Below are 57,671 nucleotides of genomic sequence, written 5' to 3'. Positions count from 1 at the left end.
AATCAGCGTTACGCCCATCTCCTCCTCAAGCAGTTTAATCCGCCGGGAGAAGGTGGGTTGCGTAACGTTTTGATCATCTGCTGCGCGTGAGAAGTGCCGCGTTCTGGCCAGGGCGATAAAATCTTCTAGCCAGCGAATTTCCATGCTCTACCTCTCAGCGCCTGGGGTCGCTGTGTCGAATACGACGCCCGCTTCATAGGCGTCCCTCCTCAACAGCGTGGCACGCCACTCGGGTTCCGTCATCCTGTGTTTTCAGCAAGGGGATCTCTTGCTTACAGCGCGCATTGGCATGGGGGCAGCGGCCATGAAACACGCAGCCGCTAGGCAGGTTAACCGGGGTCGGCACTTCGCCGGTGAGGCGAATATGCTGGGGCCGGTCATCCTTCAAGCGTGGAATGGCCGAGAGCAGCGCCTGGGTATAGGGGTGGCGCGGCTTATCGAACAGCGTCGCGGTGGTGGCAACTTCACACACCGTGCCTAAGTACATCACCGCCACGCGGGTGCCAAAGTGCTCCACGACGGCTAGGTCGTGGGTAATGAACAGGTAGGTCAGATTGCGCTCTTGCTGGGCTTCCATCAGCAGGTTGAGCACCTGGGCTTGAATCGAGACGTCCAGTGCGGAGATAGGCTCGTCGGCAACGATGAACTCAGGGTCAACGGCCAGGGCGCGGGCAATGGCAATACGCTGCCGCTGGCCGCCGGAGAACTCGTGGCCAAAGCGTTTGCCCCAGTCCGGGTCGATGCCCACCGAGCGCATCACTTCCTCTACCTTGTCGAGAATCTGTGGCCGTTTCCAATCAGGGTGGTGCAGGCGTAGCGGTTCTTCCAGGGTTTGCTGAATGGTCATGCGTGGGTTGAGCGACGCATAAGGGTTCTGGAAGATCATCTGCATCCGCTTGCGATACGGCAGCAGTTGGCGCGAGCTTAAGTTATCGATGCGGTTGCCGTCGTAGCGAATCTCACCCTCTGTTGGGGTCAGTAGCCCCATGACGGTACGCGCCACGGTGGACTTGCCGCAGCCCGACTCACCGACCACGCACAGTGCTTCACCGCGTTTGATATCCAGATTCACACCATTAATGGCGTGAACGTGCTCTTGGTGGCGAACCAGCTTGCCGCCCTTAAAGCGCAGCTGATCGAGAAAATCCCCAGAGAGCGAGAAGCGCTTTTTCAAGTCGCGAATCTGCAGTAGCGAATCAGCGCTCTGTTCGTTCTGACGTGGAGTAGGATTATGGCTGTCCGTTATAGCCTCAGCGTGCGCACTCATGAGGTTTCCTCCTTCAAACGGCGATCTTCGAGCATTTCAGCCACCATATGACACGCCACACGGCAATTGCCGGATTCGACAAATTCGGGCACCTGCTGGGTGCAGGCGGGGCGGGGCTGGCCATCAGCACGATTGATAAAATCGCAGCGCGGATGAAACGCGCAGCCGCTGGGCAGGTTAGAGAGTGACGGCATGCTGCCGCGAATCTGATTGAGCTTTTCACCCGGCGTTGCCATCTGAGGCAGGGCGTTGATTAACCCCTGGGTGTAAGGGTGCTGCGGGTCGTTGATAATCTCCCGTGTTGGCCCTTGCTCAATGACTCGGCCAGCGTACATGACCAGCATGCGCTGGGTGACCTGGCTGACCACGCCCAGGTCGTGGGTGATCAGAATAAGCCCCACATTGTGCTGCTCGCAGAGATCAAGTAGCAGCGCCATGATCTCGGCTTGAATGGTCACATCAAGTGCCGTGGTGGGCTCGTCGGCAATGATAATGTCCGGGTCGAGGAGCAGCGCAATGGCAATAATAATCCGCTGACGCATACCGCCTGAAAGCTCGTGAGGGTACTGATCCAGGCGCGTTTCCGGCGAAGGGATTTGCACCTGTTGGAGTTTGTCCAGGGCGATCGCACGGGCTTCTTTGGAAGAGATGCGCCGGTGGGCTTTTAAGCACTCGACCATCTGCTCGCCAATGGAGAGCACCGGATTAAGCGTCATCATTGGGTCTTGGAAGATCATCGAAACGCGGTTGCCGCGTACTTTACGCAGGCCACGCTCAGACATGCGGTTAAGCACCTGACCGTCAAACGTCACCGTACCGCCGGCGATAAAGCCCGGTTTGGCGATCAAGTTGAGCAGCGAAAACGCGGCAACCGATTTGCCTGCGCCGGACTCACCGACAATACCCAGGCGCTCACCGCGCTCAAGGCTGAAACAGATATCGCGCAGGGCGTGCACTTCACCCTGGCGCAGCGCAAAGCGTACATCGAGGTTGTTGACTTCAAGTAGTGCCATGGTGTCCTCAGCCTTTGTAGAGTCGTGGGTTCATGACATCACGCAGCCAATCGCCGAGTAGATTGATCGACAGCACCAGTACCACCAGAACTGCACCCGGGATCAAGGTGATCCACCAGGAGCCGGACTGGATGTAGTCAAAGCCCGATTTGATCAGTGAGCCAAGCGAGGGGTGGGTCTCTGGCATCCCCAGTCCCAGAAACGACAGCGCCGCTTCAGAGATAATCGCGTTGGCAATCTGCACGGTAGAGATAACGAATATCGGTGACATGGTGTTGGGTAGCACGTGGCGGAACATAATCCGTTTGCTGCGTAGGCCCATCACGCGGGCGGCGTCAACGTACTCTTTGTTTTTCTCTGCCAGCACTGAGGCGCGCACGGTACGGGCATACTGGGGCCATTCGGCCAGGCCGATAATCAGGATCAGCATCATCACCGCGTACTGGCTATAGAAGGCGCTACCCATGGTCGCTTTGACCAAAGCGCCCACCACGATAGCGACCATAAGTGTCGAGAATGACAGCTGAATGTCTGCCAGGCGCATCAAAATCGTATCGACACGGCCGCCCAGGTAGCCCGCCATTAGGCCGAAGGTGACCCCTAGCAGCGCCTGCAAAATAACTGCACCGAAACCAATCAGCAGCGATACGCGGGTGCCATATAGCACAATCGACCATAAGTCGCGCCCCTGGGCATCGGTACCTAGCGCGTAACGCTCATCTGCACCGTCAATCCAGAAGGGCGGCAGTTCAGATGACATAATGTCGATCTGGGATAGGTCGTAAGGGTTCGTGGGCGCCAGCAGCGGTGAGGCAAAGGCGGCGATAACCATGCAGATAAACACAGCCAGGCAGAGCTGGGCGGTGCGGTCACGCTTGAAGCTGTACCATATATAGGAGTCGCGCAGGCGTTCCCAGCGGCTGGGTGAGGTGCTCGCTGGGGAGGAATTGTTGGTGGTGCTCATGCGGGCTTCCCAGTCAGTTTAACGGTGGGGTTCACCATGCCGTAGATGAGATCCACGATGGTGTTGGTGACGACAAAGATCACGCCGACGATCATCAGGTAGGTCACAATCAGCGGTATATCGGCGCGGTTGATCGCATCCAAAAACATCAAACCCATGCCGGGCCATTGGAAAACAGTCTCAGTCAAAATGGTGTAGGCCACCATGGTGCCGATCTGTACGCCGCCCACGGTAATCACCGGTAGCATGGTGTTTTTAAGGGCGTGAACGAAATAGACCCGGCGCATAGAGATGCCTTTAGCGCGGGCATACTTCACGTACTCCGACTGCAGGACTTCCATCATTTCGGCGCGAATCAGACGGATAAACAGCGGTAGCATAATGGAGGCTAGTGAGACCGCCGGCAGCACTAGATGCTGTAAACCGTTCCAAGTTGCCAGGTTGGTGTCCCAGTTGCCCACCACGTTAACGAGATCATAACCACGGCCGAAGGAGGGCATATTGCCTTCGGTGGAGAAGAAGTCATTCAGCCATGCGCCCCAGCCGGTACTTTCGGGGAACAATGTGACGGTGACGCCGATGGCGAAGATTTGAATCAGTACGATCGCGGTCAAGAACACTGGAATCGAGATACCGATAATCGATATACCCATAAACAGGCGTGAAATCGGTGAGCGCGGTTTGATGGCGCTATATACCCCAATGGGTACCGAAAGCAGCACAATAATCAGCGTCGCGGCAAATACCAGCTCCAGGGTGGCGGGTAAGTGGCGAGCAATTACTTCTAACGCCGGTTCGCGATAAAAGTACGAGTAGCCGAAATCGCCTTGAACGGCGTTTTTGGCAAAACGAGCGTACTGCACCAGGAAGGGGTCATTGAGGCCAAAGCGCTCGCGAATCTCTTCACGCTCGCTCTCTGGCACTGACTGGCCAACCATCTGCTGTATGGGGTCACCCAGGTTATCCTGAATGGCGAAGGCCAGCACGCTGATGACAAACATCACCAAAATCGCGTGCATCAGCCGCTTGATTAAAAAGGCAATCATGGCGTACGCCACCTATATGAGGGGTTCATCAAAGGGAGTAGGGGCATGTTATGCAGAGTTCTCACAGACGCGAACTGTCAGCTAAAAGGCTTCGCCCCCTAAACGCTTAGGGAGCGAAGCATCCTCGCGGTTTACTTGTTGGCTGTTAACGCTGCAGTGACTCTTTTCTAGGCATTTAATCAATCAGCGCTGTGAGCGCTTAATCGTCGCTGCGATTAATGACCAAGTCACCCAGGTAGGGGAAGTCAAGGGCGTTGACTACAGGCTCAATCTCAACCCCTTCAGCGGCCGCGTAGGCAAGGTTCTGCCAGTGCAGTGTGATATAGCCGACGTCTTCATAGAGCATGGCTTCGGCTTCGCGCAGCATTTCGTTGCGTTTTTCCAGATCGGTTTCGCTATCGGCTTCGGTGACGAGTGCGTCGATCTCTTCGTTGCAGTAGCCACCGTAGTTGTACTGGCCAGCACCGGTCTCTTCATCGAAGCAGAAGGTTAGATACTGGAAGAAGTTAGCGGTATCTTCGGTATCCGCGTGCCAGCCGATCATCGCCATATCGGATTGGCGGGTATCGTACTCAGGCCAGTACTGCGCCAGGGGCATGGTACGCAGGTCAACGTCAATATTGATTTGTGCCAGCATGTTGGCGACCGCTTGGGCGATCTGGGCATCGTTTACGTAGCGGTTGTTGGGGGCAATCATTTCAACGCTGAAACCGTCTGCGTAGCCCGCTTCGGCCATTAGCTCTTTGGCGCGTTCAATATCGTAGCGTGGCGTTAAGTCTGGGTTGTGACCGGAGTAACCTTTGGGTGATATCTGTCCGGCGGGCGTCGCGAAGCCGCGCATTAAGCGGTCGGCAATGGCTTCCTGGTTAATAGCCAGATCAACCGCTTGGCGAACGCGGGCATCCTGAAAGGCTTCAACGCGGTCTTCGTTCATTTGGAAGCCAATGATACGCGTACCGTCAACCTCAACCAGATTAACGCCGTCGGCCTCGCGTACGCGATCCAAATCGTTGGGAGGCACGGCATCAATAAAGTCGACACCGCCAGAGAGCAGGGCGGCAACCCGTGAGGCGTTCTCCGCGATGGGCGTCAGCACGATATTAGAGACATTGCCTTCGCTTGCGGTATCCCAGTAATCTTCAAAACGCTCAAAATCTACCCGTACACCCTGACGGCGGTCAGTCACCATGAACGGACCAGTACCGGATACATTGCGTGAAGCAAAGGAGTTGCCAGCTTTAACGATCTCACCTTTGTCGTTGCCACCCTCGGTTTCACCGCTATAGAACTCGCTATCCATCGGGAAGATGTAGGTAGCCAGGTTGAGCAGCAGCGGGTAAGGTTCGGTGGTGACGATCTCAACGGTGTAGTCGTCAACGGCTGCGGCGCTGGCAACCGGCTCAAAAATAGCGCGATAGTCAGGGCTCTCTTTCAGACGCTCAATGGTCCATACCACGTCTTTGGCGGTGAATTCGTTACCTGAGTGGAAGGTAACGCCTTCACGCAAGGTCATGCGCATGGTGGTTTCGTCGACTTGCTCCCACTCGGTGGCTAAGCGCGGCTCAAACTCAAAATCTTTTGTCCAGCGCACCAGCGGATCGAATGCCATATGAGAAAAGCGCAAGACGCCGCCAGAAAGCTGCTCGTGGATATCGAGGGTTTCAGGGTCGGCGGAGTAGCCAATACGCAGCGTTTCAGCACTTGCGGTCATCGGTAGTAACGTCGTACCCGCAACCACTGCACCAATAACGGAAGCCAGTAAGGTTTTCTTGAGCGTCATCATCGTTCCCTTAAATCATTGTTTATTTTTCGTTTTACCGCCGTTTTCTTGGCTAGAAGCACCCTTCCCGCCAGGAAAGCGTCAGCAAAACAGACACGGTCAGTTGTTAAGCCTATTTACAACACAAGCGCACAACCTAGGCTTACAACATAGAGAGTGCCTATCGCGTCATACAATCGAAATAATGACAGGCATCATTCGTCTACTGAATGATGAGGCTAATAGCGGTACGCTCAAGGCTCTGATTAAGACGAAAGTAGTAAGCGAAAAGCGACACATAATAGGACGGAAAATCTTATGTGGAAAAAAATTGGGATAGCGTTGATGGGGTCTTGGCTACCTATCACTGGTTTTGCTACTGAGCCTGTGGGGCAAAGTCCCCCTGATCAAGGTGGCTCTGAGCGCGCGGCGCCTGAAATAGCAGGGTCGTTGGATGATGAGCTACGCGAGTGGTTTATTTTAAGTCATGGTAATGACTCAAATGCCTCATTCGTAGAGCTAGGCGACGATATCAATATTGATATCACAGGCTCTGTTGACGATGAGACGTGGGAAGGCGAGGAGGCGCTCTCTATTAGCCTGACCGTGAACGAAGAGCAGTTGACCAATGCAGTGGTTATTTATTCCATTGGGGCTTCTATTGCCCCGCCGCTATTCACCTCTGAAGGGGGGGAAGTAGTAGTAACGCTGACTCACTATGAACGTACCAGCCAAACGGTTCACGTAGCAGGGAAAATAGAGGGGGAGCTGCTACTGCAAGTCGAGCTAGGTGAACCGCCAAGCCAGGAAGAGGGCATTGAGATCGACGTGGCGTTCGATGTAGAGGCGCAAAAAGTAGAGTTCTAATGCCCAGGTCGACGTTTGCCGACCTGGTGACATGACCTCAGTGGCTATCCATGTCCATCAACAGCGCTTAACCGAACTGCTGGTGCAGCCAGGCATTAATAGTGTCAGATTCGTACATCCACTCTTCACGCCCATCGTCGTGGGTGATTCTCAAGCAGGGCACTTTGACTTTGCCACCCCCTTCCAAGAGCGCCTGCTTATGGGCAGGATCAAGTTGAGCATCACGTACCTCAATGTTTAAACCCAGCCGCGCTATCTCTTTGCGCACCTTGATGCAGAACGGGCAGGTGCGAAATTGGTACAGCGCAAGGTTCTGGCACGCTTGATCCACCTTGGCTTGCTCTTCAGGCGTACGCTCTACTGACTTAGGCGTGGAAAGCTTCTCGGAAATCAGCATGACCGGGGCGAGCACCAAGCGAAGACCACGAAAGAAATAGCGAATTAAAATGCGCATCGAAAAGGCTCCTGTGCTGAGATGTTGGCTTACATCAGCGTGACAAGTGGGAAGAAAGGGATCGTCATCATTAGTAAACAGTGGCCGCATCCTGCAACAACTAAAGGGATTTGTCACTTGAGTGGTGCTTTGTCAGCGTTTATGGCGATGAATAGATGAGCAAATAGCCTCAACATGCTAGGCTGCTTAGCTATTTTTTAAACCGGTTTTTAAACCGGTGGCTATTTTTACGCCATTTTTTGGCTTTTAGTGAATTGGTTTACGGGCGATTAACGGGGCGAGAGCCATGCATCTGCATATTATGGGTATCTGCGGCACCTTTATGGGTAGCCTGGCACTGCTGGCGCGTGAAATGGGGCACCAGGTGAGTGGCTCTGATCAGAATGTTTACCCACCCATGAGCACCCAGTTGGTTGATGCGGGCATCACCTTAATGGAGGGCTACCACGCCGAGCATCTGTCACCAGCGCCGGATCTTGTCGTGGTGGGCAATGCCTTGTCACGGGGCAATGAAGAGGTTGAAGCGTTACTCAATAGCGGCCTGCCGTATACCTCGGGTGCGCAGTGGTTGGCGGAGCACGTGCTGCCCGGCCGACGCGTCATTGCCGTGGCAGGTACCCACGGTAAAACCACCACCGCAAGCGTATTAGCCTGGCTTTTAGAGAGTGCCGGCTTAGCGCCGGGGTTTTTGATTGGTGGCGTGCCGCGTAATTTTGGCGTGTCGGCGCGCGTGGGTGATCCGCAAGCGCCGTTTGTGGTGGAAGCTGACGAGTACGACACGGCGTTCTTTGATAAACGTTCCAAGTTTGTTCACTACCGTCCGCATATCGCCATACTCAACAACCTTGAGTTTGACCACGCCGATATCTTCCCCGACCTGGCAGCCATTGAGCGCCAGTTCCATCACCTGGTGCGCACCGTCCCAAGCCAGGGGCACCTATTAGTTGCTGATGAGCAGCCCGCCCTTGAACGTGTTCTGAGCCAGGGCGCCTGGACGCCGGTAGCGCACTTTGGTGATCGGGATGCGAGCGAGTGGCAACTGAAATTAGAGCGCGACGACGCCAGTCGTTTCCAGGTGATTTATAGCGCTGGCGAGTCTGGTCAGGATACCCATGGACAAGAGGAGGACGGGGTCGTCGAGTGGGCGCTAACCGGCGAGCATAACGCCCGCAATGCGTTGGCAGCGCTGGCGGCGGCGCATTTGTGTGGGGTTGATTTAGCCCGTGGCTGTGCGGCGCTGGCGCGTTTTGAAACACCCAGAAGGCGCCAGGAGGTGCGCGGCGAAATCAATGGCATTCAGGTGATCGATGATTTCGCCCACCACCCCACGGCGATTGCCGCGACGCTCAAAGGTCTACGTGCGGCCACCACGAAAGGACGCCTGCTGGCGGTCATCGAGCCGCGCTCCAATACCATGCGTTTAGGTGCTCTGCGCGAGCGGTTACTCGAGAGCGTGGCTGACGCTGATGGCGTTTTTTGGTTTCAGCCCGCCGAGCTCGACTGGTCGATGGACGAGCTGGTTGCCACGCAAGGTGCGCATGCCCAGCTGTTTAGCGATATTGATACGCTGGTGGCAGCAGTGGTCACCCAAGCGTCACCGTTGGATCGCATTGTGGTGATGTCCAACGGTGGCTTTGAGGGCGTGCATGAACGCTTGCTCGCCGCATTAGCCGCAGCCAAGGAGGGGAATGCGTGACAGATAGAGCCGACGCATCGTTCAAAAAGCCAATTACCGTGGCACTCACCGGCGCATCCGGGGCTCAATACGGTTTGCGCTTGATCGATGTACTAGTCGCCGCAGGCCATGAAGTGTGGGTCATGATTTCGAAAGCCGCCCACATGGTCATCGCCACAGAAACAGATATTGAGCTGCCCGCCCAGCCCCAGCGTTTAGCCGAGGCGCTGAGTGAGCGCAGTGGGGCGCAGCCTGGTCAGATTCGCTGCTTTGGTCGCGAAGACTGGATGGCGCCGGTGGCATCAGGCTCTGGCGCGCCCTCCGCCATGGTGGTGTGCCCGTGCTCTACCGGCACGCTTTCTGCCGTTGCAACGGGGGCTAGCAATAATCTGATTGAGCGGGCGGCGGACGTGGCGATTAAAGAGCGCCGAACGCTGGTGCTGGTGCCGCGGGAAAGCCCATTTTCACCGATTCACTTGGAGCACATGTTGGCATTGAGTCGCTTGGGAGTGGTCATTTTGCCGGCGGCTCCTGGGTTTTATCACTACCCGCAAAGCATTGATGATCTGATTGATTTTATTGTCGCGCGTATTCTCAACCAGTTGGGAATCGAGCATTCGCTGGTGCCTCGCTGGGGAGAGGTCGGAGATAAGGATGAGTGATCTATGATGTCGTGGGCCACGCTGTCGGTTTTTGTGCCAACGTTTCTGTTTGTCTCGCTAACCCCAGGTATGTGCATGACCCTCGCCATGGTGCTGGGCATGACCCAAGGCGTCAAACGCACGCTGTGGATGATGATTGGCGAGTTGCTCGGCGTGGGCTTGGTGGCGGCGGCCGCTGGCGCAGGCGTGGCGGCGTTAATGCTGCGTCAGCCAGAGCTGTTTGTGCTGTTTAAGTGGGTGGGCGGCGCTTACCTGGGTTATTTGGGTATTATGATGTGGCGTTCCCGTGGGCGCATGGCGATTCCTAGCGAGCTTGATGCGGGCCCACCCGCTAGCCCCCTGCAGTTAGCCATGCAAGGGTTTGTTACCGCGGTGGCAAACCCTAAAGGGTGGGCATTTTTTATGGTGCTGCTGCCGCCTTTTTTGGATAGTAGTCGCCCATTGCCGGGGCAGCTCAGCCTGCTGATAGCGGTCATTTTGACCATTGAGTTTGTCAGCATGCTGGTCTATGCCACCGGCGGCAAAACGCTACGCAATGTGCTCGGTAAAAGCGGCAATGTCCGGCTCCTGAATCGCATCGCCGGAACACTGATGATTGGGGTAGGCCTGTGGCTTGCCTTGGGGTAAAGCGGTGTCGATTTAAAGCTAAACCGGTGGGAAGAAGCCGACGCGAGCGCTGATAAGCACTAGCGATGCCAGGCTGAGCAGAAGCCACGGGCAGGGGCGCATCGACGGGCGCGACTGCTGCTGCCAATGAAGTAGCGTGAGTGCGCAAACGACCAAGCCGAGTAGCGCGCCTCCCACCAGATCACTGAACCAGTGCACGCCCACCACCAGTCTTGATAGCGCCATGGGCAGTGCAAGCGCTAGTGCTATCCAGTACACCCAAAAGCGTTTTTGACGGGGTATCTCGGCCGCAACGAACGCCGCTGTAAGGCCAACGAGCACCATGGCGGTGGAAGTGTGGGCGCTGGGGTAGGAGAACGAGCCCATTAAGTAGTCCGGTGTCTCTGGGCGAGCACGACCAAACAGCCCTTTGCCTACTGTGTTTAGCAGGGCGACGCTGGCAAAGGCGCCACTCCAGTGCAGTAAAGCCTCCCATCTCTTGCTCACCAGCATCCATGCTGCCCAAGGCAGTGTTAAAGCGATAATGCCTAGGGTGTCGCCAATGCGTGCAAAAACATTCCCCGCTCGGTACAAAACATCGCTCTGCAGCCAGGAGAACAGTTGCTGAATGAACAGATCAATCTCAAGCGGTTCATGGTGGGCGATGACCAGCAGTGTCCAGCCAGACAGACTGCCTAGCGCTATGACCAGTAACAGTAGTGAAGCCAAGGGAACATCGCCGGTTTGACTCATGGCCAGCCATGGCCTGCGTAGTAGCGGCATACGGCGAACGCTGACAGCAATAGCCCGGTAAAGTCGCCCATGCCGTGTCGCCTGATGCCGACCCCAGGAGAAAATCACCGCGAGCACGACAATGATCGCTGCGAGGATAAGCAGCGCAGCCTCTATGCCTGGCGGTAGATTCAAATGGTGCTGCCAGGTACGCCCCAACAAATAGCCGGGCAGTATATAGGCAGGCGCCCACAGTGCTGCAGAAGTGACGTTAGCCCAAATAAAGGTGCGTGGTGGCATACGCATCATGCCTGCTACCAAGGGAATAATCGGTCGCACCGGACCGACAAAGCGGCCGATAAACACTGACCAAATGCCATAGCGCTCAAAGAACCGTGCCCCGCGGCCCAACCATTCGGGATGCAGGGAAAGGGGCCATCTCTGAGTGACCTGCTCGTGATGTTTAAAGCCCAGCGAAAAACTGACGCCGTCGCCTAAAATAGCGCCTATGAAGGCAGCACCGATTAACCATGCCAAGCCAAGATCCTGATGTCCCGCCAGGGAGGCTGCGGTAGTGATTAACACCACGCCCGGCACCAGCAGCCCGATCAAGGCAAGTGATTCTACTAATGAAATCGCCAGCACCAGACAGACGATCAACGCAGGCGATGGCGTTAATGAGTGGAGCAGATCGGCTAGCGGCAAGGAGAGTACTCCAGCGTCAGATAAGAGACATTGAAAAGGCAGATTAGAGGTTGGCGAGGGCGGCGCCGCGGGTTTCCAGGCGCTTTACATAGTGTGCAAAGTGCTCGGTGCGACTGGGTAAGCAGGCGGCAATGCGCGCTTCCAGTTGACCGGTTTCTACCAGTACACGCTGTGAAAGAGCTCTTTGTAAACGCTCGCGTACCAACAGAGCGCCGCTTTCACTAGTGTCAGGTAGAACCAGCCAAAAAGTGGCGCTGTCCGCGCGCCCCAGCACATCATGATCGCGACAACGGCTATTCACTTCACCGCATAGCGCTCCCAGCAGCGCCGTTTGCGCACGATGGCCAAACTGCTCTGCTGCCATATCCAACTGCGGTAAATGCAGTACCAGCACTGCCAGTTGCTGATTGAGCATGGCAGCGCGCTGGAACTCGCTGTGTAAACGCTCTTTTAGCGTGTCCATATGGAAAGCTTCGCAGTCGCTGTCGTTGGGGTCGGTAGCTCTTAAGAGTGCGCGGCGACGAGCATGCTCCCAGCGGGGGAGGGCAAGTAACAGTGTTAAAGCAGCATAGCCCACGATAATCGCCGGTGGCGCGGAGGCGACCGAAGGAAGCAGCCACCACAATGGCCCAATGGCAATATTAATCAGCATTGCAGCCCATAGCGGTAGCAGTAAAAACGCGGCGGTAATCGGCAGGCCTAACCATAGAGGTGATACCTGCGGCTGAAAATAGAAAGCGCCGAGCACTACCGAGTAGGTACTGCAGAGTAAAATAATGCGCGGCAGGTAGCTTTTTACGCCCTGCCCTATATGCATCAGCAGGGCGGCCATTAGCAGCAGGGTCATAAAGGTGGGAATCAGCAGGTCGCGGTAGTCACCCATGGCATACAGCCATAGCGCGTAACCCACCATCAACGCGATACTGGAAGTATAAGCCAGGGTCATTAATCGTTTGGGGAGGTACTCGATCATACCGTCTCCCGCACCCGCTCAGCCGGAAGTTTGCTGATCTCAAACACCGAAAGCGTTGCCGGTTCGATATCGATTAATTCAAGGTGTTCACTGGTAATATTGTCGGGTAAGTCGGCGAGTAGTAGGCTGCGTCGTTGAGCGGCTTCTCTAGGTGAGCGGGCAAGAATGAGTGTCACCAGCGTTGTGCTGCTTAATCGGTAAACGTTTTCAAAATCATAGGTTAATTCGCACAGCTTTTGCGCCATTGGCCACAGTTGGTGGCGTTTTACGTGCAGAATAAACAGTTCCGCATGAACGCCTTCACGCTCGCAGCGCGTTTGTTCCCGGGCGATATCGCGCAGCAACTGCTCACCGGCCCAAAGGTTAAGGCCGGGAATCAATCGCAGGCGTTGGCGAATGGAACCGTTCATATCAATAAGCTGCTGTGCTCTGGATAAGGCCAGCAGGCCAAGCACCAGCAGTGAACAAATCAGCAGCACAAGCGCTGACGCCTCCAATTGAGGTGCTACCATTACAGCGCTAATCAGTGCAGCGCTGAGGTTAAAAGCGGCGACCCCATTGTTTTGGGGCAGCATCAGCATTGCGGCCCACGCCCAGATTAAAATGCCGTGTCGTTCTGGAGCAGTGGCAATTAAACCCAATAGCAGTGCACCCGGTACAATTTGCCATGGCAATCCTCGCGAACGACGGTGGCTAAAATCAAGCATCAGTGCGGTGATGAGTAACCAGCCGACTGATAGCCACAGCACTAGGGCAGCAGCAGGGGGTGTAGCGGGTGTCCATAGTGCCAAAGCGACGGCAGCAGCTAAAAGATTGGCACGTAGCAGGCGGATTTTGTACTTGCTTTGCATGGTGACTTACTATTCGTCCTGAATGACCAGATGTATCTCATCAAGTAAAGTAATTGTAGGATAATAAATGTACGCGAGACATATTAGTGCCTTAATCGTCCCCAGTATAACGATGAAATGACGTAACATAAGCAAAACATGTAAAACGCGATACATGGTTAATTAAAAAATTAAAGTATCCTTCCGTACGGAGACACTATGAGCGCTTCAACACCGTTCCAAGACGAGGCCCATCAGCACTTAATTGCCGGGAATGTGCCCGCCTACATGCAGGCCTTGGGGCAAGCGGCGCGCCGTGCCGCCAGTGAACTGCGGCGGGCGGATACCGGGTTGAAAAACCGTGCGCTAATGGCTATGGCGCAGCGCTTGACCGAGGCGCGAGCCAAAATACTGGATGCCAACACCGAGGATTTACAGCGTGGCCGCGAGAACGGTTTGGAAAGCGCGCTGCTGGATCGCTTAGCTCTGAACGACGCGCGTATCGACGCCATGATTGAAGGGCTACAGCAGGTAGCGGGCTTGCCTGACCCGGTGGGCGAAATTGGCGATATGCGTTATCGGCCTAGCGGCATCCAAGTGGGCAAAATGCGCGTCCCGCTGGGCGTCATCGGGATTATTTACGAGTCGCGCCCAAATGTAACCCTGGAAGCCGCCAGCCTATGTTTGAAGTCGGGCAACGCCTGTATTTTGCGCGGCGGGTCGGAAGCCAGCCAGTCAAATGCCGCCATTAGCGCCTGTATCCAAACGGGGTTAGCTGATGTAGGCCTGCCAGCGGGTAGTGTGCAGGTAGTCGCCACCACTGATCGCGCGGCGGTGGGTGAAATGATTAGCATGCCGGAATATGTCGACGTGATTATCCCCCGCGGTGGAAAGTCGTTGATTGAGCGTATCAGCCGTGATGCCCGCGTACCGGTTATCAAACATCTCGACGGTGTTTGTCATGTGTATATCGATACCACCGCTGATCCCGCCAAAGCGCTAGCCATCGCCGTCAATGCGAAAACTCATCGCTACGGCACCTGTAACACCATGGAAACGTTGCTGGTTGATGCGCCGATTGCTGACCTGCTGCTGCCGGAACTGGCCCGCGCTTATGCCGAACATGAAGTTGAACTGCGTGGCTGCCAGCGTACGCAGGCATTGTTGCCACAGGCGGCAGCTGCTGAAGAAGCCGATTGGTATGCCGAGTATTTGGCCCCCGTGCTGGCAATCAAAGTGGTCGATGGTATCGATGAAGCGATTGCCCATATTGAACAGTACGGCTCTCACCACACTGATGCGATTGTCACCCAGGATTATTCACTCGCACGCCGCTTTATGGCGGAAGTCGACTCCAGTTCGGTGATTGTGAATGCCTCTACCCGGTTTGCCGATGGTTTTGAGTACGGGCTTGGCGCTGAGATCGGAATTTCAACCGATAAGCTTCACGCCCGTGGGCCTGTCGGTTTGGAAGGGCTAACCACTCAGAAATACGTCGTATTTGGCGATGGCCAGGTGCGTGAATAGGGTGGTGGCATGAGTCAAACGGAGCAGCGTATCGGCATGTTGGGCGGCACCTTTGACCCTGTTCATCTGGGGCATTTGCGCAGCGCGGTAGAGTTGCATGAGGCGCTGTCGCTTGATCGGCTACATATGATACCGGCTCAACAGCCACCGCTACGTGGGCGACCCCAAGTCTCGGCGAAACAGAGATTGGCGTTATTAGAAGCGGGTATCGGTGCGACGCCTGGGCTGATCGCCGATGACCGCGAGCTGCGCCGTGACGGCCCCTCTTATAGCGTCGATACACTGGCTGAGCTGCGTGGGGAAGTTGGCGAACAGGCCCGTCTGGTGATGGCGATTGGTTTTGATGCCTTTTTGCGGCTCGCCCAGTGGCACCAGCCGGAGCGCTTGTTTGAGTTTGCTCATCTAGTGGTGATTGCCAGACCGGGCTATGACGATCCGTTACCGGCATCATTAATGGAACTGGTAGCGCATCGCAGAGTCGATAGCGTAGACGCATTGATGCAGCGGCCTTGCGGCGGCTATCTGCCATTGGAACTGCCATCACTGATGGCGATCTCGGCGACGTATATCCGCGAGCGTTTGGAGGCCGGGAAAAGCGTGCGCTATTTACTGCCAGAAGCCGTTGAATTGGCCATTACGCAGGACGGACTTTATCGACAACGCGAATAGCGCTGGCAGTCATCAAAGAAGCCGTTACAATGGCCGGCTTTATTGACCGATTAACCAATAAGGTTGTCTTTAGGAGTCATGCACATCGATACATTGAAAAATCTAGCGGTTGACGCGCTAGAAGAACTGAAAGCACGTGACATTACACAGTTGGATGTTGCCAAATTAACCGAGGTTACCGACCTCATGCTGATTGCCAGTGGCACTTCGACCCGCCATGTGGCTGCCCTGGCGCAAAACGTCGTGGAAAAAGCCAAGGCTGCAGGGCTTGGCCCGCTGGGCGTTGAAGGTGGCGATAACGCCGATTGGGTACTGGTCGACCTGGGGGATGTCGTTGTCCACGTGATGATGCCCGAGGCACGCACCCTGTATGACTTAGAGCGGCTGTGGGCCGATCTGCCCAGCGACTCGGGTGCCATTGGCGACTCTCTTGAGCGCTTCCAAGAGCGAGCCGGCATGTCATGAAGATCCGGCTGTTAGCGGTAGGAAGCAAAATGCCTGGCTGGGTAGAAGAGGGCGTCAATACTTACCGCAAGCGGCTACCGAGAGATTTTAATCTCGAGATAGAAGAAATTGCCCTCGGTCAGCGTGGCAAAAATGCAGATATCGCGAAGGCGCGTGCCCAAGAGGCGCAGCGAATTCGCGATAAGTTGCGTGGCGACGAGTATCTAGTCGCGCTGGAAGTCAAAGGTAAGCCTTGGACCACCGAACAGTTAGCGCAAGAAGCCGATGCCTGGCGCATGGCCGGGCGAGATATTGTCCTGCTTGTGGGGGGGCCAGACGGTCTCGAGCCCTCGCTCTCTGCGACGGCTGACAAAACCTGGTCGATCTCCCCGCTGACGCTGCCTCACCCGCTGGTGCGGATTATGCTGGCCGAGCAGCTCTACCGTGCCTGGACACTACTGGTAGGTCACCCTTATCACCGCTGACGGCTAACTGAGATGGTGAGCGATCACTGTTATGGCCTGCTGCGCCTTTTGTTTGATTTGATTGTTTGATTTGAGAGTCATCGTTACCATGCTCAAGCGCCCCAACACGCTAAAAAACTCCGAGCAAGAACTGCGTATTTTTCGTGTTAGAGCGCTACTCGCGGTGTTAGTAGTTTTTACGCTTGCAGGCTTGCTAACGAGTCGCTTGGTTTATTTGCAGATCGTCCAGCATGATATGTACAGCACGCGCTCCGAAAACAACCGGGTTCGCGTCGAGCCGCTGCCGCCGAACCGCGGTTTGATCTATGACCGTAACGGGGTGCTGCTGGCTGAAAACCGTCCCACCTACAACCTCACGCTGGTTCGCGAGCGTGTCGATAACCTAGATGAAACCCTAGCACTATTGGTCGACCTGCTTGAACTGCCTGAAGAGGAGATCGAGGCGTTCAATGTGCGTTCACGCCAACGCCAGCGTCCTTTCCAGCCAGCCCTCCTTACCAGTGACTTAAGCGAAGCACAAATTGCCCGTTTGGCGGTTAATCGTCATCGTCTGCCTGGAGTCGAAATAGAGGCTCAGCCGCTGCGCTACTATCCCGATGCCGAAATCATGGCACACACACTGGGCTACGTTGGGCGGATTAACGCCGAAGAGATGGAAACCCTGGACGCGGGTCGCTACGCAGGGACTCATTTTATCGGTAAGACGGGGGTTGAGCGTTTTTACGAAGAGGAGCTGCACGGTCAGGCAGGCTTGCGCAAAGTTGAGACAAACGCTCGCGGGCGAGTCTTGCGGGAGCTTGGGCGAACCGATCCGGTGCCTGGTAAGAACCTAACCCTAACCCTGGATAAGTCGCTGCAAACACTGGCTTACGAATTGCTGGATGGTCGTCGTGGCTCCATTGTGGCTATCGTGCCGGGCACTGGTGAGATCCTCGCCATGGTATCGACACCGGGTTTTGACAGTAACCAGTTTGTCACCGGTATTGATGTTGCGTCTTATCGCGCTTTGCAGCAAGACCTTGATCTCCCTCTGTTTAACCGCGCGACTCGCGGTCACTATCCTCCCGGCTCTACGATTAAGCCCTTTCTAGCGCTCGCGGGTTTGGTGGAAGGGGTAATCACTCCAGACAGCACCATAAACGACCCTGGTTACTACCAATTGCCTAATGATTCCCGACGCTATCGCAACTGGCTGCGTTGGGGGCACGGGCGGGTCGATTTAGAACGAGCTTTAGCGGTATCTAATAACACCTATTTTTATACCCTTGCGCACGATTTAGGCATTGATGACTTACATGATCAAATGAGTAATTTTGGCTTTGGCCGGCGTGTAGCCCATGACGTTCAGGGAGAGAGTGGTGCTTTGATGCCTTCGCGAGATTGGAAGCGTGGCCGCTTTAACCAGCCCTGGTATCCCGGGGAAACCCTCTCGGTGGGGATTGGACAAGGCTATTGGCAGGTAACACCTCTCCAGCTAGCCAGTGCTACGGCAACGCTGGCCAATCGGGGCCATTGGGTGAAACCAAGGCTGGCCCGACAGATTGGTGATACCCCTGTGCCGCGTGATCTGCCGGATACGTTAGATGATATTGTGCTCGCCAATGATAGCTGGTGGGATCGTGTATTCAGCGGCATGGAAAAGGTGGTTAGTGGCACGGAAGGCACTGCCCGGCGAACCGGTGTGGGCCTTGAGTACCGCATGGGCGGCAAATCAGGCACCGCACAAGTATTTTCGCTGGGGCAGGATCAGCGCTACAACGCCGATGAGCTGGCCGAACGACTGCGCGACCACGCTCTGTTTGTGGCCTTTGCGCCGTTGGATGACCCCCAGATTGCCGTCTCGGTTATTGTTGAGAATGCCGGTGGTGGCAGTACCCACGCAGCGCATCTGGCCCGTGCAATGACCGATGCCTGGTTACTTGAGGATGAGGCCCCCGACGTAGAGGAAGTGCGTGAAGTGTTGGAAGAAGATGATGCCAATGTGGAGGGAAACTAAGCCATGCCTTGGCATTATATAGCCCGTTCGATGCGTGGCCATCCTGTTCGCCCGCCTGAGAGTGGTATCGCCCGGCGGAAAAGTATCTGGGAGCGAATCCATCTCGACCCTTGGCTGCTAGGTTTGCTATTGCTGCTGATGGGGAGCGGTTTAATCGTTCTTTACAGCGCTTCCGGACAATCTATTGATGCAGTGATTGGCCAAGGCGTGCGTTTTCTTATCGCGCTGGTAGGCATGGTAATTATTGCCCAGTTCTCGCCCTCAACCTTTTTGCGCTTTGCTCCATTGGCCTATTGTGTTGGCGTAGCCATGCTGATTGCCGTTGATGTAGTGGGTGATGTGGGCATGGGGGCGAAGCGCTGGCTAGTGATTCCTGGTGTGATACGTTTTCAGCCATCGGAAATGATGAAGTTAGCTGCCCCGTTAATGGTTGCTGCCTATCTAAATCGCTGCGAACTACCGCCCCGCCTGCGCGATATTGTCGTGTGTGGGGTCATTATTGGCGTGCCTGTGGTACTAACCGCGATCCAACCCGATTTGGGTACTTCGCTGCTGGTATCTAGCGCGGCCCTGATTGTCGTGCTACTGGCGGGCTTGTCGTGGCGTTTGATTGGATTTATTACCGCGCTGGGGGCTGCCGCAGTGCCGCTGCTCTGGATGAATATGCATAACTACCAGCGTCAGCGGGTATTGACGTTTCTCAACCCTGAAAGCGATCCGTTGGGGGCAGGCTGGAATATTATTCAGTCGACCACGGCCATAGGTAGTGGCGGGCTATGGGGCAAGGGGTGGCTGCAGGGTACCCAGTCCCAACTAGAGTTTTTACCTGAGCGACACACCGATTTCATCATTGCCGTCCTGGGCGAGGAGTTTGGTTTGGTGGGTATGCTTGTGCTGCTGTTCCTATATCTATTGATTGTCAGCCGTGGTTTGTGGATGGCAAGCTCCGCGCAAGATACCTTTGGGCGTTTGGTGGCAGGCAGCATCATTCTAACTTTTTTTATCTACGTGTTCGTCAATATGGGCATGGTGAGCGGCATTTTGCCCGTGGTAGGGGTGCCGCTGCCATTGGTTAGTTATGGCGGCACCTCTAGCGTGACCTTGTTAGCGGGTTTCGGTATTCTCATGTCGATACATGCGCATCGTCGGTTACTGTCGCGCTAGCGATGCAGCCTGCCTCAGACGCTAATGTTGCTCGGTAATGGATAATTCAGGATTGAATAGCTCAGGAGTGGAGAGCCAATGAACAAGGTTCAAGGGAAGACGAGCAGCTATGTGTTGGCCGCGCTGATGTGCTGGGTGGCCCCCGTGGCGTTTGCTGATCAGCCTTCACCGCAGGCTCAGTTTGAGACTCCTCACCACTTTGCTCCCCAGCAAAATGCTGACAGCCAAGCGCTGGTGGAAGAGCTGGTCGAGCAAGGGTTACCGCAAGAATGGTTGGCAGAAGCGCTGGGGCAGGCGAGCTATACCCAAAGCGTATTAGATGCCATGGAAGGGGCTGCTGAGCGGCGTCTGAAGTGGTACGAATATCGTGCTATTTTTCTGACCCAGCAGCGCATTGAAGAGGGCGTGGAGTTTATCGATGCTCATGCCGACGCCTTGGCGCGAGCGGAAAGCACCTATGGTGTGCCCGCTGAAATCATTACCGCTATTATTGGCGTTGAAACTTACTATGGTCGCCATAAAGGCCAGCATCGCGTGCTGGATTCGCTAGCCACACTGGCGTTTCATCATCCAGCAAGGGGGGCTTTTTTTCGCGGTGAGCTAGCGGCCTTTTTACGTATTGCCTACGAACAGCAGGTCGACCCTACCGAGTTGCGCGGTTCCTATGCCGGCGCAATGGGTTACCCGCAGTTTATTCCCACCAGTTATCAAGCCTATGCCGTGGATTTTGATGGCGATGGACGACGTGATCTTTGGGAGAACCCGGTTGATGCGATTGGCAGCGTCGCTAATTACTTTGCCGAGCATAACTGGAAGCCGGGAGCTGATATCTACCACCAGGCCACTGGGCCAGACGTAATGCCCGTAGAGTTACTCCAGGAACTCTCATTTAACCAAACCTCACCTCCCGCGGTGAGTATTGCTCAGTTGGCCACTCATGGGCTTGAGCCCAGCGAGCCACTTGATGATAATTTGCCAGTGGTGCCGTTGGCGCTTGAGTTCGCCAATGGAGAGACCCGTTACCGGTTTGGCGAGTATAATTTTTACGTGATTACCCGCTACAACCATAGTCACCTCTATGCCATGGCCGTAGCCGAGTTGGCAGAAGCGATTGCTGAGCTGCACGAGGATGAGGGATGAAGAGCAAATTGAGGATTAGCCGGCGGGCGGTTGGTGCGATTGCCTTACTGGCGCTGGTCAGCGGCTGTGCCAGCAATGACACTCAGCGGGTAGATGCCTCCGGTTCTGCGAATCAAACGGCGGTTCCTGCTTCAACGGCGGCCAGCACTAGTGGTGGTCGCTATGCCATGAGTGGTGATGCCTATCCGCTCGAGCCGCCGGATGTTACCAAGGTGCCTGATGCAGAGCCCCGCATTGAGCAGCCTTCCAGAGCGGGCAACCGCTCTAGCTATGAAGTGTGGGGGAAAACCTATCAAGTGCTGCCTGATGCAACGGGTTATGAGAAACGTGGTACGGCCTCCTGGTATGGCGAAAAATTCCATGGCTACGCGACCTCAAACGGTGAAATCTACGACATGTATAAAATGTCGGCGGCACACCGTTCGCTGCCTCTACCCACCTTTGCGCGAGTCACAAACCTGGATAATGGGCGATCGGTCATTGTCCGAGTGAACGACCGTGGCCCCTTCCACAGTGACCGTGAGATCGATCTCTCCTACGCGGCAGCCGCCCGGCTAGGCTTCCTCGACAATGGTACCGGTTCCGTGAAAGTGGAAGCGATCAACCCTGAGCAGTGGCTGGCCGAGCACGGCAAGGGTGGTGGCGACGCTTCCCCCCAGCCTCGCGTAGCCGAGGCACCGCGGGTTGCTGCAAATGCTTCTTCTATGCCCGTTCCGCCGGCGGCGTCTGCTGCATCTGCGGCTGATCCTTCACCACAGAAACAAACAGCGCAGCCGCCAAGCGAAGGGGAAGCCGGCGACGCAGTGTATCTGCAGATCGCGGCACTGGGTAATCCGGAAGGCGCTCAGCAGTTACAGCAGCGTTTACAAGGTGAGCAGCCCCATGCGGTGCGTATTATGAACGACGCTGACGTTTATCGTGTTCAAGTGGGTCCCATCGCTCCGAGCCAAGAACCTCAAGCGCGAGAAACACTGCGCCAAGCAGGGTTCCCCCAGGTCTTTGTTGTGCGATAATTCACCCCTGTTTATTTCCGGTGGCGCGCCTTACGCGCCGCCGTTTTTTTAAAATAAGCTTTTCAAGTAAGCTTTCAAGTAAGTGAGACTGACGTTATGAACGTGTTTACATCCATTGGTCGCTCTGCACGCCTGTGCCTCTTCGCTGCCATGGCGACGGTTGCTGTGCCTGCCAGTGCCCAGCCAACGCCTCAGCCGGTAATTCCGCAGCCGCAAACCATTATCCCTTCAGCCCCTCAGTTAGCGGCAAGTTCGTGGATTCTGATGGATGCTAACAGTGGCCGTATCTTGGCCGAGCATAACTCCGATGAGCGTCTGCCACCGGCAAGTTTAACCAAGCTGATGACCGCCTATTTGGTAGAGCGTGAGCTCAATCGTGGCACCATTAAGCTCACTGATATGGTTAATATTAGCGAGAATGCCTGGCGCACCGGCGGCTCGAAAATGTTTATTGAGGTGGGTGATCAGGTTTCGGTGGATGATCTACTCCACGGTATCATCATTGTGTCGGGCAACGATGCCAGCGTCGCCATGGCAGAGCATTTGGCGGGTGGTGAGGTGCCCTTTGCCGATCTGATGAATCAGCATGCCACGCGGTTGGGTATGAATAACACCAACTTCCAGAACGCCACTGGCTTGCCCGCCGACAACCACTACTCAACGGCCCATGACTTGGCGCGTTTATCCCGGCACATTATTAATGACTACCCTGATCACTACGAAATCTACTCCCATCGTACGTTCTCCTATGGTGGTATTGATCAGCCCAACCGTAACCGTTTGCTGTGGCGTGACCCTTCGGTGGATGGCCTGAAAACTGGCTGGACAACGGAGGCGGGGTTCTGTCTGGTGTCTTCAGCTAAGCGTGATGATATGCGCTTGATTTCCGTAGTGATGGGCACCAACTCTGATGAAGCACGCGCTCAGGAAACCCAAAAGCTGCTCAGCTACGGTTTCCGCTTTTTCGAAACCATGAAGCTCTATGAGCGCGGTGCCGTATTGGCAACGCCGCGGGTTTGGGGCGGCGATATCAATGAGCTGCGTGTTGGTGTCGATGAAGAAGTCTTTATGACCCTGCCACGCAACCGCAACGAAGAGCTGCGTGCGCGCCTAAACCTCAATCCAGACCTACAGGCACCGATTGCCATTGGCGACGAGGTTGGTACGCTGGAAGTGCATTTAGGTGACGAAGTGGTCGGTGAGCGCCGCTTGGTGGCGCTGGAAAACATCGAAGAGGGTGGTCTCTTTAAGCGCTTGTTCGATCAGGTGCAGCGCTTCTTTAGTAATCTGATTAGTAATTTTACGGATTGATTATAGACTTACAGCCGATAGGTTGATGGGTTCTAGCGTATATCTGTGATGAACCCAGTCTTTGTGAAAATCAGTCTTTACGAAATAGGTTTGTTATGAAAAAAGGTGCTCCGGGACTTCGTGATTTGCGCCAACCGGCGGCTCAGGAGCCGCCTAAAATCACTTTCCCATGTGATTACTCGTTAAAAGTCGTCGGCGATGCGGCCGAAGACTTTCCTGCCTGTGTGTGCCAGGTGATTGTGCGCCATGACCCTGACTTCGATGCAACGGCAATGCAGGTGGTCGATAGCCGCAATGGCCGTTTTCAATCGGTACGTGTGGTGATTAGAGCGACCGGAGAGCAGCATATTAAAGAGTTGTTCGACGACCTCAAGGCTACTGGCCGTGTGCATATGGTGGTGTAACCGTGGAAAACGCCGTGCCGATTGAGTTGCACGATTTGGGTCACCAGGCCTACCTGCCAGTGTGGGAAGCTATGCGCACGCTAACCGATACACGGGATGCGCAAACCCCTGATCAGTTCTGGTTGGTCGAGCATGACCCGGTGTTTACCCAAGGACAGGCTGGCAAGCCCGAACACCTGCTGCTGCCCGGCGATATTCCGGTGGTGCACGTTGATCGGGGGGGGCAAGTCACTTATCACGGGCCAGGGCAGGTGGTGCTGTACCCGCTGCTGGATGTACGGCGGGGAAAAATTGGCGTGCGCGATTTAGTCACTGCATTGGAGAATGCCGTAATTGACGTCTTGAGCCACTATGGCGTGAGCGCCCGAGCGCGGCCCGATGCTCCAGGGGTTTATGTGATGACAGAAGCGGGTGAGGCGAAGATTGCCTCACTTGGCCTGCGTATTCGTCGGGGGGCGAGCTTTCACGGCGTGGCGTTGAATGTAGACGGTGACCTGACGCCTTTTTTGCGCATTAACCCCTGCGGCTATGCAGGTATGCCCATGGCGAAGTTGGCTGACCTCGTCTCGTTATCAGGTGATCATCGGGTGGGTGAGCAGCTGGCCGAGGCGCTGGCTAAACGGCTAAACCGCGAATTGGTCAGTGTCGAGAACACGCCACTGTAAAAATTGGGTCACCGTTATTAAAAAAAACGGTTCAAAAAACGAGGCTTATAAAGCGGGTCTTAAAACCCGCTCCATACATAGTAGCAAGCCCCGTAGAACGCTTAATTTAAGCCTATCCTACGTTGAGCGCTGGAATAATATTGGGGTTTGCTTCTTGCTCCTGACCGGGAATCGCGGCAGGTGAGGCGAGCCCCAGGTTGTTTTTCTCAAACACGCGATCAGCGCGGTAGCTTGAACGTACCAGCGGGCCAGAGGGCACTTCCATAAAGCCTTTTTCCAGGCCAATCACGCGGTAGCGATCAAACTCTTCAGGCGTTACCCAGCGCTCCACCGACAGGTGATTTTTGGTCGGGCGAAGGTACTGGCCAAGCGTGACAATATCGACGCCGATCTCACGTAAATCATCAAACGTTTGCAAAATCTCTTCGTCGGTTTCACCCAAGCCCAGCATCAGGCTGGTTTTGGTGATGATATCTGGGCGGTAGCGCTTGGCATGAGCAAGGACATCGAGGGTTTTGCGGTAACCTGCCCGCCGGTCACGCACTCGGCCTGTCAGGCGTTCCACGGTCTCCACATTTTGGGCAAATACCTGTAGGCCTGAATCGACGACGCGTTCGATAGCGGCAAGGTCACCATCAAAGTCGGGCGTCAAGGCTTCGACTACCACCTCGGGTGTGCGCGCTTTGATCGCGCGAATGCAGTTGGCGTAGTGGGTTGCGCCGCCATCGTCGAGGTCGTCACGGTCAACTGAAGTCAGTACGATATAACGCAGCCCCATGAGCTCTACAGATTTAGCCGTATTTTCAGGCTCTTCGTGGTCAAGCCAGCCCTGGGGGTTGCCGGTGTCTACTGCGCAGAACCGACAGGCGCGGGTACATACCGAGCCCATCAGCATGATAGTGGCCGTGCCGTTGCTCCAGCACTCGCCCATATTGGGGCAGTGGGATTCAGCGCAAACAGTGCTTAATCGGTGGGTCGCGACGTTTTTCTTGACCGCTTCAAAACGCTCGCCACCTGGAATCTGTGCTCGCAGCCACTTGGGTTTGCGCTCAAGCTCAACAGAAGGGGCCTCTGGCTGCGCTTTGCGCTGCTTCATGCCATCCTTGATCACCGACATGCCATGTTCATTACGGTATTTTTCACCGCTGGACACGCGCTGCGAGGGGTTATTGCTCATAGTGACAGAGCCTCTCTTCTGTGCGGTAGGCCGAAGGCGTAAAAAAGGTTTAACCCTGTTCCAAGCCTGCCTATTGATACCTGGTTAATACGAAGTTTGCTCAATATTTTATCGCGCTAATGATGGCTAATGTAACATATCTCGCTGCCAACAAGACACCGTAAGCCATCACTCGCCTTCAGGAGGGAAGTATCGGCAAACAGGCTACCCCATGGCTGGGTAAGGGGCTGGCGGGCGCCTGAAAGTGACGGCGATAGTCGGGTAAGTGTTCACGGATGAAACTCAAAAATAGCTCGGCGACCGGAGTGGGTAAGCGCTCCCGCGTATAGACCGTGCACCAAGAGCGGTGGATGGGAAAGTCGGGCAACCCCAGCTCAAACAGTAACCCCTGCTCAAGCTCCAGCTGCACTGCCAAACGCGGCAGCACGGCAACACCTAAGTGAGCCATGACGCCCCCTTTAATCGCTTCATTGGTACCTAACTCAATACAGTGGGGAAGCGCGACCTGCTGACTGGCCGCCATCTGCTCAAAAGCGTTGCGTACGCCGGAACCGGGTTCGCGCATTAGCACGTAATGGCGCGCAAAGTCTGCTAAGGAGGGTTGCGGCATCGAAAGTAGCGGATGCTCGGGCCAGACGACGGCGATCAGTTCGTTATCAATAATCGGCATCACTACCAAGCGATCGTCTTCAGGCACCATGGCCATGATAACCAAGTCGTCCTGCTGCTCAGCCAATCGATCGAGTGCCTGGCAGCGATTGCATACCTTTAAGCGGACATGTACTTCGGGATAGTGAGCACGGAAGCGGGCAAGTAAATAAGGCACCACATATTGGGCTGAGGAAACCGCTGCGATGTTGAGTTCGCCGCTTATTTTGCCGTTAATATCCGATAGGTTCATTTCCAGCCGTGACAGTTGGCCAAAAATTTCGCGCGCTGAGTGGGCGAGGGTATCGGCGGCGGGAAGCGTGTGAAGCGTTTTACCCGCATAATTAAACAGAGGCTGACCCAGTGCCAACTCAAGCTGCCGTATTTGCGCGCTGACTGCTGGCTGGGTCAGTCCCAGTTGCTCAGCTGCACGAGAGTAGGAGCGCTGCCGATGCACCGCCTGGAAGACCTGGAGTTGCCGAAATGTTAGGCGATTGAGCAGATTGGGGGATGACATAAAAACCTCGTAGTGAGCACCCTTTAACTAATATCAAAATCAGGCTTCATCGCCAGGGCAAAGCATGCTAACACTGAATCTTTTAGACTGCCTAAATAGGACTTCATTAGTCACATAAGGCGTAATTGCCAGGGTTAAAGATCGACGCCGTGCGCATAGTGGCCTAGACTATATTGCATTGCAGCATCATTGCTTTCGGGTCTGATGCCTGTGCATCAACCCAACGGGAGACCCTATGAACTTTCTTGCTAACCCACTCGCCAAGACTATGTTTCCTGCTAACGCTTTCACTAGCGCATGGTTGAAGCAACAAAATGATTCCACAGCCATACCTGGAAGTGAGGCGATCGCTTCATTATTCGATCCTTTCGGGTTTGGGCGTGCAGCCTTTGGTTACTGGCGCGATAGCATGGAGCGCAGCGTTCTCTATCTGGACGTTATGCGCGAACGCGGTAATCAGTACCTCGAGCATATGGAGCAAACCAAGCCCAATGTGTTGGGGTTCGATACCGAAGTGCTGATGGATGGTCGGACGCTGCCGCGGCCAACCAACTACGAACTGTTGCGTGTGTTGCCCCACGAAGGGACAGAAATTGATCTGCAAAAGCGCCCGTTTGTAGTGGTTGACCCACGTGCGGGGCATGGGCCAGGGATTGGAGGGTTTAAGCCGGACAGTGAGTTGGGCGTGGCGCTTAAAGCGGGGCACCCCTGCTACTTTATTGGTTTTTTGCCGTTTCCTGAGCCAGGCCAAACCGTTGAGGATGTGGTCGAGTCGGAGATCGCTTTTTTGCGCCATGTGATTGAGCTGCATCCCGAAACGACTGAAAAACCGATGGTGGTGGGCAATTGCCAGGCGGGCTGGCAGGTCATGATGGCGGCTGCCTTGGAGCCTGACGTTTTTGGCCCTATCCTGATTGCTGGCGCGCCACTCTCCTACTGGGCTGGTGAGCACGGCAAAGCCCCCATGCGCTATACCGGTGGGATGGCGGGAGGCAGCTGGATTACGGCACTCACCAGTGATATTGGCGACGGCCTGTTTGACGGGGCGTGGCTGGTGCAGAACTTCGAGCGCCTCAACCCGGCTAATACCTACTGGAAAAAGCAGTATCACCTTTACGACAATATCGATACCGAAGCGGGCCGATACCTCGATTTTGAGCGTTGGTGGGGTGGTCACGTCGTATTAGGCGGTGAAGAGATTCAGTATATCGTCGATAATCTATTTGTCGGTAATCGGCTCTCTACCGCGCAGCTGGTCACCCATGATGGCCGCCGAATCGACCTGCGTAATGTGCGTTCGCCGGTGGTTGTGTTCTGTTCGCGTGGGGATGACATTACTCCGCCGCCTCAAGCATTGGGGTGGATTCGTGATTTATATGCAAACACCGATGACATCATTGCCAATGAGCAAACCATCGTCTATTGCCAGCATGATACGACCGGCCATCTAGGTATATTTGTTTCGGGCAGCGTATCGCGCAAAGAGCATACCGAATTCACCGCCAATATGGATTACATCGACGTACTGCCGCCTGGGCTGTACGAAACCTCCATATCTCCGGCAGAGAAGGGTGAAGACGCTGAGCTGTTCGAGCGGGATTATCTGCTCGAATTTATGCCGCGTAACTTTGAAGAGTTAGATCAGGCAGTAATGCACAAGCCAGAGGATGATCGTCGTTTTGCCACCGTGGCACGGATCTCAGAAATCAATTTGGGGATGTATCGGCTCTTTCTGCAGCCGTGGCTAAAAGCCATCATGACACCGGAAGCTGCCCGCTTGATTCGTCGTATGCACCCTATCCGTTTGGGCTACAAGCTGCTTTCTGATCGTAATCCACTTTCGGTGCCGCTACCGGTAATGGCGGAAGCAGTGCGCAAAAATCGTCACCCAGTATCAAAAGATAATCTGTTCAAAACGCTTGAAACTATGGGGTCTGATCAACTGGTCGCCAGCCTCAATGCGATGCGCGATTTGCGGGATAGCAGCACCGAAAAAATGTTTATGGATATCTACGGCCAGCCGCTATTGCAGGCTGCTGTCGGTCTGTATGGCGATGCCCATGTACACCGCCGCCGTCCAGGGGCAGAGCCCGAGCACCGTCGCTTTATTGAGCAGCGTCAGGAAGAGCTGCGAGAGAAAATTGCTAAGGGCAGTGCCCATGAAGCGGTTATGCGCTCGCTTATCTATGTGCTCGGTGGCGCCCCAGCGACAGATGAGCGTAACTTTAAGCGGCTACGCGCCTCCCGTGCGGAGCTTGAGCCTGGTATCGAACTGAGTGATTTTAAAAACTTGGTGCGCGAGCAGTTCTTTATCTTGAAGCTGGATCGTGAGCAGGCGTTGAATTCGCTGCCTACTTTGCTAGCAGGTAGCAGCAACGATGATGTCGATGGCTATATTAGCCACCTTGAGCATGTCTTTGCCGCCAGCGGCGATCTTTCAGAGCATGCTGCTGAGCGCTTTGCTCAAATTAAAGTGTTGTTTGATAAGGCAAGACCCCGCAAATCGGTAGCGAATAAGCCAGCTGCGAGCAAGCCGACGGCCAGCAAAGCGGCTTCGACAACTAAGCCTGCCGCTAAGCCCAAAGCTGCTACTGCTAAGCTGGCCGAAACGCAAACGACTTCGTCTGCGCCAGTGGCCAAGGAGCAGCCCGTGGTGAATGAGGAGTCTGTGGTTAAGGAGTCATCGTCTAAATCTGCTGCGACTAGCGAGTCGGCCAGTGAGCCGGCGGCTAAACCCACCAGCACTACCAGACGTAAAAAGACGCCGCCTAAACGCTAAATCAGTACATTAGCTCATTGCGCCCCCGCCTATTTGGTGGGGGCGCTTTGTTTGCCTTATTACCTTTTGGGTTGCTGTAATGTCGGTGGCAGTCTAGTGTCTAGCTACTATTTGTCTGAAATATAACCCTGGTTGTTTAAAGTCTATGGATTCTCCCTACGGCTTGGTTGCCACTGGCGCTTAGCTAAGGGCTGGGGTAGGGTAGGCGCATTTTTTCATCCGTATCTTTTTTAACGGGCAGTTTCAGCCCGTCGATACGGCACCGAATTCAGAGCACGCGCTAGACAGTCCGTGCATTAGGAAAGTGGAGCACTATGGGCAAGTCACTGGTCATCGTCGAGTCGCCAGCGAAAGCGAAGACGATTAACAAATATCTCGGCAACGATTTCATCGTGAAGTCGAGCGTGGGCCACATTCGTGACCTGCCGACCAGCGGCTCAGGTAAGGCAGCCTCCGACCCCAAGGAGCGCGCGCGCCAGGCCGCAGCGACACGCAAGATGTCGGCGGAAGAGAAAGTAGAATATAAAAAACGTAAAAGCCAAGATCAGCTGATTCGGCGGATGGGGATTGACCCCAACAACGGCTGGGAAGCCCGCTATGAGGTGCTGCCCGGAAAAGAGAAAGTCGTTGCCGAGCTAAAGAAGCTGGCTGAGAAGGCTGACGCTGTCTACCTCGCAACGGATTTGGATCGCGAAGGGGAAGCCATTGCTTGGCACCTGCGCGAGACCATCGGTGGCGATGACAGCCGCTACAAGCGCGTGGTGTTCAACGAAATCACCAAAAACGCGATTCAAGACGCTTTCAAGGCGCCTGGCGCGCTCAATATCCCCCGGGTAGAGGCGCAGCAGGCAAGGCGTTTCCTGGATCGCGTTGTGGGCTTTATGCTTTCGCCTCTACTGTGGGCGAAAGTAGCGCGCGGGCTGTCGGCTGGCCGTGTACAGTCAGTCGCGGTACGTCTAATTGTTGAGCGCGAGCGCGAAATCCGTGCCTTTATTCCCGAAGAGTTTTGGGATGTGCACGCGGATTTGGCCTCTCCTGAGGGTGAGCTGGTGCGTTTTGCCCTGGTTCGTCAGGATGGCAAGGCCTTTAAGCCTACCTCCGAAAAAGACACCCTTGCGCGTATTGAGCAGCTTAGAAAAGCCAAGCTGGCGATTACCTCACGGGAAGACAAGCCCACCAGCTCAAAGCCCACGGCACCCTTTATTACCTCTACGCTGCAGCAAGCGGCGAGTGGCCGGTTAGGTTTTTCTGTGAAGAAAACCATGACCATGGCTCAGCGCCTCTATGAGGCGGGTTACATCACCTATATGCGTACCGACTCCACCAACTTATCGAAAGATGCGGTTGAGGGTGTGCGTAGCTATATCGGTGAAGAGTTCGGCGAACGCTACCTGCCCGAAGCACCTAATCGTTATAGCAGCAAAGAGAGTGCTCAAGAGGCCCATGAGGCGATTCGCCCTTCCAGTGTCGAGCGTAAGGCTTCCGATCTGGCCGGAATGGAGCGGGATGCCGAGCGTCTCTACGAGCTGATCTGGCGTCAATTTGTGGCCTGCCAAATGACCCCTGCAGAGTACCTTTCAAGCACGCTGAGTGTTGAAGTCGATGGCTACGAGCTACGTGCCAAAGGACGTGTACTGAAGTTTGATGGTTATACCCGGGTGATGAAGCCTAGTGGTAAAAATGAAGATCAGAGCTTACCGGACTTGCCAAAAGGTACGCCTATGGCACTGGAAGCGCTCGATCCTCAGCAGCACTTTACCAAGCCAGCACCACGCTACACCGAAGCAAGCCTGGTCAAAGAGCTTGAAAAGCAGGGCATTGGCCGACCGTCAACTTACGCTTCAATCATCTCAACGATCCAGGATCGCGGCTATGTGAAGCTGGAAAACCGTCGTTTCTATGCCGAAAAGCTGGGCGATATCGTCACCGAGCGGTTGAAAGAGTCCTTCCCTGATTTGATGGACTTCTCGTTCACTGCCCGCATGGAAGATAGTCTGGATGAGGTCGCCGAAGGCGAACGCAACTGGCAGGCGCTGCTGGATGCCTTCTACGAAGAATTCCGTGAAGAGCTGGCCAAGGCTGAGAGCGAAGATGGCATGCGCCCCAATCAGCCGGTGCCAACGGATATCGACTGCCCAAGCTGTGGTCGTCATATGCAAATTCGTACCGCTTCCACCGGGGTTTTCCTGGGTTGTAGTGGCTACAATTTGCCGCCCAAAGAGCGTTGTAAAACCACCATTGACCTGATTCCTGGTGAAGAGGCGGTGGCCGAAGACGCGGGAGAAGAGGCCGAAACCAATGCGCTGCGTGCCAAGCGTCGCTGCCCCAAGTGTGGCACGGCGATGGACAACTACCTAATCGATGAAACGCGTAAGCTGCACATCTGTGGTAACAGCCCCGATTGTGACGGCTACGAAGTTGAAGGCGGCAAATTCAAGATCAAAGGCTACGACGGCCCGATCATCGAGTGCGATAAGTGCGGCTCTGAGATGCAGTTGAAGTCAGGCCGCTTTGGCAAGTATTTTGGCTGTACCAATAGCGAATGTAAAAACACCCGTAAGCTATTGAAAAGCGGCGAAGTGGCGCCGCCAAAAATGGACCCGATCCCGATGCCGGAACTGGCTTGCCAAAAAGTTGACGACCATTACGTGCTGCGTGATGGCGCAAGCGGGCTGTTTTTGGCTGCCAGCAAGTTCCCTAAAAATCGTGAAACACGGCCGCCGCTGGTGAAAGAGCTGAAAGCGCACGCCGATGAGCTGCCCGAAAAGTATCACTTCATTCTTAAAGCGCCGAGTGAAGATCCGGATGGTCGCCCGGCGCAAATCCGCTACTCGCGGAAGAGCAAAGAGCAGTACGTGATGACCGACGAGGAGGGCAAGGCCACAGGCTGGAAAGCCATGTTTGATGCCGGTAAATGGCACGTGGAGGACAAACGCAAGTGAATGCACGGTCACGAACCAACCAGCTGCTCTATCAGGCGGAGCTATTAGTCACCTTGCCCGCGGGAAGTGATGAGCATGCTTCTGCGCGGCAGATGGCGTTGGAAGAGAGTGCGCTGGCGCTTTTTGAGCTGGCGCTTGAGTCGTTACTGCGCGAAGTTACTGAACACGCTCGGCTGTCGGAGCATCGCTGGACTGTATTGCTGGCCCAGGATGGCCCTGCCTTGGCCGAGCTGCAACGTCTGCGCGACTTGAAAGCCCAGCCGGAAAGCTGGCTGAACTGGTTGGAGGGGCAACTTGAGCGCCTACATAGTGACGAAGGTGCTGCGCGGCGCGAAACTCACAACCCCGCTATGATTGCCGTGGGTAATCAGGCCGGTTTGCGCCAGCAGTTACTGGATAATCTTCAGGCGGCCAAGCGTGAAATAGGCGCGCTGCGCGAAACCAGCCTGGAGTGGTAGTGTTTATTGTTATGCATCGCTCAAGTCGTTAAGAAAGGAGATCATGATGCGCTATAACCAGGTGAAAGATTTAATCGAATGGGCGGCGGGTTTTCATGCCCGGATGGCGCGACAGTATAGCGAAGCCGCTGAGGATGCTGAGAATCAGCGCTTAGAGATGGCGTTTAATTACTTGGCCAGCCGTGAGCTAAAAATGAAAACGGGGCTTGAAGATCTCTTCCACGATGGCTCTGACCATTCAGAAGTGCTGGAGTTATGGTTCGATGATTCCAGCGATTTCCCCCAGCCGCCTGAGTTGGATCGCTTGTCGGAACAAACCATCACCGGCTCGATAGAGGATGCGATGAGAACTGCCACATCGTCGCATCAGCGCCTTCAAGCGCTCTACGAGCATCGCGCGGCACGAGCGAAAATTGAGCCTGAAGAGGAGTTTTTCAATGCCCTGGCTCAAGGACATAATTCCGAGATACGCAATATAATGGCGAGTATGGAAGAGTTTCAGGGCGTTTGATGGGGTCTCTACTAGTGGATTATCGGTTACTGCTCTTCGGGGCGTCAGTCGTGTACATGACGAAATTGCTAACGGCGAATGTGGGAATAGGGTATAACAGCCACCAGATGCGCCGAGTCGGTCAATCGCGGGCTAACTTGTTTCGAGAGCTGTCATGTTTTTAGTTAATCGCCGTCGATTTTTAGCCATGGTGTTGAGCTTGCCAGCCGTGGCCAGTGCTGCTGTTACTGCGCCCAGTCAGGATACCGCCACTGATCTCGTAGAAACGATACTGAGTCGCGCTCATGTGCCGCGTCATAGCAACGAACTGTGGGTGCTGGTGGACGACAAAGAGGCCACCCTTAGCGTGTTTCGGGGTAACGCGCTGCTGGAGCGGTTTGCGCCCATATCACTTGGCCGTGCTGGGGCTAAAACCCAACGGGTTCGCGGCGATAATGTGACTCCCATGGGGGAGTTTCATGTCAACCGTTTTAATTACGAAAGCCAGTGGCGTACCTTCATAGGCATTGATTACCCAACCCCAGCGCACGCTAGAATGGCGCTGGAAAAAGGGATTTATTCCCAAGCTGATTATGATGACTACTTCGACTACTATCGACGTTACGGTCGCCCCCCGCAAGATACCGCACTGGGTGGGGCGATTGGAATTCATGGCCTGGGTAGCGCAGACCCCGATATTCATGGGCGCTATCACTGGACTCAGGGGTGTGTTGCCGTTACCAACGATCAAATCGATCGCCTGGCAGCGCTAGTGGGTGTTGGCACTCGGGTAGTGATCCGTTAAGCTAACGCCGTTGATGGAAGTTCGAGGTTTTAAACAGGTGGCTATAGACAACCGCTGTGGTCTATTATAAAACAGCGTTTGACTTGCGTGCTTTGCAGCACAAGTCACTGAAAAGAACCTGCACCGCAGGTAGACAAATTTAAGCTAAGAACTTATTCTAATTTAAGTGACTAGCCTTACCTTTGTCATACCCTTAACGTAGTACCCAAGGACGACTCAAGGAGAACATTATGACTCTGAAAACTACTCTGAAGATGACTGCTGCTGCCGCTTCTCTGGCAATTCTTGCTGGTTGTGCTTCTACCAGCGCGCTGGAAGAAGTTCGCATGACTGCAGAATCTGCACAGGCTGACGCTGCAGAAGCACGCAGCATGGCTTCACAAGCTATGAACACTGCAAACCAAGCCCAGCGCGACGCGCAGGCTGCTCTGCAGATGTCTGAGCAGAACCGTGAAGAAATGAACCGTATGTTCCAGCGTTCCATGCAGAAGTAATTCTGCTTGGGCTGCTGAGGGAGTCGTCTGACTCTCTCAGCAGCTGCTGGAAGAAAGCTGTAGTTAGTTAATATGCCGTAGTAAGGCGCTGTACGTTAAAGCGTCAGACCAGTAGGTTTTGATACTAGCTACGCAAAAACCCCGCCTTGGCGGGGTTTTTTGTTGCTAGGTATTCGGTTAAGCGTCTTTATCGTCGTCAGTGGCGGCGCTGAGCTTAAGCTCGTCAATCAGCTCAACAGGCTCTGGTTCTGGCTCGGGAGCCTGAGGGCCATATAGCGCGATAAATTGGCCGTCAGGAGCTTCTACGGCGCGCTGAATCTTGTCCGCGTCTATTTCAACGTCACTGCCAGTTAGCTCAGTGACGCGTTCAAGGGCATTAAGCAGTGGCTCAAAGCCTTCCGCGTTCTCTTCCAGCTGTGGGAAAGATTGCACAAACAGCGTGCCATCGGCTGCAAAGCCCGCTTTGAACGGTGCATCCATCAGGTTGACCTGAGTACCGCTAGGCAAACGCTCGTAGAGCGATTTGATATCTTCCGGGTACATGCGGATACAGCCACGGCTAACGCGCATACCGACGCCATCAGGGCGGTTGGTACCGTGAATGAGATAGCTCGGCATGGCCAGCAGAATTGCGTGCTCGCCCAAGGGGTTGTTAGGGCCGGGCGGTACCACGGAAGGCGCTGGTTCGCCGCGTTCGGCTGCTTCGCGACGCATAGATGCCGGTGGAGCCCAGGCGGGGTCTTTAACCTTAACCGTGGTGCGGGTGATGCCTACGGGGGTAGCGAACTCTTCACGCCCCACGCTAACCGGGTAGGTTTCGACGATGCCGGGTTTGTCGGCAGGGTAGTAGTAGAGACGTAGCTCAGAAAGGTTAATGACAACGCCTTCCCGCGGCGCAGGCGGAAGAATGTATTGGGCGGGGATCACCACTTCGGTACCTACGCCAGGTACCCAGAGGCTGACACCCGGGTTGGCCATGCGAATCTCTTCATAGCCAATGTTGTGGCGTCGGGCGATATCGATCAGCGTCTGCTTGGGGTCTTCGACAACGACGGTGTAGCGCTCGCCAATGACATCGCCTTCTTCGGGTAGGCGGAAGTGACCACGGGGTAGCTCATCCTGATCAGCAACCTGAGCGGCGCTATCGACGGCGTCTATGCTGATTTCCTGTGCTTGCGCCTGTGGCGATTCTTCTGAGCTTTCTTGAGTCTGCTGCTCTTGCGCCTGTGTTGGGCTGTCGGCTTGCTCGTTAGCTGGTTGCGCAAAAGCGGGGCTCACCAGGCTAGCAGCGAGTAGCACGGCCAAGCTGGTAGGGCCCCAAAGGGTAAAGGTATTGCGAATGTTCATGATCGTTCCTAATGTGTTAATTCACTGCTGATGCGCGTTGCTGGGCCACTGGGATCAATAAACGGCTGTTGATCAACTGGGCCATGGCTACTGGCAAGTTTGCCCCAAGCTTCACGCCGCCGCTACTTTTTGGTTAAGGGTGCTAAGTAGGTTTTCAAGTTGCTGGAAGCGCTTGTCGACACTTTCCATTGGTAATTCAAACCGTAAGGTGTCAGAGCCATCTAAACGATAGTGCTTTGGTGACGTCTGAATGAGGGTCACCAGGGTTAAGGGATCCACCTGGGTGCTGCTATCAAACAATACTCTACCGCGGCTCTCGCCAGCCTCGATTTTGCTGATTCCCAGTTGCTCGGCACGGTGGCGCAGCTTGGTCTGGCGAATCAGGTTTTTCACCGGGTTGGGCAGCAAGCCAAAGCGGTCGATCAGCTCAACCTGTAACTCTTTAAGTTCGCTATCGCTCTGGGTGTTGGCAATCCGCTTGTACATCACCAGGCGCTGCTGAACATCGTGAATATAATCACTTGGAATCAGCGCAGGCAGGTTGAGGTTGATTTCCACGCCGGTATTGAAGGGCGCATCGATATTGGGCGTTTTACCCGCGCGAATGGCCTTCACCGCTCGATCCAGCATCTCCATATAGAGGGTGTAGCCGATGGTTTCCATCTGGCCGCTCTGTTCATCCCCCAGCAGTTCACCCGCGCCACGGATTTCCATATCGTGGCTGGCCAGGGTAAAGCCAGCGCCTAGATCATCCGAAGCGCTAATTGCTTCCAGACGCTTGATAGCATCACGGGTCATCGCTTTGGGCGGTGGCGTTAATAGGTAGGCGTACGCCTGATGGTGACTACGGCCGACCCGGCCCCGCAGCTGGTGCAGCTGGGCCAAGCCAAATTTATCAGCACGTTCGATAATAATGGTGTTGGCGCTGGGTACATCAATGCCGGTTTCAATGATGGTCGAACACACCAGCACGTTAAAGCGTCGGTGGTAGAAGTCCGACATAATGCGTTCCAGGCTGCGCTCGGGAAGCTGGCCGTGGGCAACCGCTACCCGCGCTTCGGGGATTAGTTCACGAATCTGTTCGGCACTGTTTTCAATGGTTTTGACTTCGTTATGCAGTACATAGACCTGCCCACCACGCAGTATTTCACGTAGCAGGGCTTCCTTGATGATACTGGTGTCGTGCTGCTGAACAAAGGTTTTAACCGACAGACGGCGGGCGGGCGGCGTAGCGATAATCGACAGATCACGGATGCCGCTCATGGCCATATTGAGCGTGCGCGGAATAGGGGTCGCGGTCAGCGTCAAAATATCGACTTCGGCACGCAGCGTTTTGAGCTTCTCTTTTTGCGCCACCCCGAAGCGGTGCTCCTCATCGATGATCAGCAGGCCCATTTTGGGCAGCTCAACGCTTTTGGCGAGCAGTTTATGGGTGCCGATGACGATATCCGTTTGGCCGCTTTTAATGCTCTCTAGTGTCTGGGTGACCTCTTTGCCGCTGGTAAAGCGCGAGATCAGGCCAATATTGACGGCGGTGTCAGCAAAGCGGTCGCGGAAGTTCTCGAAGTGCTGGCGCGCCAACAACGTAGTGGGCACCAATACCACCACTTGGCGGCCAGACTGTACGGCCAAAAATGCCGCGCGCATGGCCACTTCGGTTTTGCCGAAGCCGACATCGCCGCACACCACGCGATCCATGGGCTGCGGGGAGGTCATATCGCTGATGACCGCTTCAATCGCCGCGTGCTGGTCAGCGGTCTCTTCAAATGGGAAGTTACCCGCAAAACGCAGATACTCCTCGCCTGGCGCCTCATAGACCACCCCTTGCTGGGCTTCCCGGCGGGCGTAGACATCCAGCAGCTCTGCGGCGGTATCGCGAATTTTTTCGGCGGCTTTGCGGCGGGCTTTTTCCCACTGGTCCGAACCGAGCTTATGCAGCGGGGCCAGTTCGTCACCGGCCCCGCTGTAACGGGAGATCATATGCAGGCTGTCGACAGGCACATAAAGCTTGGCACCATCGGCGTAGGAGAGCGCCAGGAACTCATTTGCCTGGCCACCGGCCTCTAAGGTTTCCAGCCCTAAATAGCGGCCCACGCCGTGGGCCTGGTGAACCACTGGCGCACCTTCGCGCAGCTCCGACAAGTGGCGTACTGCAAGCTCATTGTCATCCGTGGCTTTTTCGCGCCGACGGCTCTGACGTACCACGTCACCAAACAGCTCGGTTTCACTAATTACCGCAATACTTGGATTATTTAGCCATAAGCCGCTGTCGACCAAACCTTCCGTAATTGCATAGGTATGATCGCTAGCGAGAAAGTCGTGGAAGCTATCGGTATGCGGAAGCGAGAGCTGAAGTGGCGACAGGATCTCTTCCAGGGCTTCCCGGCGACCCCGCGACTCCGCCACAAACAGCACCCGGGTTTGGGCATGGGAGTGCAAAAATGCTGACAGCTCCGCCAATGGCTGCTTGGCGCGGGCATTAATAGAGAGTGTGGGAAGCGGTGCGGCTTCAGGCTGTTGCGCATGGCGCTGCTCGCTATCCTCGGTTAACTCTATTCGCGGGCAGGCTTTGATTGCCGAGAATACATCGTTGACCGGGAAAAACGCTCGGTGTGGTGGCAGCAGCGGGCGGGTTGGGTCAACGCCCAAATTTACGTAGCGAGCGTCGATCGACTGCCAGTGCTGCTCGGCGGCAGCAAAAACTCCCGGCAGCAGTGCGACTCGTGTATCGTCGGTCAGGTGGTCAAACAGCGATGCGGTGTGTTCAAAAAACAGTGGTAGATAGTGCTCAAGCCCCGGTGAAGGAATGCCTTTCAACGCATCGTTATAAAGAGGGCATTGCCGCGGATCAACGTCGAACAGGGTTTCAAACTGCTCACGAAAACAGGCAATTGCGCTGCGGCTTAGCGAGTACTCGTGGGCGGGTAGCAATTCTAGCGATTCCAGCTTATCAGTCGAGCGCTGGCTGCCAGGGTCGAAGTGGCGCAGCGAATCGATCTCGTCGTCGAACAGATCAATACGGATCGGCTCATCCATACCCATCGCAAACAGGTCAATCAGCGCGCCGCGCATGGCGTATTCGCCGGGCTCATAGACCGTTTCGACAGTACGATAGCCCGCTCGGGAGAGCGATTCCCGAAACGCTTCGCGATTCAAGCGCTCGCCAGTTTTGAGTGTCATGACCCGCCCGGCAATGTACTCAACCGGGGGCAAGCGCTGCATCAGCGTGTTGATCGGCACCAGCACAATGCCGCGCACGCCATCTTGCAGTTGGCGCAGGGTGCGCAGCCTCGCAGAAACAATGTCCTGATGGGGTGAAAAGCTGTCGTAGGGCAGCGTTTCCCAGTCGGGGAAGGGCAGTACCGGTACGTCGCTATAAAAATAGAGATCTTGTTCAAGACGCTGCGCGCTGGCCGTATTGGGAGTGATCACCAATAGCGGAGCTTTCGCAGCAACGCGGGAGAGTGCCAGCGCAGTCGCGCTACCCGGCGGCGATGTCCAGTAGAGCGTATCGCGAGTCCCTTGGGGCTGGGGCGGTTCGAGCAGAGAGAATGTCGGCATAAGCAAGATATCGTTTTGCGCTGAAACGGAAGGGAGATCATACACGATCACCCGTTTCAGTTAGAGTGCCGCGGCTTAAGGTAGCGGGTTAATCTGTACTGAAAGAGGTTTTGTAGTGAGATTGGCATTTCTGTAATACCCCTACATGTTGTGCGACTATCCAGTCATTGCGACCGCTGCGCTTGCCCCGGATAATACACTCTCCGTTCCCACTACCTGATGAGGCCGCACGTGAGTCAGCAAGCGCTCGAAAACGTTTTTCAAGAATGGCAAGGCAACGAAGCCTTGGCGGAGCAGATGATCCCGTTAGTAGGGCAGCTCTATCGTCAGAATAACGTCGTTGCCACCATGTTCGGGCGTTCACTTATTAAACGGTCGGTCATCCGCATTCTTAAAGACCACCGCTTCGTGCGTAAAATAGAAGGGACTGAGCTCTCCGTTGAGGATACCTACTCTATCGTGAAGGGGATGGTCGCTTTGAACCTTGGCCCCGCCCATGTGGATGTAGGGAAGCTGGCGGTGATGTTCAAGAACCGGGGCGGTGGCGATGTCGAAGCCTTCCTGCGTAAAGAGCTGCAAGAGATTATTGATGGCTACCAGCCGGGTGCTAGCACCGGGGAGCCGCAAGACGTGGTGCTCTACGGTTTTGGCCGCATTGGTCGTTTACTGGCACGAGTGATGATAGAGAAGGCCGGGGGCGGTAATCTGCTGCGTTTGCGCGCTATTGTGGTGCGTGGCCGTGGCGATGTGGCTAAAGATCTTGAGAAGCGCGCCAGCCTGCTGCGTCGTGACTCAGTACATGGGCCTTTTGACGGCACCATCATGGTCGATGCAGAGGCCCGCACGCTGACGGTCAACGGCAATGTTATTCAGGTTATTTACGCCGATTCGCCCAGCGAGATTGACTACACCGAGTATGATATCGATAACGCGGTGATTGTTGATAATACCGGTATCTGGCGCGATGAAGAGGGCTTGGGCCAGCATCTGCAGTGTAAAGGTGTTGCCAAAGCGCTGCTAACGGCACCGGGTAAAGGCGATATTAAAAACATCGTTTACGGTATTAACCACGAATCCATTGGCGACAGCGATCTCATCGTCTCTGCTGCCTCTTGCACTACCAATGCGATCGTTCCGGTATTGAAGGTACTCAACGACGAGTACGGTGTGGTGAATGGGCATGTGGAAACCGTGCATGCCTATACCAACGACCAGAACTTGATCGACAACTACCATAAAGGTGACCGTCGTGGCCGTAGTGCGGCGCTGAATATGGTATTGACCGAGACAGGAGCAGCCAAGGCCGTATCGAAAGCGCTACCTGAGCTAGAGGGAAAGCTGACCGGCAACGCCATTCGTGTGCCAATCCCTAATGTCTCTATGGCCATTCTCAATCTGACCCTGGATAAAGCGACAGATGCCGTAGCGCTAAATGACTACTTGCGCCGTATGTCGATCGAGTCTGCCTACCAGAAGCAAATTGACTTTGTCGATTCAGCAGAAGTGGTGTCGTCGGACTTTGTGGGCAATCGTCATGCCGGTATCGTGGATGCTAAAGCTACCATCGCCAACGGCCATCATGCGGTCATTTATGTGTGGTATGACAATGAGTTTGGTTATAGCTGCCAAGTCGTACGTATTTTGCAGCAAATGTCTAACGTACGGTTTTTAAAACTTCCTCGCTAGTTAAACTTAGCAAAGCCCGCATGCCGGGTGTTAGAGCTAAGAGAATGCGTTGACGCCACCTTCGGGTGGCGTTTTTTTGGTCTCAATCTCATCTTTTGCCAATGTATATAGCACTTTTGGTGGTCATCAGGGATGTGGTCATTGGACGCGCTTATCTTTATAATACGATGGATTTTTCGGGGTGGTTCAAGTGCTGCTTGGGCCGGACTGGTAACAATCTGAGCAGAAAATAACAATTCGCTGAGCAGAAAATAAGCATTCGAACCCCATACCTTCGTATATCCGATCCAACAACTGGGCGAGACTATGATCGAAGTCAAAAAAGGCCTGGATCTCCCCATCACGGGAGCGCCCGAGCAGCGTATTGAAGATGCGCGGCCTGTGCGCCACGTGGCAATCCTGGGTACCGACTACGTTGGCATGAAGCCGACGATGGAAGTCCAGGAAGGGGATAAGGTCAAACTGGGCCAATTGCTCTTCACCGATAAGAAAATTGCTGGTGTGCGTTATACAGCGCCCGCTGCCGGTGAAGTGCTTGCAATAAACCGTGGCGAAAAACGTCGTTTGCTGTCTGTCGTAATTAAAGTAGACGAAACTGAGGAAGCGGTCGAATTCGCTGCTCATGATCGTAATGCCTTAGCGCAGCTTGAACGTCAGGTCGTTGTCGACCAACTGGTAGAATCGGGACTCTGGACTGCATTGCGCACTCGTCCTTTCTCGCGCACCCCGGCCATTGATAGCACCCCGGCCGATATTTTTGTAACCGCCGTGGATACCCATCCACTTAGCCCTGACCCTGCGTTGATCATTAACGAGCAGTCGCAGGCATTCGAGGATGGCCTCAAGGTGTTAGCGCGCCTGACCGAGGGCAACGTCTTCTTATGTACGGGCGAAAATGCCTCAGTCCCGGGTGGCGATGTTGACGGCGTAAAAACCGAAAGCTTTGCCGGCCCTCATCCTGCGGGACTTGTCGGCACGCATATTCACTACCTTTCTCCAGTCGCACTGCACAAAAAAGTGTGGCATATCGGCTACCAGGACGTTATTGCGTTCGGTAAGTTGTTTGTAGAAGGGAAGCTGGATATGAACCGTGTGGTTGCCATTGGTGGCCCGCGTGCTGAAAATCCGCGTCTGATTCGTACCCGTGTCGGCGCTAGTACAGATGAACTCCTGACCAACGAAGTCATCAAACCCGAGGACACTCGCGTAATTTCTGGTTCGGTATTCTCTGGCTTTGCCGCTGAAGGTAAGTTGACCTACCTTGGCCGCTTCAGCAATCAAGTGAGTTTGCTGGAAGAGGGCAACAAGCGCACGTTTATGGGTTGGCTGTCTCCTGGTGCTAATCGTCACTCGGTCTTGGGTATTTATATCTCCAAGATTAAGGGGCTCAGCAACTATGCGCCGACGACCTCTACCAATGGTTCCGAGCGTGCTATGGTGCCGGTAGGTGCCTACGAGCAGGTGATGCCGCTAGATATCATGCCGACTCAGCTATTGCGTTCGTTGATCGTGGGCGACATTGAGGTTGCCATGCAGCTTGGGTGTTTGGAGCTGGACGAAGAGGATCTGGCGCTGTGCACGTATGTTTGCCCTGGCAAATACGAATATGGCCCCATCCTGCGTGATAATCTCACCATGATCGAGAAAGAGGCCTGATAATGGGTATTCAACAGACACTCCAAAATATCGAGCCGCATTTCCACAAAGGCGGAAAGTACGAAAAGTTCTATCCGCTGTTTGAAGCGGTAGATACTATTTTTTACACGCCACCGAGCGTGGCTAAAACCACCGCGCATGTGCGTGACGGTATCGATCTTAAACGCATCATGATTACCGTGTGGATGTGTACTTTTCCGGCGATGTTTTTCGGCATGTGGAGCGCTGGTTGGCAGGCCAACACGGCAATTGATGCGGGCTATGCCTCTATGGGAGGCTGGCGCGAAGCGATTATGATGACGCTGTCGTCCGGTCATGATGCGAATAGCCTGTGGGCTAACTTTGTCCTTGGCGCTACCTACTTCCTACCTATCTACCTGGTCACCTTTGTGGTCGGTGGTTTCTGGGAGGTGCTGTTCGCTATCAAGCGCGGTCACGAAGTCAACGAAGGCTTCTTCGTCACTTCCGTACTCTTCGCGCTGGTACTGCCCGCCACCATTCCCCTTTGGCAGGTTGCCTTGGGTATCACCTTTGGTGTGGTGATTGGTAAAGAGATCTTCGGCGGCACGGGGAAAAACTTCTTGAACCCCGCGCTGACCGGTCGTGCATTCCTTTACTTTGCCTATCCCGCGCAAATCTCTGGTGACTCTGTATGGGTTGCCGCTGATGGCTATACTGGTGCGACGGCACTCTCTCTAGCGTTCCAGGACGGTATGTCTGCGTTGACCGACACCTTTAGCTGGTGGGATGCCTTCATCGGTTTTATCCCTGGCTCGATCGGGGAGGTCTCGACACTAGCCATCTTTATCGGCGGCGCTGTGTTGCTGTGGACGGGAATTGCCTCTTGGCGAATCATGCTGGGGGTACTCCTGGGCATGGTGGTGACCAGTACGCTGTTTAATCTAATCGGCTCTGATACCAACCCAATGTTTGCCATGCCGTGGTACTGGCATCTGGTGATCGGCGGTTTCGCTTTCGGTATGGTCTTCATGGCAACCGATCCGGTGTCGGCGTCGATGACCAATCAAGGCCGTCTGCTGTTTGGTGCGCTGATTGGTGTGATGACTGTTTTGATTCGCGTTGTGAACCCGGCTTTCCCGGAAGGCATCATGCTGGCGATTCTGTTCGCTAACCTGTTTGCACCGCTGATTGACCATTTCTTCGTCCAGGCCAACATCAAGCGTCGCGTGAAGCGAACCGCCGTACCGGCCGAGGAGACTGCCTAATGGCACAAGGTAACAACTCCATCAAGAAAGTCCTGATTGTGGCGTTTGCACTGTGTATCGTGTGCTCCGTCATTGTCTCGACCGCGGCGGTCGCCTTGCGACCCATGCAACAGCTTAACCAGGAACTCGACCGTAAAACCAACATCTTGAACGTTGCCAAGCTTTATGAGCCGGGTATGGACGTTGAAGAGGTGTTTAGCGATGAGATCATCGCACGGGTCGTTGACCTGGATACGGGTGAGTACTCCGATGAGTTCGATCCCGATACCTACGATAGTTTTGAGGCTGCCCGTGACCCGGCCTCGGGTCGCACGCTTTCTGGCGATCAAGACATCGCGGGCCTTTCACGGGTTGAAAACTACGCGACTGTTTATCTGGTCGGCAGTGAAGACGATCCGGAACAGATCGTGTTGCCGATTCGTGGTCAGGGGCTTTGGGGCTTGATGCGTGGCTTCCTGGCCGTAGAGGGTGATGGCAATACTATTGTCAGTATCACCTACTACGAGCACAGTGAAACGCCAGGTTTGGGCGCAGAAGTTAACAACCCGCGCTGGCAAGCCCAGTGGGAAGGCAAGAAAATTTACGATGAAGAGGGCGACCTCTCACCGGAGATTCACCTGACCAAAGGCGGCGCCAGTGACGAATACGAAGTCGATGCGCTATCTGGCGCTACGCTGACCAGTAACGGCGTGACTAACATGCTGCAGTTCTGGTTGAGCGAAGAAGCTTTCGGTCCCTATTTGGCTAAATTCCGCAGAGGCACTGAGCCGGAAGACGCCGAAGAGACCGATACCAACTTCGAAGACGTTGAGGGGGCCTGATCATGGCGGACGTAAATGCAAAAGGCGTTTTAACAGCGCCGATTTTCCAGAACAACCCTATTGCGCTGCAAATTCTGGGGATCTGTTCGGCACTTGCGGTAACCACCAGTATGAGCGTATCGCTCGTTATGGCGCTGGCGGTTATTTTCGTAACGGCATTCTCAAATCTGTTCGTATCGTTGATCAGGAATCATATTCCCTCTTCGATCCGTATCATCGTGCAGATGACCATTATTGCCTCGCTGGTTATCGTGGTTGATCAGATTCTCAAGGCGTATGCCTATGAGATGTCTAAGCAGCTCTCGGTATTTGTGGGTTTGATCATTACTAACTGTATCGTCATGGGGCGCGCTGAAGGCTTTGCGATGTCCAATACGCCGGGCATGTCGTTTTTAGACGGTATTGGTAACGGCCTCGGCTATGGCTTTGTACTCATGGTGGTGGGTTTCTTCCGTGAGCTGCTGGGTTCGGGCAGCGTATTTGGCATTACCATCCTCCAGACCGTGCAAAATGGTGGCTGGTACGTGCCTAACGGCTTGCTATTACTACCGCCTTCAGCGTTCTTTATTATCGGTCTACTGATCTGGGTAATGCGTTCCGTTAACCCTGAGCAAGTAGAAGATAATGAGTTCAAAATGAAGGAAAACACCAAGCCCAAGGAGGCCGTGTAACATGGAACATTATCTGAGTCTTTTTGTTGCCTCGGTGTTTGTTGAAAACATGGCACTGGCCTTCTTCCTGGGGATGTGTACTTTCTTGGCGGTGTCCAAAAAGGTCTCCTCAGCGATTGGCTTGGGCATTGCGGTGATTGTGGTATTGACCGTCACCGTGCCGGTTAACAACCTTGTCTATACCTTCTTGCTACAGGAAGGTGCGCTGACCTGGACCGGTATTAGCGGTGCTGAAAACATCGACCTCTCCTTCCTTGGGTTGCTCTCCTACATCGGTGTCATTGCGGCGCTGGTACAGATCATGGAAATGTTCCTTGATAAGTACGTACCGTCGCTCTACAACGCGCTAGGGGTCTTCCTGCCGCTGATTACCGTTAACTGCGCCATCCTGGGTGGCGTACTGTTCATGGTGGAGCGTAGCTATAACTTTGGCGAAGCCGTGGTCTATGGCTTTGGCGCGGGCACCGGTTGGGCATTGGCCATTGCCGCCCTGGCGGGTATTCGTGAAAAGCTGAAGTACAGCGATGTGCCGGGTGGCCTTCAAGGGCTGGGCATTACTTTCATCACCGTGGGGCTGATGTCGTTAGGCTTTATGTCCTTCTCGGGCATTCAGCTTTAATCGGAGCCGGTTTTTCCCGGCGGTGGCAAACATCGCCGGGTAATAGAAAACCTCCAGCAATAGGAAACCGACATGGTTGATACAACAGTCATCTTGCTCGGTGTTGTCATGTTCACGGTCATCGTTATTAGCTTGACGGCGATCATTCTGGCAGCGCGCAGCAAGCTTGTGAGTAGCGGGGACGTGACCATTGAGGTCAACGGCGACCCTGAGCACACTTTGAAGACCCAGGCCGGTGGTAAGCTGCTAAACACGCTTGCCGCTAACGGCATTTTCCTCTCGTCCGCCTGCGGTGGCGGTGGTTCTTGTGCCCAGTGTAAGTGTCGGGTTGAAGAGGGCGGCGGCTCTATTCTGCCGACTGAAGAGTCGCACTTCACGATGCGTGAGAAGAAAGAGGGCTGGCGCCTCTCTTGTCAGGTACCTGTGAAGCAGGACATGAAAGTCGAAGTGCCTGAAGAAGTCTTTGGGGTGAAGAAGTGGGAATGTGAGGTTATTGCCAACCCCAACGTTGCCACCTTTATCAAAGAGTTAAACCTGAAACTGCCAGAGGGCGAAGAAGTCGCCTTCCGCGCCGGTGGCTATGTACAGCTCGTTGCACCGCCTTACGATATCAAGTTCTCTGATTTTGATATCGACGAGGAGTATCGGGGTGATTGGGAAAAATTTGATATGTTCAAAATTTCCCACAAGAACAACGAGGAAGTGATTCGCGCATACTCCATGGCGAACTACCCAGACGAGAAGGGTATCCTCAAGTTTAACATCCGTATTGCCACGCCGCCTCCCGGCACTGACCATCCGCCTGGCTTGATGTCGACTTATGTCTTCAGCCTTAAAGAGGGCGATAAGGTCACCGTAATGGGACCGTTCGGTGAGTTCTTTGCCCGTGATACTGACGCCGAGATGATCTTTATCGGTGGTGGTGCGGGTATGGCACCGATGCGTAGTCACATCTTCGATCAGTTGAAGCGCTTGAAGTCTGATCGCAAGATTACCTTCTGGTACGGTGCTCGCTCCTGGCGTGAAACCTTCTACAACGAAGAGTACGACCAGTTAGCCGAAGAGTTCCCTAACTTTGAGTGGCACCTGGCGCTATCTGATCCTCAGCCGGAAGATAATTGGGAAGGGCCGACAGGCTTTATCCATAATGTGCTGTACGAAAACTATCTGAAGGATCACCCAGCACCTGAAGATTGCGAGTACTACATGTGTGGGCCGCCGATGATGAACGCATCGGTTATCAAGTTGTTGCTTGATATGGGCGTTGAGCCGGAAAATATCCTGTTGGATGATTTCGGTGGCTAAACGGTCGGCGTAAGTCGATAGTAGCGTTAAGCGGGGCTGGCCTTTTGGGCTGGCCCCGTTTGTTTATATAACCTTGTGAAGGGAATGACTTATCACCGCGCTGATAAGAGGGGCTTGGCTAAGGTATAATCACTTTAATGATGAATGACCGTGAGGCACTTATCACGACGACTGTTGTCGTCAGGTAAGACCAATAATTTAAAGCGAAGCAATGTGAAGCGGGGAGGTTGATATGACTATTTGGCTACTGGTATTCGGTTTCATGGCACTGATTATGGGTGCGATGGCTGTGGGCGTCATCATGGGCCGCAAACCAATTGCCGGTTCTTGCGGCGGTTTGAATCAAATCGGCATGAAAGATGGCTGTGATATTTGCGGTGGCAAAGATGAGGTTTGTGAAGAAGAGAACCGCAAGCGCGGAGGTGTGCGCCGCCGTAGCGATGAAAGCCGTGGTGCCGATTTGGGCTATGATGCTACACGTCGCTAACAAGACTGCGTTGTATGCAACGGGATGATTGACCAAAAATAGCAAGGGGACGCAGAGAGCATGGCGGTTCACAATTACGATGTTGTGGTGATCGGTACGGGGCCTGCAGGAGAAAGCGCTGCTATCAACGCTGCAAAGCATGGCAAGCGTGTAGCGATTATTGAGAAGCAGGTTCAGGTAGGTGGCAATTGTACTCACTGGGGTACCATTCCTTCCAAAGCGCTGCGCCATCAGGTGAAACAGATCATGGCGTTCAACACCAACCCTATGTTCCGCGATATTGGTGAGCCGCGCTGGTTCTCCTTCCCCAAAGTGATGGAACGCTCAAGGGGTACCATCGATAAACAGGTAGAGATGCGTACCACCTTCTATGCGCGCAACCGCATTGATCTGTTTCATGGCGTCGCCCGATTTAAAGATGAGCACACCTTGTTGGTGCGTGACCGCCAGGAAGGCATGGAAGAACTGGTGGCGAAGAAAATCGTGATTGCCACTGGTTCTCGCCCTTACCGCCCGGCGGATATTAACTTCCGCCATCCGCGTATTTACTGCTCTGACACCATATTAAGCCTCTCGCATACCCCGCGCACGCTGGTAATTTTTGGCGCCGGGGTGATTGGCTGTGAATATGCATCGATCTTTTCGGGCTTGAGCGTCAAAGTTGATCTCATTAATAACCGTGACAGCCTGCTGTCGTTCCTGGACGATGAGATTAGCGATGCACTCTCCTACCATTTGCGTAAGCACGGTGTGCTGGTTCGCCATAATGAAGAATACGAGAGCGTTGAGGGCGATGAGTCAGGCGTCGTCGTGCGTCTCAAGTCAGGCAAGAAAATTCGCGCTGATGCATTTTTGTGGGCCAATGGGCGAACCGGTAATACCGACAGCTTAGGCCTTGAGAACATTGGCTTAACCGCCAATGGGCGTGGCCAGCTAAGCGTTGATGAGCACTACCGCACTGCGGTTTCCCATATCTACGCAGCGGGCGATGTAATTGGCTGGCCGAGTTTGGCGAGCGCGGCTTACGACCAAGGCTTGAACTCGTGCAATGAGTTGCTCGATAAAGAGTATCGCTTTGTGAGTGATGTACCTACCGGAATCTACACCATCCCTGAGATTAGCTCGTTCGGCCCCAATGAGCGTGAACTTACCGAAGCCAAAGTGCCCTATGAAGTAGGCAAAGCTTTCTTCAAAGATACCGCCAGGGCACAAATTACCGGTGATACTGTGGGTATGCTTAAAATTCTGTTCCACCAAGACACCCTGGAAATACTCGGTATTCATTGTTTTGGCGACCAGGCGTCTGAGATTTTGCATATCGGCCAAGCGATCATGCAGCAAGAGGGCGATGCCAACACGCTCAAGTACTTTGTAAATACCACGTTTAATTACCCGACCATGGCAGAAGCGTACCGGGTGGCTGCGCAGAATGGTTTAAACCGGGTTTTCTAGCCACAGCTTTAGCGAGGGCTTTGTCAGGCGTCTAATCCGAGAAGTTGCCTTTGTCGTAGACGTTTAAGAGTCACTGGATTCGCGAATAAGCGTATGGCCGTAAGCTTGTGGTTTGTTATCAGGTGACGGCTCAGTGGGGGGCAACAGTTTTTCAACGCGGTTGCGCCCCAGTGCTTTAGCTTGATAGAGCGCTTTATCGGCAAACGAATAAAGCTGCTCAAACGTCAGCGAGCCGACTTGGCACGTCGTCACGCCAATGCTAATAGTCGGGTTGGTTTGCTGCTCTATACCGCTCAGCGTATTAACTTCGACCTCTCGGCGCAACCGATCTGCTACCTGAAGTGCATCATGGGTAGCGGTGTTGGGCATCAATAAACAAAACTCCTCTCCACCAATCCTCGCTAATGTATCCGATGGACGGCTAAGCTCGCGAAGCTGCTTACTGATCTGGCGAAGTACCTCATCGCCGGTTGGGTGCCCGTAGGTATCATTAATTTGCTTGAAGTGATCAAGATCTAACAGCAGCAGGCTAAGCGGTGCTCGATCGCGCTGGGCTTGGGTAAGCGCAGCGGATGCTATATTGACCAAATGGCGCCGGTTATATAGCCCGGTCAGTTCATCGGTTAGCATTAGCTGATGCATGACGTTGCGCTGACGGTGGAGATGAATAACCGCTAGGCAGAGTGTAATTGCAGCGCTGACCATTAACACCAATAGCGCACTCACCGCAATCGAGAGTCGCTGCATCACCAAACGTTGCTGAACAGAGGTGTCGCGCACTTCTTCTAGCAGCTGGTTGTATAGCCAAGCCTGAGCGCCGCCTACCTCCATGGCAACCCGTTGTAACGGATCAATCAGCTCTGGGCGCTGTTGGGCTTGCTGTGACTGCTGGGTTAAGTCTGAAAGGCGATTGTTAAGCTCGCTGAAGTGATTATGCAGGTATTCAACGTCCGAGATGAGATATCGGTGGCGTTCAATACTGCTCTGTATGTTATTTAAATGCTGTTTGGAAAGTGAAATAAAATAATCGATGTATTTAATGTGTTCGCTGCTAGGCTGGCGGCTGCCTTCCTCTAATGCGGCCCGTAACTGAGGCGTGGCCTGTTGGGCTAGAACAATATCACTCACTAGCGTGGTGTAATCGGCGCTAGCTTTTTGGCACGCACTGTAAACATAGCTGCCCATTACTGCGGACATAGCGCAAAGAAGGACGGCAAAAATGGATGCTAAGCGCCCACCGGGCTGACGAAGAAAGTGGCGCATCATCATGAGATAATCAGCAAGCAGGCAGTGATGCCGCCCCTCTCTGTATACTGCCGAGCAGGCGAGAGTACGTTTGGTAAAAACACGTAATCATCAAAAGAGTGCTTCCGTTGCAAAGGGCAGTTCTGCATGGCACCTCTCCGTTAATGGGTAGGTAATCCAATGAACAGCTTAAAGACTTCATCCTTATGCAACTTAAGCACTCACCCGCCGAGTCTGCCATCCCACAACTTTACTAATTGCAGGATCATACTTGTGCTCGTTATTATTAATAACGCTGTTAGTGATTGATATTTAATCGTTATTTAGAGAGTCTAAGGCTAAGCTTGCTTTTTCTCGCCAGCTACCATCAAGGGAGGCAGCGTGGGTTAATGCTTCGCGCGCGTCTTCAGGCGCATCGCTTTGCAGTAGTAAAAGGCCTAGATTTAGCCATGCAGCGCCCATTGACTCATCCAGCTCGGTTGCCCGTTCAAACGCCTTGCGTGCGTTGCCGGGTTGTTGATCTGCGTAAAGTGCATTGCCTAACGCAAACTGCCCCATAGCGTTAGTGGGGTGGCGTTTTACAAACGCTTGCCAGCTTGAAAGCGTAGCGCGTGGCCCATGGGCCTCTTCGTAGGCGCTAAGCGCTTCTAAGGCGTTGCGGGCAGTAATACCTGTAGGCAAAGTACCTGGTTCGGCCACCACAAATCCCCAGCGCTCTGTGCGTGCCCAAGTGGCATCGAAACGGCTGAACGACATGGTATGGCGCTCAATCTCGCCGCTGCGCAGAATAAGCGTTTCACTGGGCAAATCGTAACCAATGGCCACAGCGTAGTGCCACATTGGATAAATCGGCAGCGACAAATTCTGCATAACGACCACCGGGTCGCCCGCTGCCAAATGGTTTAATAGGGCGTCCATGGTGCCGCGAATAGGAAACGCGAGCTGCTCATGCCGTCTCACCGTTGCCAGCATTTCTGGCTGCACACTGCCATCGCGTCCGGGCAGAAATACTTGAGGAATCAGCTCCTCAACGTCGGTGTCGACACCCTGGTGATTGAGTACCATTGCCAGCGTGGCAGGGCCGCACTGAAATTCTGTTTGGGCGTAAAACGGTACGCTGGTGATTTCTGTATGGGGCGGTAGGGCTTGATAGGTGCTTTGCAGTAATACCGGATTACGCGCACAGCCGCTGAGCAGTAGCAGCATAATAAAAACGCCCGCAAAGCGGGCGTTGGAAAACAGGTAGGTCATGAGCGGCCTTGTATTAGCGAGTAAACGGGTAAACGTCGGTTAGGCCGAGAATGTCGGTTACCAGCAAAATAATGAAAACGGCAAATAAAGCGCCTACAACGCCGGCACCGGCTGGCAGTTGCTCAAGCTGATCGGCCATTTGCTGTGCTTCAGCATCACTGAGTGATGCAACGCGAGCCTCGACTTCGTCCAGATCAACACCCTGTTTTACCAGCTGATCTTGCACATCGGCGCGGGCCAGGATCTCGTTAATCCGTTCGCGATCAGCGCCAGCACGGTCAGCTGCCAAAACAGATTGGGTGGAGACTAAATCCATTGATTGGGGCGCAGTGGGTGCAGCGGCAACGGGTAAGCTGGTAATAACCAGCGCTGCAATCAGTAGGGTAGAGAGGTAAGCACGCAATGTTTTCATCGTCTTCTTCCTTATAGACTAGTCGGGGTGGTAAGGAATGAGTATAGAAACAAATGGTTTGATTTTTAAGCGTAATATGCAAAGTGCTAATTATTTGCACTAATGCGATAGGTCCAGGCCGACTCTGAGAGCAGCCCGCGGCCCCCGGCCATGGTCATGGCTAAATCGTGTAAGCCGGGCCATAGTGGCACCGCTGCTGCCCCCTTGACGGCTAAGTCGAGCCGCTGGGCCATTAATAGCAATTTATGTAAGCGCTTCATGGGCAGGCGGCCAATGGCTTTCTGGTAAGCGGGGCGGCGCTTATCAAAAATCATCGGCTTTTGGGTTTTGCAGGCGTGCTCAAAACTCTGCCCTTGATCCAGGTGCTGATGCAGCGAGAGCAGCGTGCGTAGCTCTCGGCTAAGCGCCCACAGCACGATAGGCGCCTCAACGCCTTCACTGCGTAAGCCATTCACAATGCGCGAAGCGCGGCTGGGTTCGCCTTTCAGGCAGGCATCGGCCAAATTGAAGACATCAAAGCGGGTGCTGTCTTCTACTCCCTGGGCAATACTTTCCACGTTCAAGCGGGTGCCTTGGGGGTGAATCAGTGCCAGCTTTTGCAACTCTTGGTCAGCGGCCAAAAGATTGCCTTCGGTGCGCTCTCCCAGCAGGCGAGCGGCTTCCAGATCAATTTGTAGACCGTGCAATGAAGCACGATCCCGTAGCCAGTAGCCTAAGCGGGAAGCGTCCACGGGCCACACGGGAACAAACAAACCGTGCTTATCCAGCGCTTTGAACCAGGCGCTTTTTTGCTGCTTGGCATCTAGCTTGCCCATACCAATCAGTAGAACATCATCGCTGTTATCCAGGGTTTCGGCGTACTGCGCTAACGCTTTACTGCCATCTTGACCCAGCTTGTGGTTGCCTAAGCGCAGCTCCAGCAGCTTGCTGGTTGCAAACAGCGAGAGGTTGCTCGACATTTCCATCAAGCGACCCCAGGCAAAATTGGGCTCGACATCGAGTACTTCGCGCTCCTCGACACCCCCCTGGCGAGCTGCAGCCCTTACAGCATCGCAGGCGTCGCGATGCTGTAAGGGCTCATCCCCCGCTACGATCACTACGCGGGGTAGCTTTTTTGCTAACGCAGCGGGTAGCTGATCAGCAAATACCTTCACTGCATGCCCTCAACGTAAGTAAGGCGCTCAATGATTTGCTGAGACAACTGGCGTGCAAGCGTCTGTTCTGCTTCCATCATTAGCGTTTCGCGGTTAAGGAGGTCGTCATCGCTAACGCGAATGCGGGTATCCGTCGACAGCGTTTCATTATTGATGTGATAGGCATTCGATGCTCGCTCCTGAACTGAGAGTCTGGTGCTAAGCGTTAGCTCGTGCTCGCGGCTTGCCCTGCCATCACCGCCGAGTCGACGCTCGGTTAAAACAGGCGTGCCCAACGTGACCCTCCAGGGCGCATCAGCAGCTACCTGAGTGCCTAACTGCTGAAGACGTGAGGCGATCTGCTGAGCGACGGCACTGTTGGTGTCGCCTTCTAAAGCAAGGGGGGGCAGCGTAGGCAGCGATTCAGAACCGCGTAGCCGAAACCCACAGCCGCTGAGCAGCACCGCCGCCGAGGCGGCGATGCTAGCGGTTAAAAATGTGCGTCGGTTCATCCACTCACCACGATATTAACCAGTTTGCCGGGCACCACGATCACTTTACGTACGGTGTTGCCCTCGAGGAAGCGCTGAACGTTTTCATGCTCCATCGCCAGCTTTTCAATAGACGCCTTATCTGCGCTTGCCGGTACTTCAAGGCGAGCACGCAGTTTACCGTTGACCTGTACCACCAGCTCAATGCTGTCGCGGGTAAGGGCGGATTCATCTACTACCGGCCAGGTTGCTTCAATGGCCGGGCCTGAATGGCCAAGCGCTTCCCAGAGGCTATGGCACAGGTGCGGCGTAATCGGCGAGAGCAAGAGTACGCAGGCTTCCAGCGCTTCACGGCTAACCGCCAGGCCAAGTTCAGAGCTATCGTCGAACTTACCGATAGCGTTGGACAGCTCCATCACCGCAGCAATGGCGGTATTGAAAGTGGTGCGGCGGCCAATGTCGTCGCTGGCTTTCTTGATAGTCTCGTGGGTTTTCCGGCGCAGCGTCTTTTGATCGTCGTTAAGTGCATTGACGTCCAGCGTGCCGGGCGTGCCCGCTGCCAAGTGCTCATTGACTTGACGCCATAGGCGCTTCAAGAAGCGGTGCGCGCCCTCTACACCTGAATCCGACCATTCCAGGGACTGCTCGGGGGGGGCGGCAAACATCATAAACAGGCGTACGGTATCGGCACCAAACTTGTCGATCATCGACTGCGGATCAACGCCGTTGTTTTTCGACTTGGACATCTTCTCGATGCCACCCATTTCCACCGGATCGCCGTCGCTCATGAGGATAGCGCTCAGAGGGCGGCCTTTCTCATCACGCTTCACTTCCACGTCAGCGGGGTTAAACCACTGCTTGCCACCGTTATCAGTGGAGCGGTAGAAGGTTTCCGCAATGACCATGCCCTGGGTCAGAAGCTGCTGGAAGGGCTCGTCGGAATCCACCAAGCCAAAGTCACGCATCAGCTTGTGGAAGAAACGCGCATACAACAGGTGCAGGATGGCGTGCTCGATACCGCCGATATAGAGATCCACCGGCAGCCAGTAGTTGGCGCGCTCATCCAGCATTGCTTCGGTGTTATCCGCACAGCAGAAGCGCGCGTAGTACCAAGACGACTCCATAAAGGTGTCGAAGGTGTCGGTTTCGCGCGTCCAGCCATCGCCCAGGTCAGAAAACGCCGGCATCTTTTTCAGCGGCGAGCCGGAGGCGTCTACGGTGACTTCCATGGGTAGCGATACCGGCAGTTCATCATCGGTGAGCGGAACGGTTTGACCTTCCGGGCCGTATTTCACCGGAATTGGCGCGCCCCAGTAGCGTTGGCGGGCAACGCCCCAATCGCGCAGGCGGTAGTTGGTTTTGACTTCGCCACGACCAAGCTCCGCCAGTTTGGCGGCAATGGCATCAAAGGCTTGTTCAAAATCAAGGCCATCAAACTGACCTGAATTAACCAGCTTGCCGTATTCGGCGTAGGCCGCCCCAGAAACGTCGGCAGGCTGGCCGCTTTCATCGGCGATGACCGGTTTGATGGCAATGCCGTACTTGGTGGCAAACTCCCAGTCGCGCTGGTCGTGGCCAGGTACCGCCATGACGGCACCGGTACCAAACTCCATGAGCACGAAATTTGCCACGTAAACGGGCACTTCATCGCCGGTTAGCGGGTGAACCGCCCTATGGCCGGTGAGCATGCCTTTTTTCTCTTTGGTGGCCATCTCTGCTTCGGAGGTGCCACCCCTGGCGCACTCGTCGCAAAATGCAGCTAGCTCGCTGTTCTGCTCGGCCGCCTGCTTGGCCAGCGGGTGGCCAGCTGCAACCGCCACATAAGTAACGCCCAGCAGCGTATCCGGGCGAGTGGTATAAACCGCCAGCGGCTCATTGGCTTGGCCATCAGCGCCTTTGACATCAAAGGTCAGCTCGACACCGCGGGATTTACCAATCCAGTTGCGCTGCATGGTTTTGACCTGCTCGGGCCACTCGACTTTATCCAGGTCGGCCAGCAGCTCATCGGCGTAGTCGGTAATCTTCAAGAACCACAGCGGTATCTCTTTACGCTCAACCAGCGCACCGGAGCGCCAGCCGCGGCCTTCGATAACTTGCTCATTGGCGAGGACGGTTTGATCCACCGGATCCCAGTTAACCGTCGACATTTTCTTATACACCAAGCCCTTTTCTACCAGCTTGGTGAAGAACCACTGCTCCCAGCGGTAGTAGCTGGTATCGCAGGTGGCGAACTCGCGGCTCCAGTCGTAGGCAAAACCCAGCGCCTTCAACTGATTGCGCATGTAGTCGATATTTTGGTACGTCCACTTGGCGGGCGGCACCTGATTCTGGATGGCGGCGTTTTCCGCGGGCATGCCGAAAGCGTCCCAGCCCATGGGCTGCATGACATTTTTACCCTGCATGCGCTGGAAACGTGAGACAACGTCGCCGATAGTGTAGTTACGCACGTGGCCCATGTGCAGCTTGCCGCTGGGGTAGGGGAACATGGAGAGGCAGTAGAACTTCTCGCGGTTGGCGTCCTCTACGGCTTTGAAGCACTGATGTTTGTCCCAATACTGCTGGGCGTCGCGTTCGATATCACGAGGGCTGTAGTGTGCGTCCATCGGTTTATTAATGCCTTGGCGTATTCGCCCAAAAGGGGCGCAAAGTGAATGTTAGATGACATCTGTCAGATAAGTGAGGTCGATTGTATCCTATGCGGGTGTATCCTTGAACGGTAAGCCGATGATAGGTAACTGCACGCGTCGACAAAAGGAGAGGCACCATGAGTGAACAGCAGAATGACAATCGCCTGCGCGAAGGCTATGAGCGCTTGCTAGAGCGGATGCAGGGGGGCGCCAATGAGCTAACCTGGGAAAACTTGCAGAAGGATTTGGACGACGCGGTCGAGTTTGAAGCGGAGCTAGAGGAGTACACCAAAGATGAGCTAGCCCTGCTGCGCGCCTGGGTCGAGCGTGACCTGAAAGATATGCGCTACTACATGGCAGATACCGGCAAACAGGTAGCCAGCTGGTTGGGCATCGACATTGACGGCCTTTCGCGCCGCGTGGCGGAGTCGCTGCTTTCAATTGCTGACCGCAGCGTGGTCGAACGCGAGCGCTTCGAAGAAGATTTAGAAGCTGCCCGCGCTGACTACTGCGAAGGTGAGATGGCGGCGCCTGGCCTAATGGCCTGCACCCACTGTGATGCCCAGGTGATGCTGCCTACCGTTGCACGCCTGGAGCCTTGCCATCAGTGTGGCCATCGCTACTTCTACCGTTTTCCCAATAAAATCATTGAGACCTGATCGATTAGGTAACCAGTAAGCTGACGCCTGCGATCGCCCCTAGCGAGAGCAGGCTCATGACTGCTGCATAGAGCAGGTTATTTTTCATCATGCGGTAGCCGCTCACCCCGTAGCGCCCCTGCAGTGACAGGTTGATCCCCGAAAGCGGGCCCACGCTGGTGCCCACCGCCCATGACGTTAACGCCACAAACGCAAACACGGTCTGTTCTCCGTTCTGCAGGTTCAATATTGAGGCCAACACCGACACCCCAATAATGGGATGTAAGCCTGCCAGCGCGCTCAGGGTAATTGCTGCAAAGCTAAGCATCGCCTGAGGTGTGCCAAAGCGGGTGAATAGCGTC

52 protein-coding genes (2 of these 52 running past the window's edge) are annotated in these 57,671 nt (G+C 54.7%); 31 read left to right on the top strand and 21 right to left on the bottom strand.

The features are described from left to right. The 6 genes from RO22_RS13950 to RO22_RS13925 all read right to left on the bottom strand — a co-directional run. Positions 1 to 144, bottom strand: partial view of a LysR family transcriptional regulator gene (locus RO22_RS13950; protein WP_009287010.1) — the start only. It extends 768 nt beyond the left edge of the window; the window shows 144 of its 912 coding nt (coding positions 1-144); the start codon lies at positions 142 to 144; the stop codon falls past the left edge of the window. Positions 145 to 193: 49 nt separating this feature from the next. Then, the gene (locus tag RO22_RS13945; RefSeq protein WP_041158549.1) at positions 194 to 1,267 is read right to left on the bottom strand and encodes an ABC transporter ATP-binding protein; all 1,074 of its coding nucleotides are present in this window, start codon (positions 1,265 to 1,267) and stop codon (positions 194 to 196) included. Next, positions 1,264 to 2,280: an ABC transporter ATP-binding protein gene (locus RO22_RS13940; protein WP_009287009.1), complete on the bottom strand. Its 1,017-nt coding sequence runs from the start codon at positions 2,278 to 2,280 to the stop codon at positions 1,264 to 1,266. The genes RO22_RS13945 and RO22_RS13940 overlap by 4 nt, the downstream gene beginning before the upstream one ends. Positions 2,281 to 2,287: 7 nt before the next feature. Beyond that, complete coding sequence (locus tag RO22_RS13935) at positions 2,288 to 3,244, bottom strand: ABC transporter permease (protein ID WP_041158548.1); 957 nt, start codon at positions 3,242 to 3,244, stop codon at positions 2,288 to 2,290. After that, a complete protein-coding gene (locus RO22_RS13930) occupies positions 3,241 to 4,290 on the bottom strand; it encodes an ABC transporter permease (protein ID WP_039859109.1) in 1,050 nt (349 codons plus the stop codon). The genes RO22_RS13935 and RO22_RS13930 overlap by 4 nt, the downstream gene beginning before the upstream one ends. Positions 4,291 to 4,489: 199 nt before the next feature. Beyond that, positions 4,490 to 6,070 (bottom strand): ABC transporter substrate-binding protein, encoded by a 1,581-nt coding sequence (locus RO22_RS13925; RefSeq protein WP_041158547.1) that lies wholly within the window; start codon positions 6,068 to 6,070, stop codon positions 4,490 to 4,492. 297 nt (positions 6,071 to 6,367) lie between these two features. Between RO22_RS13925 and RO22_RS13920 the strand changes: the two genes are divergently transcribed. After that, positions 6,368 to 6,916 (top strand): hypothetical protein, encoded by a 549-nt coding sequence (locus tag RO22_RS13920; protein WP_041158546.1) that lies wholly within the window; start codon positions 6,368 to 6,370, stop codon positions 6,914 to 6,916. Positions 6,917 to 6,983: 67 nt separating this feature from the next. On the opposite strand, the gene RO22_RS13915 is transcribed toward RO22_RS13920, so the two are convergent. After that, the gene (locus tag RO22_RS13915; RefSeq protein WP_022523151.1) at positions 6,984 to 7,370 is read right to left on the bottom strand and encodes a glutaredoxin family protein; all 387 of its coding nucleotides are present in this window, start codon (positions 7,368 to 7,370) and stop codon (positions 6,984 to 6,986) included. 286 nt (positions 7,371 to 7,656) lie between these two features. Between RO22_RS13915 and mpl the strand changes: the two genes are divergently transcribed. Genes mpl through RO22_RS13900 form a run of 3 tightly spaced genes read left to right on the top strand, consistent with a single transcriptional unit; the run spans position 7,657 to position 10,334 of the window. Further along, positions 7,657 to 9,066, top strand: a complete 1,410-nt coding sequence (gene mpl, locus RO22_RS13910) for a UDP-N-acetylmuramate:L-alanyl-gamma-D-glutamyl-meso-diaminopimelate ligase (RefSeq protein WP_041158545.1) — start codon at positions 7,657 to 7,659, stop codon at positions 9,064 to 9,066. Continuing rightward, positions 9,063 to 9,707 carry a flavin prenyltransferase UbiX gene (locus RO22_RS13905; RefSeq protein WP_041158544.1) on the top strand — a complete coding sequence of 215 codons (645 nt, stop codon included), beginning with the start codon at positions 9,063 to 9,065 and terminating at the stop codon, positions 9,705 to 9,707. The genes mpl and RO22_RS13905 overlap by 4 nt, the downstream gene beginning before the upstream one ends. Positions 9,708 to 9,710: 3 nt before the next feature. After that, on the top strand, positions 9,711 to 10,334 hold the full coding sequence (locus tag RO22_RS13900) for a LysE family translocator (protein ID WP_027957547.1): 624 nt from the start codon (positions 9,711 to 9,713) through the stop codon (positions 10,332 to 10,334). A gap of 18 nt (positions 10,335 to 10,352) precedes the next feature. On the opposite strand, the gene RO22_RS13895 is transcribed toward RO22_RS13900, so the two are convergent. Genes RO22_RS13895 through RO22_RS13885 form a run of 3 tightly spaced genes read right to left on the bottom strand, consistent with a single transcriptional unit; the run spans position 10,353 to position 13,574 of the window. Next, on the bottom strand, positions 10,353 to 11,750 hold the full coding sequence (locus RO22_RS13895; RefSeq protein ID WP_041158543.1) for a bifunctional DedA family/phosphatase PAP2 family protein: 1,398 nt from the start codon (positions 11,748 to 11,750) through the stop codon (positions 10,353 to 10,355). A 43-nt stretch (positions 11,751 to 11,793) separates the two neighbouring features. Further along, positions 11,794 to 12,723 (bottom strand): diguanylate cyclase domain-containing protein, encoded by a 930-nt coding sequence (locus RO22_RS13890; protein WP_041158542.1) that lies wholly within the window; start codon positions 12,721 to 12,723, stop codon positions 11,794 to 11,796. Continuing rightward, positions 12,720 to 13,574: a hypothetical protein gene (locus tag RO22_RS13885; RefSeq protein ID WP_009287000.1), complete on the bottom strand. Its 855-nt coding sequence runs from the start codon at positions 13,572 to 13,574 to the stop codon at positions 12,720 to 12,722. The genes RO22_RS13890 and RO22_RS13885 overlap by 4 nt, the downstream gene beginning before the upstream one ends. A 198-nt stretch (positions 13,575 to 13,772) precedes the next feature. Here RO22_RS13885 and RO22_RS13880 point away from each other — a divergent pair, with 198 nt between their 5' ends. From RO22_RS13880 to lipB, 11 genes are all read left to right on the top strand, one after another. Next, on the top strand, positions 13,773 to 15,080 hold the full coding sequence (locus RO22_RS13880) for a glutamate-5-semialdehyde dehydrogenase (protein ID WP_022523154.1): 1,308 nt from the start codon (positions 13,773 to 13,775) through the stop codon (positions 15,078 to 15,080). Between the two features lie 9 nt (positions 15,081 to 15,089). After that, positions 15,090 to 15,749 (top strand): nicotinate-nucleotide adenylyltransferase, encoded by a 660-nt coding sequence (gene nadD, locus RO22_RS13875; RefSeq protein ID WP_022523155.1) that lies wholly within the window; start codon positions 15,090 to 15,092, stop codon positions 15,747 to 15,749. A gap of 78 nt (positions 15,750 to 15,827) precedes the next feature. Beyond that, positions 15,828 to 16,214: a ribosome silencing factor gene (gene rsfS / locus RO22_RS13870; RefSeq protein ID WP_022523156.1), complete on the top strand. Its 387-nt coding sequence runs from the start codon at positions 15,828 to 15,830 to the stop codon at positions 16,212 to 16,214. Then, the gene (gene rlmH / locus RO22_RS13865; RefSeq protein ID WP_009286999.1) at positions 16,211 to 16,678 is read left to right on the top strand and encodes a 23S rRNA (pseudouridine(1915)-N(3))-methyltransferase RlmH; all 468 of its coding nucleotides are present in this window, start codon (positions 16,211 to 16,213) and stop codon (positions 16,676 to 16,678) included. The genes rsfS and rlmH overlap by 4 nt, the downstream gene beginning before the upstream one ends. A gap of 88 nt (positions 16,679 to 16,766) precedes the next feature. Beyond that, complete coding sequence (mrdA, locus tag RO22_RS13860) at positions 16,767 to 18,674, top strand: penicillin-binding protein 2 (RefSeq protein WP_022523157.1); 1,908 nt, start codon at positions 16,767 to 16,769, stop codon at positions 18,672 to 18,674. Positions 18,675 to 18,677: 3 nt separating this feature from the next. Next, entirely contained in the window at positions 18,678 to 19,838 is a 1,161-nt protein-coding gene (rodA, locus tag RO22_RS13855; RefSeq protein WP_041158541.1) for a rod shape-determining protein RodA, read from the top strand. 78 nt (positions 19,839 to 19,916) lie between these two features. Continuing rightward, complete coding sequence (mltB, locus tag RO22_RS13850; protein WP_041158540.1) at positions 19,917 to 20,978, top strand: lytic murein transglycosylase B; 1,062 nt, start codon at positions 19,917 to 19,919, stop codon at positions 20,976 to 20,978. After that, complete coding sequence (locus RO22_RS13845; protein WP_041158539.1) at positions 20,975 to 21,991, top strand: septal ring lytic transglycosylase RlpA family protein; 1,017 nt, start codon at positions 20,975 to 20,977, stop codon at positions 21,989 to 21,991. Before mltB ends, RO22_RS13845 begins: the two co-directional genes overlap by 4 nt. A 96-nt stretch (positions 21,992 to 22,087) precedes the next feature. Continuing rightward, entirely contained in the window at positions 22,088 to 23,302 is a 1,215-nt protein-coding gene (locus tag RO22_RS13840) for a D-alanyl-D-alanine carboxypeptidase family protein (RefSeq protein ID WP_027957539.1), read from the top strand. A 95-nt stretch (positions 23,303 to 23,397) separates the two neighbouring features. After that, a complete protein-coding gene (locus RO22_RS13835; RefSeq protein ID WP_022523161.1) occupies positions 23,398 to 23,706 on the top strand; it encodes a YbeD family protein in 309 nt (102 codons plus the stop codon). 2 nt (positions 23,707 to 23,708) lie between these two features. After that, positions 23,709 to 24,371, top strand: a complete 663-nt coding sequence (gene lipB / locus RO22_RS13830; RefSeq protein ID WP_009286994.1) for a lipoyl(octanoyl) transferase LipB — start codon at positions 23,709 to 23,711, stop codon at positions 24,369 to 24,371. Positions 24,372 to 24,483: 112 nt separating this feature from the next. Here the strand turns inward: lipB and lipA are convergent, their stop codons facing one another. Beyond that, a complete protein-coding gene (gene lipA / locus RO22_RS13825; protein WP_022523163.1) occupies positions 24,484 to 25,548 on the bottom strand; it encodes a lipoyl synthase in 1,065 nt (354 codons plus the stop codon). Between the two features lie 178 nt (positions 25,549 to 25,726). Next, positions 25,727 to 26,713: a LysR family transcriptional regulator gene (locus RO22_RS13820; protein WP_027957536.1), complete on the bottom strand. Its 987-nt coding sequence runs from the start codon at positions 26,711 to 26,713 to the stop codon at positions 25,727 to 25,729. A 235-nt stretch (positions 26,714 to 26,948) separates the two neighbouring features. Here RO22_RS13820 and RO22_RS13815 point away from each other — a divergent pair, with 235 nt between their 5' ends. The 6 genes from RO22_RS13815 to RO22_RS13790 all read left to right on the top strand — a co-directional run bounded on the left by RO22_RS13815 (position 26,949) and on the right by RO22_RS13790 (position 34,681). Continuing rightward, positions 26,949 to 29,492 carry a DUF3141 domain-containing protein gene (locus tag RO22_RS13815; RefSeq protein ID WP_041158538.1) on the top strand — a complete coding sequence of 848 codons (2,544 nt, stop codon included), beginning with the start codon at positions 26,949 to 26,951 and terminating at the stop codon, positions 29,490 to 29,492. A 314-nt stretch (positions 29,493 to 29,806) separates the two neighbouring features. Continuing rightward, on the top strand, positions 29,807 to 32,434 hold the full coding sequence (topA, locus tag RO22_RS13810) for a type I DNA topoisomerase (protein WP_009286991.1): 2,628 nt from the start codon (positions 29,807 to 29,809) through the stop codon (positions 32,432 to 32,434). Further along, positions 32,431 to 32,892, top strand: a complete 462-nt coding sequence (locus tag RO22_RS13805; protein ID WP_022523167.1) for a DUF6586 family protein — start codon at positions 32,431 to 32,433, stop codon at positions 32,890 to 32,892. The genes topA and RO22_RS13805 overlap by 4 nt, the downstream gene beginning before the upstream one ends. 46 nt (positions 32,893 to 32,938) lie before the next feature. Next, complete coding sequence (locus tag RO22_RS13800; protein WP_022523168.1) at positions 32,939 to 33,403, top strand: hypothetical protein; 465 nt, start codon at positions 32,939 to 32,941, stop codon at positions 33,401 to 33,403. 154 nt (positions 33,404 to 33,557) lie between these two features. Continuing rightward, positions 33,558 to 34,187 (top strand): murein L,D-transpeptidase family protein, encoded by a 630-nt coding sequence (locus tag RO22_RS13795; protein WP_027957534.1) that lies wholly within the window; start codon positions 33,558 to 33,560, stop codon positions 34,185 to 34,187. 230 nt (positions 34,188 to 34,417) lie between these two features. Continuing rightward, the gene (locus RO22_RS13790; RefSeq protein WP_022523170.1) at positions 34,418 to 34,681 is read left to right on the top strand and encodes an Lpp/OprI family alanine-zipper lipoprotein; all 264 of its coding nucleotides are present in this window, start codon (positions 34,418 to 34,420) and stop codon (positions 34,679 to 34,681) included. Between the two features lie 177 nt (positions 34,682 to 34,858). Here the strand turns inward: RO22_RS13790 and RO22_RS13785 are convergent, their stop codons facing one another. Together RO22_RS13785 and mfd are read right to left on the bottom strand one after the other, a co-directional pair. Continuing rightward, entirely contained in the window at positions 34,859 to 36,028 is a 1,170-nt protein-coding gene (locus RO22_RS13785) for a L,D-transpeptidase family protein (RefSeq protein ID WP_041158537.1), read from the bottom strand. Between the two features lie 111 nt (positions 36,029 to 36,139). Continuing rightward, positions 36,140 to 39,589 carry a transcription-repair coupling factor gene (gene mfd, locus RO22_RS13780; RefSeq protein WP_200890252.1) on the bottom strand — a complete coding sequence of 1,150 codons (3,450 nt, stop codon included), beginning with the start codon at positions 39,587 to 39,589 and terminating at the stop codon, positions 36,140 to 36,142. 231 nt (positions 39,590 to 39,820) lie between these two features. On the opposite strand from mfd, the gene RO22_RS13775 reads away from it, so the two are divergent. From RO22_RS13775 to sthA, 9 genes are all read left to right on the top strand, one after another. Beyond that, on the top strand, positions 39,821 to 41,275 hold the full coding sequence (locus tag RO22_RS13775; protein ID WP_027957531.1) for a glyceraldehyde-3-phosphate dehydrogenase: 1,455 nt from the start codon (positions 39,821 to 39,823) through the stop codon (positions 41,273 to 41,275). 306 nt (positions 41,276 to 41,581) lie between these two features. Beyond that, entirely contained in the window at positions 41,582 to 42,931 is a 1,350-nt protein-coding gene (locus tag RO22_RS13770; RefSeq protein ID WP_027957530.1) for a Na(+)-translocating NADH-quinone reductase subunit A, read from the top strand. A gap of 2 nt (positions 42,932 to 42,933) precedes the next feature. After that, positions 42,934 to 44,157 (top strand): NADH:ubiquinone reductase (Na(+)-transporting) subunit B, encoded by a 1,224-nt coding sequence (locus RO22_RS13765; protein ID WP_022523175.1) that lies wholly within the window; start codon positions 42,934 to 42,936, stop codon positions 44,155 to 44,157. Beyond that, a complete protein-coding gene (locus RO22_RS13760; RefSeq protein ID WP_027957528.1) occupies positions 44,157 to 44,978 on the top strand; it encodes a Na(+)-translocating NADH-quinone reductase subunit C in 822 nt (273 codons plus the stop codon). The genes RO22_RS13765 and RO22_RS13760 overlap by 1 nt, the downstream gene beginning before the upstream one ends. 2 nt (positions 44,979 to 44,980) lie before the next feature. Continuing rightward, positions 44,981 to 45,649: an NADH:ubiquinone reductase (Na(+)-transporting) subunit D gene (locus tag RO22_RS13755; protein WP_009286985.1), complete on the top strand. Its 669-nt coding sequence runs from the start codon at positions 44,981 to 44,983 to the stop codon at positions 45,647 to 45,649. A 1-nt stretch (position 45,650) separates the two neighbouring features. Then, on the top strand, positions 45,651 to 46,268 hold the full coding sequence (gene nqrE / locus RO22_RS13750; RefSeq protein ID WP_009286984.1) for an NADH:ubiquinone reductase (Na(+)-transporting) subunit E: 618 nt from the start codon (positions 45,651 to 45,653) through the stop codon (positions 46,266 to 46,268). Between the two features lie 72 nt (positions 46,269 to 46,340). After that, positions 46,341 to 47,573: an NADH:ubiquinone reductase (Na(+)-transporting) subunit F gene (nqrF, locus tag RO22_RS13745; protein ID WP_009286983.1), complete on the top strand. Its 1,233-nt coding sequence runs from the start codon at positions 46,341 to 46,343 to the stop codon at positions 47,571 to 47,573. 232 nt (positions 47,574 to 47,805) lie between these two features. Then, on the top strand, positions 47,806 to 48,060 hold the full coding sequence (gene nqrM, locus RO22_RS13740) for a (Na+)-NQR maturation NqrM (protein WP_022523176.1): 255 nt from the start codon (positions 47,806 to 47,808) through the stop codon (positions 48,058 to 48,060). Positions 48,061 to 48,120: 60 nt separating this feature from the next. Beyond that, entirely contained in the window at positions 48,121 to 49,512 is a 1,392-nt protein-coding gene (sthA, locus tag RO22_RS13735; protein ID WP_027957527.1) for a Si-specific NAD(P)(+) transhydrogenase, read from the top strand. Between the two features lie 63 nt (positions 49,513 to 49,575). Here sthA and RO22_RS13730 read toward each other — a convergent pair whose 3' ends face one another. From RO22_RS13730 to leuS, 6 genes are all read right to left on the bottom strand, one after another. Then, on the bottom strand, positions 49,576 to 50,781 hold the full coding sequence (locus RO22_RS13730) for a GGDEF domain-containing protein (protein ID WP_027957526.1): 1,206 nt from the start codon (positions 50,779 to 50,781) through the stop codon (positions 49,576 to 49,578). A 288-nt stretch (positions 50,782 to 51,069) separates the two neighbouring features. Further along, positions 51,070 to 52,008 carry a PA2778 family cysteine peptidase gene (locus RO22_RS13725; protein WP_027957525.1) on the bottom strand — a complete coding sequence of 313 codons (939 nt, stop codon included), beginning with the start codon at positions 52,006 to 52,008 and terminating at the stop codon, positions 51,070 to 51,072. Between the two features lie 13 nt (positions 52,009 to 52,021). After that, entirely contained in the window at positions 52,022 to 52,420 is a 399-nt protein-coding gene (locus RO22_RS13720) for a PA2779 family protein (protein WP_009286979.1), read from the bottom strand. Positions 52,421 to 52,506: 86 nt separating this feature from the next. After that, positions 52,507 to 53,574, bottom strand: a complete 1,068-nt coding sequence (holA, locus tag RO22_RS13715) for a DNA polymerase III subunit delta (protein WP_027957524.1) — start codon at positions 53,572 to 53,574, stop codon at positions 52,507 to 52,509. Beyond that, the gene (locus tag RO22_RS13710) at positions 53,571 to 54,065 is read right to left on the bottom strand and encodes a twin-arginine translocation signal domain-containing protein (protein ID WP_041158535.1); all 495 of its coding nucleotides are present in this window, start codon (positions 54,063 to 54,065) and stop codon (positions 53,571 to 53,573) included. The genes holA and RO22_RS13710 overlap by 4 nt, the downstream gene beginning before the upstream one ends. Then, positions 54,062 to 56,647: a leucine--tRNA ligase gene (gene leuS / locus RO22_RS13705; protein WP_041158534.1), complete on the bottom strand. Its 2,586-nt coding sequence runs from the start codon at positions 56,645 to 56,647 to the stop codon at positions 54,062 to 54,064. The genes RO22_RS13710 and leuS overlap by 4 nt, the downstream gene beginning before the upstream one ends. Before the next feature lie 161 nt (positions 56,648 to 56,808). Here leuS and RO22_RS13700 point away from each other — a divergent pair, with 161 nt between their 5' ends. Continuing rightward, complete coding sequence (locus RO22_RS13700) at positions 56,809 to 57,330, top strand: zinc ribbon-containing protein (protein WP_009286975.1); 522 nt, start codon at positions 56,809 to 56,811, stop codon at positions 57,328 to 57,330. 4 nt (positions 57,331 to 57,334) lie between these two features. On the opposite strand, the gene RO22_RS13695 is transcribed toward RO22_RS13700, so the two are convergent. Continuing rightward, positions 57,335 to 57,671, bottom strand: partial view of a hypothetical protein gene (locus tag RO22_RS13695; protein WP_041158533.1) — the end only. Its footprint extends 977 nt past the window's final position; 337 of the gene's 1,314 nt are visible here — the last part of the coding sequence; the start codon falls outside the window, past its right edge — the gene reads right to left on this strand; it ends in the stop codon at positions 57,335 to 57,337.

It is taken from the genome of Halomonas sp. KHS3 (genome assembly GCF_000830495.1).
Classification (GTDB): Bacteria; Pseudomonadota; Gammaproteobacteria; order Pseudomonadales; family Halomonadaceae; genus Vreelandella; species Vreelandella titanicae.
The sequence above is the reverse complement of the archived record's forward strand: the minus strand, read 5'-3'. Positions and strand labels throughout refer to the sequence as shown.

Excerpts from the sequence above, each read along its gene's own strand:
- RO22_RS13945 (WP_041158549.1), bottom strand. The coding sequence starts at position 1,267 with ATGAGTGCGCACGCTGAGGCTATAACGGACAGCCATAATCCTACTCCA.
- RO22_RS13940 (WP_009287009.1), bottom strand. The coding sequence starts at position 2,280 with ATGGCACTACTTGAAGTCAACAACCTCGATGTACGCTTTGCGCTGCGC.
- RO22_RS13935 (WP_041158548.1), bottom strand. The coding sequence starts at position 3,244 with ATGAGCACCACCAACAATTCCTCCCCAGCGAGCACCTCACCCAGCCGC.
- RO22_RS13930 (WP_039859109.1), bottom strand. The coding sequence starts at position 4,290 with ATGATTGCCTTTTTAATCAAGCGGCTGATGCACGCGATTTTGGTGATG.
- RO22_RS13925 (WP_041158547.1), bottom strand. The coding sequence starts at position 6,070 with ATGACGCTCAAGAAAACCTTACTGGCTTCCGTTATTGGTGCAGTGGTT.
- RO22_RS13920 (WP_041158546.1), top strand. The coding sequence starts at position 6,368 with ATGTGGAAAAAAATTGGGATAGCGTTGATGGGGTCTTGGCTACCTATC.
- RO22_RS13915 (WP_022523151.1), bottom strand. The coding sequence starts at position 7,370 with ATGCGCATTTTAATTCGCTATTTCTTTCGTGGTCTTCGCTTGGTGCTC.
- mpl (WP_041158545.1), top strand. The coding sequence starts at position 7,657 with ATGCATCTGCATATTATGGGTATCTGCGGCACCTTTATGGGTAGCCTG.
- RO22_RS13900 (WP_027957547.1), top strand. The coding sequence starts at position 9,711 with ATGATGTCGTGGGCCACGCTGTCGGTTTTTGTGCCAACGTTTCTGTTT.
- RO22_RS13890 (WP_041158542.1), bottom strand. The coding sequence starts at position 12,723 with ATGATCGAGTACCTCCCCAAACGATTAATGACCCTGGCTTATACTTCC.
- RO22_RS13885 (WP_009287000.1), bottom strand. The coding sequence starts at position 13,574 with ATGCAAAGCAAGTACAAAATCCGCCTGCTACGTGCCAATCTTTTAGCT.
- RO22_RS13880 (WP_022523154.1), top strand. The coding sequence starts at position 13,773 with ATGAGCGCTTCAACACCGTTCCAAGACGAGGCCCATCAGCACTTAATT.
- nadD (WP_022523155.1), top strand. The coding sequence starts at position 15,090 with ATGAGTCAAACGGAGCAGCGTATCGGCATGTTGGGCGGCACCTTTGAC.
- rsfS (WP_022523156.1), top strand. The coding sequence starts at position 15,828 with ATGCACATCGATACATTGAAAAATCTAGCGGTTGACGCGCTAGAAGAA.
- rlmH (WP_009286999.1), top strand. The coding sequence starts at position 16,211 with ATGAAGATCCGGCTGTTAGCGGTAGGAAGCAAAATGCCTGGCTGGGTA.
- mrdA (WP_022523157.1), top strand. The coding sequence starts at position 16,767 with ATGCTCAAGCGCCCCAACACGCTAAAAAACTCCGAGCAAGAACTGCGT.
- rodA (WP_041158541.1), top strand. The coding sequence starts at position 18,678 with ATGCCTTGGCATTATATAGCCCGTTCGATGCGTGGCCATCCTGTTCGC.
- mltB (WP_041158540.1), top strand. The coding sequence starts at position 19,917 with ATGAACAAGGTTCAAGGGAAGACGAGCAGCTATGTGTTGGCCGCGCTG.
- RO22_RS13845 (WP_041158539.1), top strand. The coding sequence starts at position 20,975 with ATGAAGAGCAAATTGAGGATTAGCCGGCGGGCGGTTGGTGCGATTGCC.
- RO22_RS13840 (WP_027957539.1), top strand. The coding sequence starts at position 22,088 with ATGAACGTGTTTACATCCATTGGTCGCTCTGCACGCCTGTGCCTCTTC.
- RO22_RS13835 (WP_022523161.1), top strand. The coding sequence starts at position 23,398 with ATGAAAAAAGGTGCTCCGGGACTTCGTGATTTGCGCCAACCGGCGGCT.
- lipA (WP_022523163.1), bottom strand. The coding sequence starts at position 25,548 with ATGAGCAATAACCCCTCGCAGCGCGTGTCCAGCGGTGAAAAATACCGT.
- RO22_RS13820 (WP_027957536.1), bottom strand. The coding sequence starts at position 26,713 with ATGTCATCCCCCAATCTGCTCAATCGCCTAACATTTCGGCAACTCCAG.
- RO22_RS13815 (WP_041158538.1), top strand. The coding sequence starts at position 26,949 with ATGAACTTTCTTGCTAACCCACTCGCCAAGACTATGTTTCCTGCTAAC.
- topA (WP_009286991.1), top strand. The coding sequence starts at position 29,807 with ATGGGCAAGTCACTGGTCATCGTCGAGTCGCCAGCGAAAGCGAAGACG.
- RO22_RS13800 (WP_022523168.1), top strand. The coding sequence starts at position 32,939 with ATGCGCTATAACCAGGTGAAAGATTTAATCGAATGGGCGGCGGGTTTT.
- RO22_RS13795 (WP_027957534.1), top strand. The coding sequence starts at position 33,558 with ATGTTTTTAGTTAATCGCCGTCGATTTTTAGCCATGGTGTTGAGCTTG.
- RO22_RS13790 (WP_022523170.1), top strand. The coding sequence starts at position 34,418 with ATGACTCTGAAAACTACTCTGAAGATGACTGCTGCTGCCGCTTCTCTG.
- RO22_RS13785 (WP_041158537.1), bottom strand. The coding sequence starts at position 36,028 with ATGAACATTCGCAATACCTTTACCCTTTGGGGCCCTACCAGCTTGGCC.
- mfd (WP_200890252.1), bottom strand. The coding sequence starts at position 39,589 with ATGCCGACATTCTCTCTGCTCGAACCGCCCCAGCCCCAAGGGACTCGC.
- RO22_RS13770 (WP_027957530.1), top strand. The coding sequence starts at position 41,582 with ATGATCGAAGTCAAAAAAGGCCTGGATCTCCCCATCACGGGAGCGCCC.
- RO22_RS13765 (WP_022523175.1), top strand. The coding sequence starts at position 42,934 with ATGGGTATTCAACAGACACTCCAAAATATCGAGCCGCATTTCCACAAA.
- RO22_RS13760 (WP_027957528.1), top strand. The coding sequence starts at position 44,157 with ATGGCACAAGGTAACAACTCCATCAAGAAAGTCCTGATTGTGGCGTTT.
- RO22_RS13755 (WP_009286985.1), top strand. The coding sequence starts at position 44,981 with ATGGCGGACGTAAATGCAAAAGGCGTTTTAACAGCGCCGATTTTCCAG.
- nqrE (WP_009286984.1), top strand. The coding sequence starts at position 45,651 with ATGGAACATTATCTGAGTCTTTTTGTTGCCTCGGTGTTTGTTGAAAAC.
- nqrF (WP_009286983.1), top strand. The coding sequence starts at position 46,341 with ATGGTTGATACAACAGTCATCTTGCTCGGTGTTGTCATGTTCACGGTC.
- nqrM (WP_022523176.1), top strand. The coding sequence starts at position 47,806 with ATGACTATTTGGCTACTGGTATTCGGTTTCATGGCACTGATTATGGGT.
- sthA (WP_027957527.1), top strand. The coding sequence starts at position 48,121 with ATGGCGGTTCACAATTACGATGTTGTGGTGATCGGTACGGGGCCTGCA.
- RO22_RS13730 (WP_027957526.1), bottom strand. The coding sequence starts at position 50,781 with ATGATGATGCGCCACTTTCTTCGTCAGCCCGGTGGGCGCTTAGCATCC.
- RO22_RS13725 (WP_027957525.1), bottom strand. The coding sequence starts at position 52,008 with ATGACCTACCTGTTTTCCAACGCCCGCTTTGCGGGCGTTTTTATTATG.
- RO22_RS13720 (WP_009286979.1), bottom strand. The coding sequence starts at position 52,420 with ATGAAAACATTGCGTGCTTACCTCTCTACCCTACTGATTGCAGCGCTG.
- RO22_RS13710 (WP_041158535.1), bottom strand. The coding sequence starts at position 54,065 with ATGAACCGACGCACATTTTTAACCGCTAGCATCGCCGCCTCGGCGGCG.
- leuS (WP_041158534.1), bottom strand. The coding sequence starts at position 56,647 with ATGGACGCACACTACAGCCCTCGTGATATCGAACGCGACGCCCAGCAG.
- RO22_RS13700 (WP_009286975.1), top strand. The coding sequence starts at position 56,809 with ATGAGTGAACAGCAGAATGACAATCGCCTGCGCGAAGGCTATGAGCGC.